This is a genomic window from Brucella anthropi ATCC 49188 (assembly GCF_000017405.1).
Lineage (GTDB): Bacteria > Pseudomonadota > Alphaproteobacteria > Rhizobiales > Rhizobiaceae > Brucella > Brucella anthropi.
The window spans coordinates 1,087,501-1,144,765 of record NC_009667.1 but is presented as its reverse complement, the minus strand read 5'-3'; the positions used below and the strand labels follow the sequence as shown (position 1 = coordinate 1,144,765).

Here is a 57,265-nt window from a genome sequence, read left to right as displayed (position 1 = left end):
TGGCGATTTCCCCTTTTTGTGAAGAGCCTTATTGTCAGGCTCCTGAATAGGAGATAATCACTCCAAATGGTTTTTAAACTGTAAAAACAATATATTAGCACCATTCGACAGCGAGTGCTGCCAGTTGCTATTTCTGACGATGCGTCATTGTGGATCCTAGACGCGCCGATTGTCTAATTTACCTTGCCCGCAATGGAAGGTAGACAGGGCACCCGATGGTCTCGCCTTTCACGGTGGACCGTCTCATCCGGCGGGAGGTGCCGGTCAGTTTTTGGGTGCATTTATACGAGCGGGATATCGTCCGGCTCGCGGAATGCTGAAGGAGGAAATCATGTCGGAAAAGCTTTACCCGGTCCTTGCCGAGGCAAAGAGAAACACGCTCATCGACAACGCAACCTATCTCGAATGGTATCAGGAAAGCGTGAGCGACCCGGACAGCTTTTGGGCAAAGCACGGACGGCGCATCGACTGGTTCAAGCCCTTCACCAAGGTCAAGAACACCGATTTCAACGGCGACGTATCCATCAAATGGTATGAGGACGGCGTTACCAACGTTTCCTATAACTGTATCGACCGCCACCTGAAGAGCCGTGGTGATCAGGTTGCGATCATCTGGGAAGGCGACAATCCCTATATCGACAAGAAGATCACCTATCGCGAATTGCATGAGAATGTCTGCCGCCTCGCCAATGTGCTGAAGAAGCACGGCGTTAAGAAGGGCGACCGTGTCACGATCTATCTGCCGATGATCCCGGAAGCGGCTTATGCGATGCTGGCCTGCGCGCGCATCGGCGCTGTGCATTCCGTCGTCTTCGCCGGTTTCTCACCGGAAGCACTTGCCGGTCGTATCGTCGACTGCGAATCCACTTTCGTCATCACGGCCGACGAAGGCGTGCGCGGCGGCAAGCCGGTTCCGCTGAAGGAAAACACCGATACCGCCATCGACATTGCGGCCAAGCAATATGTCATGGTCAACAAGGTTCTCACCGTGCGCCGCACCGGCGGCAAGGTAAGCTGGGGACCGGGCCGCGATCTCTGGTATCATCAGGAAGTTGCTAGCGTCGAACCGACCTGCGACCCGGAACCGATGAATGCGGAAGACCCGCTCTTCATCCTCTACACCTCCGGCTCCACCGGCAAGCCGAAGGGCGTGCTGCACACAACCGGCGGCTATCTCGTCTATGCATCGATGACGCATCAATATGTCTTCGACTATCATGACGGCGACATCTACTGGTGCACGGCGGATGTGGGCTGGGTGACAGGTCACTCCTATATCGTCTACGGCCCGCTCGCCAACGGCGCGACGACATTGATGTTCGAGGGTGTGCCCAACTTCCCCGATCAGGGACGTTTCTGGGAAGTCGTCGACAAGCATCACGTCAATATCTTCTACACTGCGCCTACGGCCATCCGCGCCCTGATGGGCGCCGGCGATGAATTCGTCACCCGCTCGTCGCGTTCGACGCTGCGCCTGCTCGGTTCGGTTGGCGAGCCGATCAACCCGGAAGCCTGGGAATGGTATTACAACGTCGTTGGTGACCAGCGGTCGCCGATTGTCGATACATGGTGGCAGACGGAAACCGGCGGCATTCTCATCACCCCGCTGCCCGGCGCAACCGACCTCAAGCCAGGTTCGGCAACACGACCGTTCTTCGGCATCAAGCCGGAACTGGTCGATAATGAAGGCGCTGTCATTGAAGGTGCGGTGGACGGTAATCTCTGCATCATCGACAGCTGGCCGGGCCAGATGCGCACGCTTTACGGCGATCACAAGCGCTTCATCGAAGCCTACTTCTCGACCTATAAGGGCAAGTACTTCACCGGCGACGGCTGCCGTCGCGACGAAGACGGTTACTACTGGATCACAGGCCGCGTCGATGACGTGCTCAACATTTCCGGCCATCGCCTCGGCACGGCAGAAATCGAATCGGCACTCGTCTCGCATCACTCGGTTTCAGAAGCCGCTGTCGTGGGCTATCCGCATCCGATCAAGGGACAGGGCATCTATTGCTACGTCACGCTGATGACCGGCGAAGCAGTTCAGGACGAAGACGCCCTGCGCAAGGAGCTGACCCAGCACGTGCGCAAGGAAATCGGTCCTATTGCCACGCCGGACAAGATCCAGTTCTCGCCGGGCCTGCCGAAAACCCGCTCGGGCAAGATCATGCGCCGCATCCTGCGCAAGATCGCCGAAGACGAGTTTGGTGCACTGGGCGATACCTCGACGCTGGCCGATCCGGGCGTCGTGGACGACCTGATCGAAAATCGCCAGAACAAGAAATAATAAAAAGCCCCGGGAAACCGGGGCTTTTTTAACAACGCGGTCTGAGAAGGCGCCCAAGTTTGATGAGATTGTCGTCCTGCTGAGACGAAAATCGTGATCTTTGAGAACCGGAGCGGAGTGTACTTAAAAGTACATGAGCACCGGAAGCGCAGAAGAGCGCGATTTGCAGGCCAGCAGGGCGACAATATCCCAAACTTATTAGAAATCGATCGACCGACCCTTGATCTCCCAATCGCCGAAACGGGCGGGGTCCTTGCCGCCGCGACCACCGATTTCGCGGGGCGCTTCGTTTGCCTTTTCGGCAGCGCGGCGCGCTTCAGCTTCCTTCAATGCGCGCTGGGCAGCAGGCGGCAGGTCTTCGAACGTGCGCTTGTCGACGTTTTGCGGGCTTTCGGTTTTTTCGCTCATCGGTCACAATCCCGTTCTCGGTTTTTGCTTCGAACATTGAAGCAAAGCCTGTTCATACCCATCATATAGGCAGAAAGGCTTGCCGTGCAAAACCCTTGCGGGTCATGCAGCCTAGGATTTGGAGACCGCCGCAGATGAATATGACAAAAACTGCCATGCTGATCGCCCTCATGACGGTCATGTTCATGAGCATCGGCTATTTGCTGGGCGGCGGCGGCGGCATGATGATTGCGCTTGTGATTGCAGTCACCATGAACCTGTTCGGCTACTGGAACTCCGACAAGATGGTGCTGCGCATGTACAATGCGCAGGAAGTGGATGAGCGCAGCGCACCGGACTATTACCGCATGGTGAGTGGGCTCGCCGCCAATGCGGGCCTTCCGATGCCGAAGGTCTACATTATCCATGAAGACCAGCCGAACGCTTTTGCCACGGGCCGCAATCCCGAAAATGCTGCCGTTGCAGCCACGACTGGCCTCCTCAACCGCCTGACGCCGGAAGAAGTCGCAGGCGTGATGGCGCACGAGCTGGCGCACGTCCAGAACCGCGACACACTGACCATGACCATCGTCGCAACGCTTGCCGGTGCCATATCCATGCTCGGCAATTTTGCCTTCTTCCTGGGCGGCAATCGCGAGAACGGCAACGGCATTATGGGTGTGGTCGGCACCATTCTCGCCATGATCGTCGCGCCCTTTGCCGCGATGATCGTGCAGATGGCCGTCAGCCGCACCCGCGAATATGCCGCCGACAAGCGCGGTGCGGAAATCTGCGGAAATCCGCTGTGGCTGTCCTCGGCGCTGGGCAAGATCGCGCGCGGCGCCAAGGCCATCCCGAACGAGGAAGCCGAACACAACCCGGCAACCGCGCATATGTTCATCATCAATCCCTTGAGCGGACGTGGTGCGGACAATCTTTTCTCGACACACCCTGATACCGATAACCGCATCGCCGCACTTGAACAGATGGCTGCCGAAATGGGCATCCGCTCCGCTGGAATGGCACCGCGTGCCGCTGCCCCTTCCCAAAGCAGCGGTCCATGGGGTAATGCAGGCGGTAACAGCAATGGCGGTTCCGGTTATCGGGGGCCGTGGTCCTAAATAAAGTAGAACAGTGTGAACGATAAAAAGCCCGCGCCGAAGCGTGGAAATAAAAAGCCGCAAATGAACACCAATGCCGCAGACCTGCGCCCCGGTCTGGCGGCGCGTTTGTGTGCGGCACGCCTTCTTGGCGCGGTAATCGAAAAGAACACCTCGCTCGACGGCCTGACCGACAATACGCACGGCCATCCGCAATATCTGGCGCTGGAGCCGCGCGACCGCGCGCTGGTTCGCGCCATTCTGGGTTCTGCGCTCCGCAATCGCGGCAGCATCGAACGCGCCATCAACAAGCGTCTGGACCGGCCATTGCCGGAAAACGCCGTGGCGCTGAAACATCTTCTGCATGTCGCCATCGCCCAGATTTTCTATCTCAATCTGCCCGATCATTCCGCCGTCGATCTGGCGGTGGAAGCGGCCAATGCCGATCCGCGCAATCGCAAATATGCCGGTCTCGTCAATGCGCTGCTGCGTCGCCTTTCGCGCAACAAGGAACGTGCTCTCGCCCACACGCTTGAGCCCGAAACCAATGTGCCGGAGTGGTTTGCCAAAAGCATCACCGACGCCTATGGCGCGGAAAAAGCAGCAGCCATTCTTGCCATGCATGCCTATGAGCCGCCGATCGATTTCACGGTCAAGGGTGACGCAAAGGCATGGGCCGAAAAGCTCGGTGGCGTCGCACTGCCCAACGGTTCGGTGCGCCTGCAAACGGTCGAAGGCAATCTCACCGACCTGCCCGGCTTTGCCGAAGGCGACTGGTGGGTGCAGGATGTGGCCGCGAGCCTGCCTGCGCGCCTGATGGGTGATATCAAGGGCAAACGGGTTGCCGATCTGTGCGCCGCCCCCGGCGGCAAGACGGCGCAGCTCGTACTTCAGGGCGCCAATGTGACCGCGCTCGACCTTTCCGAAAATCGGCTGAAGCGCCTGCGCGGCAATCTGGAACGTCTCGGCTTCGAGGCGAAGACCGTTGCCACCAATCTGATGGATTTCCAGCCGGACGAACTGTTCGATGCCGTGCTTCTGGATGCGCCCTGCTCTTCCACCGGCACTGTGCGCCGTCATCCGGATGTGCCTTGGACCAAGACGCCGCAGGACATAGCAAAGCTTGCCGAACTTCAGGGCAAACTTTTGGCGCACGCGGCCACTCTGGTCAAACCCGGCGGCGTAATCGTCTTTTCCAATTGTTCGCTGCACCCGCTCGAAGGCGAGGAAATGGCACGCAAGGCAGCGGAAAATCCGTTGCTGGAACCTTTCCCGATCACGGAGCAGGATTGCCCCAGTCTGAACGGGCTTCTGGATGGGCTGGTCACAGCAGAAGGCTTTCTGCGATCCACTCCGGCAGACTTGCCGCCGGATCGTTTTGAAGGCAATCCGCACATGGCTGGCATGGACGGCTTCTTCGCGGCCCGCTTCAAGCGCCGGGCCTGAGACCGGATATAAGCAAACAAATCGTATAATTTGCCATAACGGGTCGCGATACCCGTTATGGTTAACGCTCGATTCACCATTTCTGTACAATTGTATCAAAGGAACTGGCTGCTCGATCTGGCCAAACAATAATGACAAACGATACGGAGAAAGACCGGGTGGCAGTCGCCCTCAGCGAAACCCCACATCTTTGGGGACTGGCCGTTGCACAGGCTTGGCGCAAATTCAGCCGCCGTCTGCGCATGGGGCCGCTTTATCGCTGGCGCTTCACCGGCTTCACCCCCGACCGTATCCTGATCGCACCGCCTGATCTGCGCGTAGCAGACCCGCAATTGGCACAGGAATTCTATCATGGCCGTTTTGCGCTGGCCGGTCGTCTGGTCGAAACCGGCGGATTGTCGCCTTTCGCCGTCGAACCGCCAACGCCAGAATGGGAAGCAGCGCTTCAGAGTTTCGGCTGGCTGCGTCATTTGAAAAGCGCCAATAGCGAACTGGCAACCGCCAATGCGCGTGCGCTCGTCGATGACTGGATGCGCATGTTCGGCAAGCGGATCGGCGGCATCGCCTGGTCACCGGAAGTCACTGCCCAACGCATCATCGCCTGGCTTCAACATTCGAACCTTATTCTGTCAGGCGCCGAACTTCCCGCCTATCGCCGCTTCATGCGCTCGCTTGCCATGCAGGTGCGTTATCTGCGCACCGTTGCCGCCGCCATGGATGATGGCGAGGAACGGTTGCGCGCCCGCATCGCATTGGCATTCGCCGCTCTGGCTCTGCCTGTTTCGCCGCCGACTGCACGCGCCGCCCGGCGCAATCTCGAATATGAGCTGAAACGCCAGATCCTGCCCGATGGCGGGCATATCTCGCGCAATCCCGTTACGGTTCTGGAACTGCTGGCCGATCTTCTGCCGCTCCGCCAGACCTATGCCAACGGCACGGAAGCACCGCCCAAGGCGCTGATCGAAGCCGTCGAGCGCATGTTGCCAGCCCTGCGTTTCTTCCGTCATCAGGATGGCAGCCTTGCGCTTTTCAACGGCGTTGGCCCGACCATGCCGGAACGCATCATCTCGGTTCTCAGGCATGACGAGACTGCCGGATCGCCGCTGACCCATGCGCCCTATTCCGGCTATGAACGGCTCTCGATGGGTTCGACCACCATCATCGCCGATACCGGACTGCCGCCGCCGGTCACAGCTTCGCGGGATGCCCATGCCGGCTGCCTCGCCTTCGAAATGTCCTCCGGGCGCCAGCGCTATATCGTCAATTCCGGTATTGACCGTTTCGGTCCGCCGGAATTTCGTCCATTAGGCCGTTCCACGGCTGCGCACTCCACGGCCACCATCAACGACACCTCATCGTGCCGCTTCAGCCTCAATGCGGGTCTCTCCAACATGATCGGCACGCCGATCATTGCAGGACCAACCCGCGTGCAGCGTGACCGGATCGAGGAAATGGGACGACAGGGCTTTGTTGCCAGCCATGACGGCTATGCGCGCCTGTTCGGCATCTATCACGAACGTCGCCTTGTGCTGTCGCACAATGGCAGCGTCATTCAGGGCGCCGACCGCTTCTATCGCGGCGATGGCCGTCCGTTGAAGGCGAACGGACGCGACAATATCGCGGTGCGTTTCCATCTGCATCCATCGGTCGATATTTCCTTCGATGAGAACGGATTGATCGTTCTGTCGGCGGATCGCGACGATACCTGGGTCTTCTCCTGTTTTGAAGTTGCGCCGCAACTGGAAGATTCGATCTTCTTTGCGGGCTTCCGCGGCCCCGTGACATCGAAGCAGATCGTGCTCTCCTTCCCGGCTTCCGAATTACCGGAAGTGAACTGGCAGTTCAGCCGCGTCGCACTTGGCAGTTACGTATAATTCGCTCTCCACCCCTCCCCCTGAGGAGGCGCGGCAGCGTCGTCTCGAAGGGTCGAGGGTCAATGGGACCGAATGCGGGGCAAGAAATACCTCTTCACCGTTCTTTTCCGGCCTTTTGCGGTAGGATTCTCGGCGCGCCTGTGTTAGGGCGAGCCGTCCACTTTCCTGAACGCATCCGTTTCAGCAACGAAGAGACCAACTCCCTATGGCTGTCAGCTCCAAGCATATTCCCGCTCCCGATCTTCATCGGGTGCGCCGCGCCCTCCTTTCCGTTTCCGACAAAACCGGCCTGATCGATTTCGCCAAAGCGCTTCACGCGCAAGGTGTCGAAATCCTTTCGACCGGCGGCACCGCCAAGTCGATTGCCGCTGAAGGCATTCCGGTGAAGGATGTATCCGAAGTAACCGGCTTCCCGGAAATCATGGACGGACGCGTCAAGACGCTGCATCCGGCAGTCCATGGCGGCCTGCTCGCCGTGCGCAACGATCGGGAACACGTCGCGGCCATGGAAGAACACGGCATCGGCGGCATCGATCTTGCCGTCATCAATCTCTATCCGTTCGAGGAAGTCCGCTTCAAGGGCGGCGACTACGACACGACCGTCGAAAACATCGACATTGGTGGCCCGGCTATGATCCGCGCTTCCGCCAAGAACCACGCCTATGTCGCAACGGTCGTCGATCCTGCCGATTATGCCGACGTCGTCGCTGAACTGGAAAAGCATGCGGGCTCCCTGCCGCTTGCCTTCCGCAAGAAGCTTGCCGCCAAGGCCTTCTCGCGCACGGCAGCCTATGACGCAGCCATTTCCAACTGGTTTGCCGAAGCGATCAACGAAGAAACTCCGGTCTATCGCTCGGTCGCAGGCAAGCTGCATTCCGTCATGCGCTACGGAGAAAACCCGCACCAGACGGCTGGCTTTTATCTCACTGGCGAGAAGCGCCCCGGTGTTGCCACCGCGACCCAGCTTCAGGGCAAGCAGCTCTCCTACAACAACATCAACGACACCGATGCGGCTTTCGAACTCGTCGCAGAATTCGATCCTGCCCGCACCGCAGCCGTCGCCATCATCAAGCACGCCAATCCTTGCGGCGTTGCAGAAGCAGCCACCATCAAGGAAGCTTATTTGAAGGCACTCGCCTGCGATCCGGTTTCGGCGTTCGGCGGTATTGTTGCGCTCAATAAAACGCTCGATGAGGAAGCCGCTGAAGAGATCGTAAAGATCTTCACCGAAGTCATTATCGCTCCGGATGCCACCGAAGGTGCACAGGCCATCGTTGCTGCCAAGAAGAACCTCCGTCTGCTCGTCACCGGCGGCCTGCCGGACCCGCGCGCCAAGGGCATCGCCGCCAAGACAGTCGCCGGTGGTTTGCTGGTCCAGTCGCGCGACAATGGTGTGGTCGACGATCTCGATCTCAAGGTCGTCACCAAGCGTGCGCCGACCGAAGCCGAACTCAACGATATGAAATTCGCCTTCCGCGTCGGCAAGCATGTGAAGTCGAACGCCATCGTCTATGTGAAGGACGGCGCAACGGTCGGCATCGGCGCAGGCCAGATGAGCCGCGTGGATTCAGCCCGCATCGCAGCCCGCAAGGCTGAAGACGCGGCAGAAGCCGCCGGTCTTGCAGAACCGCTCACCAAGGGCTGCGTGGTCGCTTCCGACGCGTTCTTCCCGTTTGCCGACGGTCTGCTTTCCGCCGTTCAGGCCGGTGCAACCGCGGTCATCCAGCCGGGAGGTTCCATGCGGGACGATGAAGTGATCGCCGCTGCCGACGAACATGGCATCGCCATGGTCATGACGGGGATGCGTCACTTCCGCCATTAGAGCTTTTACGCATTATCCTGCGCAAAACCGCTCCGCACTTTTGCCGGAAATGCTCTAACCCCTTATAAAAAGTATTTATCGAGGCCCCGGAACCGATCATTCCGGGGCCTCGTTTTCATTGAGTTTCATATTGTTTCGTTTAAATTCGTTTTCAGCATAGACCGGATCAACGGAGGAGCCCGCCCCATGACGCAGTTTATCGGTTCCATCGACCAGGGAACCACGAGTTCGCGTTTCATCATTTTCGACAGGCAGGGCGATATCGTCGCGAGCGACCAGCGCGAACATGAGCAGATTTATCCAAAGGCGGGCTGGGTCGAACACAATCCGATAGAAATCTGGCGCAACACACAGCACGTCATTGCCGCAGCACTCAAAAAAGCAAAACTGAAGGCAAGTGATATCGCTTCCGTCGGCATCACCAACCAGCGCGAGACCACACTGCTCTGGGACAGGAAAACCGGTGCGCCGCTCTATAATGCAATCGTCTGGATGGATACGCGCACCGACGAACTTGTTTCCCGGTACACGAAGGACGGTGGCGCAGACCAGCTGCGTGCCAAGACCGGCCTGCCGATCTCGACCTATTTCTCCGGGCTCAAGCTGCGCTGGATACTCGACAATGTTCCGGGTGCGCGCGAAAAGGCCGAAGCCGGAGACGCACTTTTCGGCACAATCGACACATGGCTGGTCTGGAACCTGACCGGTGGCACCGAGGGCGGCATCCACATCACCGATGTGACCAATGCTTCCCGCACCCAGCTGATGGATCTTTCGACGCTGCAATGGGATGAAGACATACTTCGTCTTTTCGATATTCCGTCAGCCTGCTTGCCGGAAATCCGCTCTTCAAGCGAGGTCTATGGCGAGATCACCCTGCCCTCCCTTTCCGGTGTAAAACTTGCGGGCATTCTGGGCGACCAGCAGGCAGCGCTCTTCGGTCAGGCATGTCTGGAACCGGGCGAAGCCAAGAACACCTATGGCACGGGCTGCTTCATGCTGATGAACACCGGCGAGAAACTGGTGCCCTCCAATTACGGCCTGCTGACCACGGTTGCCTACAAGCTCGACGGCGCCAAACCGGTTTATGCGCTGGAAGGCTCCATCGCCATTACCGGCGCTCTGGTGCAATGGCTGCGCGACAATCTCGGCATCATCAGGAACAGCAGCGACATCGAAACGCTGGCGCGCACCGTCGAAGACAATGGCGATGTTTATTTCGTTCCGGCCTTTTCCGGTCTCTTCGCACCGCACTGGCAGGATTCAGCGCGCGGCATCATCGCTGGCCTCACCCGCTTCGCCAACAAGGGGCACATTGCCCGCGCGGCGCTGGAAGCGAGCGCCTATCAGGTCCGCGAAGTACTGGATGCGATGGTGAAGGATTCCGGCGTCGAGATCACGGAACTGCGCGCCGATGGCGGCATGACCATCAATGAACTGCTCATGCAGTTCCAGTCCGACATTCTGGATGTGCCGGTCGTGCGCCCGAAAATCATCGAGACGACGGCACTGGGCGCTGCCTACGCGGCGGGGCTCGCCGTCGGCTACTGGAAATCGACGAAGGACATTGTGGAGAACTGGCAGGTCGGCCATCGCTGGCATCCGCGAATGTCGGCTGAGGAAAGCACGCGCCTGTTCAATGCGTGGGAAAAGGCCGTGCAGCGTTCGCTTGGCTGGATTGAATAGAAGTCTCGCCCCGGCCCGTCACGACGGGCTGGTTGCAGCCAGCTTGTCGGCCGGATAAGGCGTCATTGCAATCAGCACCAGACCGACCGCAAAGAACATGACCAGCACCGACATGCCCAGCGCCGCCGATCCGCTCAGCGCCGTGATGGTGGCAACCAGAAACGGTCCAAGGAAGCTGGTCGCGCGCCCGGCAAGCGCATAGATGCCGAAATAGCGGCCCGATTCCTCCGGCTTGATGCTGCGGGCAAACCAAGAACGCGACGAGGCCTGAACCGGACCGAAGGCTGCACCAATCATCAGACCGTAAATCAGATAGGCGTGTTCTGCCGCGCTGGAGAACAGTCCTTGTGTTGTGGGAGATGCGAAAGGCATCAGGCCGAACAAAGTGTAATCGCGTCCGGTCGAGACAATGCCGATAGAAGCAAGCAGCAACAGCACCAGCGAAAAGATCACGACAGCCTTGGAACCAATCCGTGTATCGACGCGGCTTGCGACCAGGCAACTGAAGATCGCCATGACATTCATCACCATGCCGAAAAGCCCGATCTCGGTGATCGTCCAGTGGAACAATGCCGCGGCATAACCCGCACCGAGCGCCAGCGTGGCGTTGACGCCATCCTGATAAACCATGCGCGCCACAAGGAAGCGGACAAGCCCCGACCGTTTGCGCGCCTCGGTGAGCGTAACCTTCAGTTCTGCAAAGCCGGAGCGCAACGCCTTGCGCAGAGGCTCGCCACGCTCCGCGTCCGGCGTGAACAAAAACATTGGCAGGATGAAAACGAAATACCACAGGGCAGCCAGCGGTCCGGTAATGCGCGCATCCTCCCCCAGTACGGGATCGAGACCGAACAGCGGCTTCATGCCGATGATCGTTGTGCCTGTTTCAGGCGAGGCCGCCAGACATAGCACCACGAAAATGAGTACGATCATGCCGCCCAGATAGCCGAGCCCCCAGGCGATGTTGGAGACACGCCCGATATCGTTGCTCGGCACCAGACGCGGCATCATGGAATCATTGAAGACGATGGAAAATTCTGCAGCCACCATGGCCATCGAAAACGCACACAGTACCCAGAACAGGTTCGCACCCGGAACGGCGAACCACAGCAGGCAGAGGCCTATAATCTTCAGCACGGCGAAAAAAGCGATCCAGGGCTTGCGCGCACCTGTCCGGTCGGCCACCGCTCCCAGGATCGGTGAAAGCACAGCAATGAGAAAACCGGCAGCGGCGAAGCCATAGCCCCAGGCCACCTGCCCGGCTTCAGGGTTTCCTGCCATGCGCGAGATGAAATAAGGCCCGAAGATGAACGTGGTCACGACGGTAAAAAAGGGCTGCGCCGCCCAGTCAAAAAATATCCAGCCCCAGATGCCACGCCGCGAGGCATAGCTGCGGGCAGCCGCAACCTGATTGCTCAATTGCTCTTTCCTTCCCCCGGGCAAGAAGTTGGCCCAACCATTGACCGGCCAGTCGGTCGGAAGCCTCTCCTTTATCAGCCGCACCTTATAACCCGAAACTCGGCTTCAAAAGAAACAAAAAGGGCGACCGAAGCCGCCCTTTTGCAAGTTTATGTCGTTGTTTTCTATTGCGCCAGATCGGACATCAGGCCCGCTGCAACCGCCAGTCGCGAGACCGTCAGGTCACCACCTTCCGTCAGCGCCACCATGCGGTTCTTCACCTGCTCGATGCGCGCGCCATCGGCTGCAAACCAGGCTGCTGCCGGGTCCTTGTCCTTGGCAAAACGCTTGAGCGCCGCAATGGTGATACCGCGTGCAGCCTGCGTGATCGTATCGCTTGCTCGTGACAGAGCAAGCCCGTCATAATAGTCCGTGACGGGGATGGAGCGCGCGGCTTCCTCAATGCGTCCGATGCGGAAGGCTTCCGAAACACCGAAATAGGTCTTGGCAGTTACCACCCGGTCGGCATCGGCCAGATGCGCGATCAGCGCGATGTCCGGCATGATGCCTGCAAGCTGTAGATTGGCAAGACGCTGGGCCAGCTTTTCCGGTGCACCCTTTTCCACGAAAGCAGCCTTGTCGGCCTGCAGCGTGCTCTTCAGGTATTCCGGCATCAGACCGTCGAAACGCGGCTCCAGCTCGGCACGTGCCCTGGTGATCGTATCCACCAGTTCCGTCAGGTTGGCGCGTGTCGTATCGTTGCGCAGCACCCAGGCCGTCGTCGCCTGCAGCATTTCGCCGACGAGATGGTAGAACTGGTTCTGCACATCGCCCGGCACCTTGCTGTCGAGCGCATCGATAGCATCATAGATCGCATCGATCTCGAAACCGTCGCGCACTGCCACATAGGCACGCACGATATCGGCAGGCGACTTGCCCGTCGTATCGGCCAGACGGCTGATGAAGGTGATACCGCCACGGTTGATGACATCGTTTGCCAGCAAAGTAGCGACGATTTCACGGCGCAGACGATGACCGGAGATTTCCTCGGCATAAGTCTTGGTCATGCGCTTCGGGAAATAGCCGAACAGCAGCGACTGGAAGTAAGGTTCGTCCGGAAGCTGGCTTGCCACCAGATCATCCGACAGCGACAGCTTGGCATAAGCAAGCAGAACCGCCAGTTCCGGCCGTGTCAGCGGCTGGCCTGCCTTCTGGCGTTCGGCCAGCAGCGCATCGGACGGCAGATACTCGACCTTACGGTCGAGAAGCTTGCGGTTTTCCAGCTCCGCCATGAACCGCGCCTGATAGGGCAGTTCTGCCAGACCCTGCCTTTCGCTGAGCGAAAGCGCCAACGGCTGCAGATAATTGTTGCGCAGAACCAGTTCGGACACATCGTCGGTCATGCTGACCAGAAGCTTGTTGCGTGCCGGGCGCTTGAGATTGCCCGAACGCATGGCAGCAGCCAGAGCGATCTTGATGTTGACCTCGACGTCCGAGCAGTTGACGCCCGCCGAATTGTCGATGGCATCGGTATTACCACGACCGCCTGCCAGCGCATATTCGATGCGCCCGCGCTGGGTCGCGCCGAGATTGGCGCCTTCGCCGATCACCCGTGCACCGACTTCCGAGCCGGTGATGCGGATCGCATCATTGGCGCGGTCGCCAACCTGCGCATCCGTTTCAGCAGACGAGCGGATATAGGTGCCGATACCGCCGAACCAGAGGAGATCGACCTTCGATTTCAGGATCGCGGTCATGATTTCCTGCGGCGTGCCGGAGGTCTTTCCAAGGCCGATGGCTGCAGCAGCTTCTGCCGACAGGGTAATCGTCTTCTGGCTGCGGCTGTAAATGCCGCCACCAGCCGAAAGCTTGGAACGGTCATAATCCTGCCAGCTCGAACGCGGCAGTTCAAACAGACGCTTGCGTTCGGCAAAGCCGTCGGCTGGAACCGGATTTGGATCGATGAAAATATCGCGATGGTCGAACGCAGCCACCAGCTTGATCTGTTCGGAAAGCAGCATGCCGTTGCCGAACACATCGCCCGACATATCGCCCACACCGGCAACCGTGAAAGGCTCGGTCTGGATATCCATGTCGAATTCGCGGAAATGCCGCTTCACGGCTTCCCATGCGCCGCGCGCGGTAATGCCCATGCCCTTGTGGTCATAACCGGCGGAACCGCCGGATGCGAAGGCATCGTCCAGCCAGAAATCATGTGCCTGGCTGATGGCATTGGCCGTATCGGAGAAAGTGGCCGTGCCCTTGTCGGCAGCAACGACGAAATAAGGATCATCATTGTCATGGCGCACGACTTCCGCCGGCGGCACGACATGATTGTCCTCGATATTGTCGGTGACCGACAGAAGCGTGGAGATGAACACCTTGTAGGCATCGCGACCAGCTTCAAACACGGCATTGCGATCGCCGCCAACCGGCAAACGCTTCGGATAGAAGCCGCCCTTGGCACCAACCGGCACGATCACCGCATTCTTGACCTGCTGTGCCTTCACGAGGCCCAGCACTTCGGTGCGATAATCCTGTGCGCGGTCCGACCAGCGCAGACCACCACGGGCGACAGCGCCGAAGCGCAGATGCACGCCTTCCACTTCCGGCCCATAGACGAAGATTTCGCGATAAGGGCGCGGGTCCGGCAGGCCTTCGACCAGACGCGGATTGAGCTTGAAGGCAAAGGTGACACGCGGCTTGCCGTCGGCATCCGGCTGATAGGCATTGGTGCGCAGCGTCGCTTCGATCAGATTGCGGAAACGGCGCAAAATCTGGTCGTCATCGATGCTCGGCACGCCAAGCAATGCGGTCTCAATAGCATCGACCAGCTTCTTTTCAGCCGCATCACGGCGCTTGGCCGATGGGTTGAAGCGCAGATCGAACAGCGAATAGAGATCGCTGGCGATTTCAGGATAACGGTTCAGTGCGGCCGCGATGAAGCCCTGCGAATAGGCAATGCCCGCCTGTTGCAGATAACGGCCATAGGAACGCAGGATCATGATCTGGCGTGCCGTCAGGCGTGCGGTCTGCACCAGCGCGTTATAGCCGTCATTGTCAGCCAGACCGTCCCAGACATTGCGGAACACATCTTCCAGCATCTCGCCATCGTCGGAAAGATCGACGGGAGCGCCATAGGCGTTCACGAGCTGCATGTCATGGACATAGACCGGAGCGCCATCTTTGCCTGCTTGCGGCAGATCAATGGTCTGTTCGCTAACAACGCGGAAACCCATGTTTTCGAGAAGCGGCACGCGCTGCGACAGAACAACCGGCGCACCGTGATGATAAAGCTTCAGCGAAACCGCATCAGGACCATCGGTACGATAGCGATAAAAGTCCACGAAAAGCGGAGCCTCTGCGCTGAGGCCAGCGATGCGCTCCGCATCGACCAGCGCTTCCGGTGCCGTGAAGATTTCGCGATAGGATGGCGGGAAGCTTGCAGCAAGCGCGACGGTCTTTGCGTCTGCACTGTCAGAGCTTTCACGAACCGCATCGTCCCATGTGCGGACAATGGCGCGCACTTCGGCTTCCAGCGCTTCGCGATCCACATGCGGTGTGGAGCGCTCATGACGGCGGATGACGAACTGAACGCGCGTCAGGCCGTTCTGCAGGAAGACCGGGTGGAATTCGAAACTGTCGCCGCCATAGATATCAACGAGATAGTGTCCGATCTTCTCGCGCACGACCGAGTCGTAACGGTCACGCGGGATATAGACCAGCACGGTCGCAAAGCGGCCAAAGCGATCGAGACGCGGAACGGCACGCACACGCGGGCGTTCGCCGAGCGCAAGGATCAGCTCGGCATTGGCCGTCAGGCTTTCCACATCGATCTGGAAAAGCTCGTCGCGCGGATATTCTTCCAGCACGTTGATGAGCGCCTTGCCCGAATGGTCCTCGCGGTTGAACCCGAGATGCTTGATGACGGCATCGGCCTTGGAGCGGATGAACGGAATGCCTGCAACCGAACTCGTATAGGCAACCGAGGTGAAGAGACCGACCAGGCGCAGTTCGCCGATGGCCTCGCCCTTCTCACCGAATATCTTCACGCCGACATAATCGAGATAGGAGCGGCGATGCACCAGCGAAAGCGAATTCGCCTTGGTGACGATCAGCGGCTCGTTGCTGTCGAGGAATTCCGTTACCTCACGCGGCGTCACCGTGTCGTCGTCATCCTTGCGCAGGACGCGGACTTCATTGTCGTTGAGAATGCCGAGCGTTTCCTTGACCGGAACCAGTTCGCGCTTGTCGCCCTTGCCCTTGAAGGTGAGTTCGCGAAGTCCGAGGAAGATGAAACGATCATCGCGCAGCCATTCCAGAAACGCGATGGCCTCCGGCATGGCCGGATCGCTCGTCATTTCATAAACGCGCTTGTAATCGGCGATAGCGCCATCGAGGCGCTTCAACATCGGCTTCCAGTCGCTGACAGCGGCACGAACCTGTCCGAGCGCGCGCTTGATGGCGGCAGTCAGATCGGCCTTGACCTGCTTGTCGAGGGCTGGAAGATGAATCTGTACCAGGCTGACGCGCTCGACGCCCTTGGCAGGCGCGAGCTGCGATGCTTCGCCCAGAATGACCAGCTCGTCCTTTTCGCGCGCAATGTCCAGAACCGGATGCACGACCATGAAAATCTGGCTGACATGATCATTCAGCTCACCCATGATGGAGTCGAGCAGGAACGGCATATTGTCGTTGACGATGGTGATGACGCTCACCGGCCGACCATGGCGCTCGATACCATTATCGACGCTGATGATGCTCTTGCCCTTGCGATAGGATTCGAGGGCGGCATAGCCGTGACGGGCTGAACTGTCGAGAGCGGCAGCATCGTAAGCGGCCAGATCTTCTGGCGGCGCCCATTCGAAGAGAAGCTGCGAGAAGGCCGTAAGCGCCTTCGACTTGCCTCCCTTCTTCTCCTCCTTGCTTGCCTTGGAACCTTTAACCTTGCTCGACCGATCCTGCTTTGCAGTCACGTCGGATACTCCTGTCATGATGGCAATGCGCGCCAAACTAGCAGATTAGGCATTGGTTTCGATGGCAATTCGTTGAAAATAACGAAAAATTTCCCGGAAAGTCAGAAAGACCGCATTTAATCCATTTAATTTGGAACAAAACTTCGAAAACTTCCCGCGAAATTTCGGAATATGCCAGCGGATTTCTCCGCGCAGCTCAAAAGTGCTGCCAAAAGGGTCAAGCAGCAGCCCTGCTTCGCCTCATTTCCGACTAAAGTTGCAGATGATTCTGATAAATGAAGCGGCCTGTCAGTGCCTGAATCAAGAAGCGTCAGGCCGTGGCGAAAACGTCATTTGCAGCCCGGCATGGCGACTTTTGGAACAGACACTCAGAGCTCGATCAGGTGATCGTCCAGCTCATTGATATTGTCCGGTCCTGCCGGAAAATGCTTTTCCAGCAACACCCCGGCCTGACCAATGGCCAATACAAAACCTTCGGCCACTTGCGCGCGGGAAGCGTGATGGATGAGCGTCGCGACAATTGCATTCCATTCGTCCTGCTCGACACGCGCATGAATGCCCGCATCGGCGATCACCTCGGCATAATGTTCGGCCATCGAGACAAAGAGCAGAATGCCGGTGCGATGCTCCGTAATATGGACATTGCGCGCCAGAAACTGCTGCAGCGCATTGAGATGGGCGCGCTTGTAACGGATGCGGCGCGGCACCAGCAACATGCGAATGGCCGGAAAGAACCAGAGCACCAGCATCGCAGTCAGGAACGCCGCCAGCACCGCAAGTCCGAACATGGGCAGGCGGATATCGAACCAGTACCAATGGGCGAGAAAGGCCGCGATCACCGAAGCAATCAGGATGCCGCAAGTCGCAACAAAGCCCGCCGCAAAGAAATAGTCATCGCTCGAGCGCGCCAGAACGGCATAGATTTCGCCGCTGGTTTCTGCTTCCGCCTTGCGGATGGCCTCGGCAATGCGGGCATGGTCCTCGGCGCCAATCAGCGTGTGATGCTTCATCGTTGCGTCTCCCTACCAGCTACCCGAGGCGCCACCGCCACCGGATGAACCGCCACCACCGGAGAAACCACCGCCTCCCCCGCCGGACGACCAGCCACCGCCGCCGCCCCAGCTGCCACCACTCCTGCCGCCAGAGCTGCCGCCGCGATTGTTGTAATCGACGACCATGCCGAGCCACTGATATTTGCCCGGCCCGATCTTGCGTCCGAAAACCGGCGTCAGGATCGCCATGCCGAAGCCGCCGAAGAAGATCAGGCACCAGAAGGCGATGAAGACGACAAAAACCCAGTCGACATCATCCGAACTCGACTGCACATTGCGCTTGGCCCGCGCTTCAAGTTCGGCGGCATCGCCGGAAAGCACCGAAAGAATGCCGTCAACACCCTGTACGATGCCGTTCGAGTAATTGCCGGTACGGAATTCGGGAATGATGGTGCCATTGATGATGACGCTTGAAAGCGCGTCGGTCATGACGCCTTCGAGACCATAGCCGACCTCGATCCGCACCTTACGGTCATTGGGCGCAACCACCAGCAATATGCCGTTGTTTTCCTGTTTCTGCCCCAGCGCCCAGGCACGGAACAGACGGTTGGAATAGGTTTCGATGTCTTCGCCGTTGAGGCTCGGGACCGTCACCACGACCACCTGATCCGACGACTTCGCTTCATAATCGGCAAGTTTCTGGGTCAGTTGCTGGCGCTCTGCGGGGTCGATGATGCCCGCCGCATCCACCACACGACCGGTCAAGGCCTGTGCGGGCTTCGACGCATCCTGTGCAAGGGCCGCCGTGTGCAGCGTCAGCGCTGCGGAAAACAACAGGAAAGCGAGCGCAAGGAGATATAGCAGCCAGCCCAACCAGCCAAGACCGCGACGATCACGCGAGAGTGCTGCACCCGCCTCGAAACGCATCATGAAACGCGCCGTCAGTTGAAGTTGACTTTAGGCGCGGCCTGACTGCCTGCATCGGCACTGAAGCTCTGCATCGGCTGTGCATCGCGATACCAGATCCACGTCCAGATCATCGTCGGCATGGTGCGCAGCGCCGTGTTGTAGACGCGAACCGCCTCAATATAGTCGCGGCGTGCGACGGCGATGCGGTTTTCAGTACCTTCAAGCTGCGACTGCAATGCAAGGAAGTTCTGGTTGGCTTTCAGGTCCGGATAGCGCTCGACCACCACCATCAGGCGCGACAGCGCGCTTGTCAGATTGGCCTGATTATCCTGGAACTGCTTGAAGAGTTCCGGATTGTTGAGCGTTTCCGGCGTGATCTGCACCTGCGTCGCCTTGGCGCGCGCCTCGATCACGGCCTGCAGGGTTTCCTGTTCGTGAGCGGCATAGCCTTTCACGGTCTCGACCAGATTGGGCACGAGATCGGCGCGGCGCTGGTACTGGTTCTGCACCTCGCCCCAGGCAGCCTTCGCCTTTTCCTCATTGGTCGGGATCGTGTTGAAACCGCATGCCGATAGCAGCGGAACCATAACAGCCAGACCAAGAGCGATGAAAATACGGCGAAAAGAGAAAGAAGTGGCAACCGTCGCAGCCGACATGGACTTCTCCTGAAAAGAGCGCTTTGCCAAGCGCCGGGGAAACAAATTCATCACCCGCATATGTGCGTTCACGCAAATGCGAGCCGTCAAATCAACAAGATAACGCAATTTCGCGCATCGTCCAGCCTGATTGCAGCGCATGCACAACAGTCAAAGAAAACCGCCTGCGCACGGCGCCGCAGCGAGGTCTTTCCCGAATGGATTTCACCTTACGAATATGTTGACTTAGTCAACACAATAGATATTGATAGTGTCAACATAGGGAGACGCCGCGCCGGGGCGTAAGCAGACATGACGCAAGTAGACAATCTCGACGACATCAGTGCATTACGGGCGTTCAACCGTGTCTATACGCGCCGTCTCGGCCTGCTGAACGCCCATCTGGACAAGAGCCCGTTCACGCTGACCGAGGCGCGTATCCTCTACGAGATCGCCCATCGCACAGCACCTGCGGCGGCAGACATCATGCGAGCGCTCGGGCTCGACCGGGGCCAGTTGAGCAGAACACTGAAACGCTTCACCGAACGTGGGTTGATCGAGACGTCAGAGCATCCCGACGGAGGCCGCAGCCGTCCCATCCAACTGACCGATGCCGGTCGCAAGACATTCGGCGCACTGGAACGTAACACCTGCGACGCTGTTGGCGAACTTCTCGACGGACTGCAGCCGGATCAGCGCAGAAATCTGCTGGCAGCAGCGGGTACGATCAAGCGCATATTTGATGACGAGCACCCCAAGGATTTGCAGCTGCGCAATCTGCGGGCCGGTGATCTGGGGTGGATCATTCACCGGCAGGCAGTGCTCTATACGGACGAGTATGGCTGGAACAGCGACTATGAGGCACTCGTTGCCCGCATTCTTGCCGATTTCTCTGAAGCCTTCGATCCCACCCACGATGCGGCGTGGGTAGCTGAACTCGACGGTCGTGTGGTTGGATCGGTGTTTCTGGTCAAGGGGGACCAGCCAAAGCTTGGCAAATTGCGCCTGCTCTATGTCGAACCGGGTGCGCGCGGGGCCGGTGTCGGTGCAAAGCTCGTGAACGCCTGTATCGAACGCGCGCGCACTGTCGGCGATGAGCGCATCACTCTATGGACGAACAGTGTTCTCACGGCAGCACGGCGTCTTTACGAACGCGCCGGATTCCGGCTCATTGATGAAGCACCGCACCATTCCTTCGGCGCGGATCTCACCGGTCAGACATGGGAGCTGGACCTGAGGTAAGGCTCGACCGGCAACATCTTAGCCAGCCCATAAGACCAGCCCATAAGAAAAGCGGCGGATTGCTCCGCCGCTTTCTCAAAATGCAAGCTGCGCGAAGATTATTCGCTTGCAGCTTCTTCAGCCGGAGCAGCAGCGGCTGCGGCAGCTTCAGCGGCCTTTGCGGCAGCTTCTTCTTCAGCCTGCTTGGCCATGGCCAGACGTTCCTGAGCCTTCTTGCCCGGCTCACCCTTGGTCGGGTTGCTGCGGGTCGGACGCTTTGCAAGACCAGCCTGGTCGAGGAAGCGCAGAACGCGGTCGGTCGGCTGTGCGCCCTGTGCAATCCAATGCTGGATGCGGTCGGCATCGAGCTTCACGCGTTCAGCGTCCTTGGCCAGCATCGGGTTCCATGCGCCAACGGTTTCGATGAAGCGGCCATCACGCGGGCTGCGGACGTCGGCAACAACGATGTGGTAGTAAGGACGCTTCTTGGAGCCAGCGCGGGCCAGACGAATCTTGAGAGACATTTTTTCTTTCCTTTAGACAATTGCTTCGCCCGAGGGATGGCCGGGGCAAAACGGGTTAAACCGTAGCTACGGTTGTTGTTTTGACGCGCATCTTACCCGAAAACCGTTTCACACTTTTCGGGATGCGCTTTACTTTCCGCCGTGGTTTGCGGCGGCATGCTCATGATGCCGAATGACTTCCTTCACGATGAAGTTCAGGAATTTTTCGGCGAAATCGGGATCGAGATGGGCGTCGGTTGCCAGAGCGCGCAGACGTTCCACCTGACGTTTTTCGCGGTCCGGATCAGCCGGTGCGAGGCCGCGTTCGGCCTTGAGTACACCGACAGCCTTGGTACAGCGAAAACGTTCGGCCAGCATGTGGATCAGCGCAGCATCGATATTGTCGATGGAGGCGCGCAGTGCCAGAAGTTCAGCCGGTGCAGTGTTCTGTTCGTCGCTCATGATGCTCACTTCTTCTTCGGCAGACCTGGAAGGCCGCCACCAAGACCGGGAAGTTTCGGTCCACCCAAGCCCGGAAGACCACCGCCCGGAAGGCCCGGCAAACCGCCGCCTTTCGTCAGACCGGCTGCTTCCGCCTGCTTGGCAAGCGCTTCAAGCTGCTTGGGGTCCATCTTCGAGAGATCAGGCATGCCACCAAGGCCGCCCATACCGCCACCGAGACCACCAAGGCCCATCTTGTTGGCAAGGCCGCCCATCATCTGCTTCATCATTCCGCCCTTGCCCTTGCCCATGACTTTCATCATGTCGGCCATCTGGCGGTGCATCTTGAGAAGCTTGTTGATGTCGGCAGCAGTCGTGCCGGAACCCTTGGCAATGCGCTGCTTGCGGCTGTGCTTGAGAAGGTCGGGATTGGCGCGCTCGGCCTTGGTCATCGAGCCGATGATGGCGAGCTGGCGGTCGAACACCTTGTCGTCGAGACCAGCTGCTGCTGCCTTGTCCTTCATTCCGCCCATGCCGGGCATCATGCCCATGATGCTGCCCATGCCGCCGAGCTTTTTCATCTGGCCCAGCTGATCGGCAAGATCATTGAGATCAAACTTGCCCGACTGCATCTTCTTGGCCATCGCCGCGGCTTTTTCCGCGTCGATGTTTTCGGCAGCTTTTTCCACGAGCGAAACAATGTCGCCCATGCCGAGAATACGGTCGGCGATACGCTTCGGATAGAATTCCTCAAGCGCATCCATCTTTTCGCCGGTGGCGATCAGCTTGATCGGCTTGCCGGTGATGGCACGCATCGAAAGCGCTGCACCGCCACGGCCATCGCCATCCATACGGGTGAGAACGATACCCGTAATGCCAACGCGCTCGTCGAAATTGCGCGCCAGATTGACTGCATCCTGACCGGTCAGGCTGTCGGCGACGAGCAGGATTTCGTGCGGATTGGCGGCCTTGCGGATATCCGCCATTTCCACCATCAGCGGCTCGTCAATATGCGTGCGGCCTGCGGTATCGAGAATGACGACATCGTGTGCGCCAAGCTTTGCAGCCTGTACGGCGCGCTTGGCGATTTCGACCGGCGACTGGCCGGCGATGATCGGCAGCGTGTCGACACTGGTCTGAATACCGAGCTGGCGAAGCTGTTCCTGTGCGGCAGGACGGCGCGTATCGAGCGACGCCATCAACACCTTCTTGCGCTGGCGCTCCGTCAAACGCTTGGCGATCTTGCCGGTGGTGGTCGTCTTGCCCGACCCCTGCAGACCGACCATCATGATGACGACAGGTGCAGGCGCGTTCAGGTCAATTGCGACACCTTCGGTGCCAAGCATCTCGATAAGCTCGTCATGGACGATCTTGACGACCATCTGGCCGGGCTTGATGCTTTTCAGAATCTCTGCGCCGACGGCCTTCTCACGAACGCGGTCGGTGAAGGAGCGAACCACTTCCAGCGAAACATCAGCCTCGATCAGCGCGCGACGCACTTCGCGCAACGCCGCGGCCACGTCGGCTTCAGAAAGAGCGCCGCGTCCGGTAAGGCCGTTCAGGATGGAGCCAAGACGCTCCTGAAGTGATTCAAACATCGAATTTCCTTTTAATCCGAGAAGAGGCTTATGCTTCGTCAGGGATAAATCGTCCCGCTTATCTGCCAGTTCAAGAAGCAACCAAAGCGATACAGCACCCGAGGGCGCATCGCGCTGTCGGATGTGGACCTCCGGGATCGCTTTATACCAAATGGGTCCCGGTCGGTGGCTCGCGTTCTGAAGATCGCGGATAGATTGGAGCTGGCTTTAAGGTGATCAGCCCGCAATGTCAAGCAAAAGGCCTGAAACTCACTGAAACCGGCCCAGTTTGTTTTGGGCGCTTCTTGTTCCGAAAACCGTTTCACACTTTTCGGGATGCGCTCCAATACAGGGCCGGTTTCGATTTTGTTTTACTGTGCGGCCACACCGGCAAGCGGATCGCCGATGCCCAGCACATAAAGGCCGATCATCAGCAGCGTTCCCGCCAGAACCACATAATAGATCGTGGGAATGATGGTCATGCGCAAGGTCGTGCCTTCACGTCCCAGCAAGCCGACCGTCGCGGAAGCTGCAACCACGTTGTGGATCGCGATCATGTTGCCAGCGGCGGCGCCCACTGACTGACCGGCGACCATCAACGCACCGGAAATGCCAAGCCCTTCCGCCACGCCATACTGGAACTGGCTGAGCATGAGGTTCGACACTGTGTTGGACCCGGCGAGGAACGCACCCAGCGCACCCACGGACGGCGCGAAGAACGGATAGACATTCCCGACTTCCACCGCCACCCAGTCGGCAACCATCAGCGGCATGCTGATGAGTTCCTTGCCGTTGACGCCGGAATTGATCATGACGCGCACCATCGGCACGGTGAACAGAAGCACGAAGCCTGCGCCCACCAGCGTCTTTGTGCTTTCACCGAAAGCCTTGGCGAACTGTCCGCCGTTCATCCGATGCAGGAAGAAGGTGATCACACAGACGATGACCAGAAGACCGCCCGGCAGGAAGAGCGGCGTGAAATCACCACCTATACCGGTTTCGCCCATGATGTCCTTGGCAACGAACGTGATCGACTTCAGCGCATTGCCAACCGACGGGAACGTACGGCTGACCACCAGAAAGATCGCCAGCAGAATGTAAGGGGTCCATGCCAGAACAAGCGGGATTTTCTTCGAGGTCAGTTCATCGAGCTTGATCTGGACGGTGCCGACCCAGCCTGCAGGCCATTCCGAAGCGGGAGGGAAATCCCAGCTCTGCTTCGGCATCAGGAAACCGGCTCGTGCAGCAAACGTCGCCAGCGCAAGCCCGACGAGACCGCCGATCATGGACGGGAATTCAGCACCGAGGAAAACCGCGCTCAGCACATAAGGAATGGTGAACGAGAAGGCCGCAAACAGCGCGAAGGGCAGAATGGCAAGACCTTCCGTCCAGGAGCGGTTGCGCCCGAAGAAGCGGGTCATGATGACCACGAGGAACAGCGGCATGAACGTGCCGCAGATGGCGTGCAGTATAGCCACTTCCGATGTGATGATATGGAAGAACTGTTCCCAGCTTGATCCGGCGCCCTGCAATTGCGCCGTCAGCGCCTCGCGATTGAGACCTGACTGGACACCGACGATGAGCGGCGTGCCGACAGCACCGAACGACACGGGCGTCGACTGGATGATCAATCCGAAAGTAACGGCGGCAAGCGCCGGAAAACCGACGGCCACCATCAGCGGCGCCACGACAGCAGCAGGCGTGCCGAAACCGGATGCGCCCTCGATGAACGAGCCGAACAGCCAGGCAATCAGGAACACCTGAATGCGGCGGTCAGGGCTGATCTGGGCAAAGCCGGAGCGGATCGCAGAAATGCCGCCAGAATATTTGAGTGTATTGAGAAGCAGGATCGCACCGAAAATGATCCAGAGCAGACCTGCGGTCTGGATCAGGCCCTGAATGGTCGAGGCAATGACCCGGTTGCCGCTCATGCCCCAGACCGCCATTGCGATCACGACAGTCAGCACATAGGTCACCGGCATCGCAATGCGGGCCTGAATACGAAATCCGACCAGCATCACGCCGGCTACGAGAATTGGCAGAAATGCAAATAATGCAAGAAATCCGTTCGACATGTGGCGTCCTCCCCGTCAATGTCACGAACTTTGAAAGTCAACTATGAAACGCTGGTAAAGAAGTTTTACCAGTAAGACCATAAGCAATAGGTATGAAAGCCACAGCTTCCAAGCGAAAAATTCCGATCAAGGTTTTGCGACCAACAAAAGCTTGCTGTTTTTGTGCAAAAATGCTTGAGACGCGGCATTTCGCACCTGCCTCGTCCCGCTTTGCCGTTGCCGCATGACATTTGGTGTAAGGAATGGCAAATTCGCGTTGAGGTCGAATCAACTCCAAAGGAGAAACGAATGGCATTGGTTGCCAAGGGCCGGTCTTGGACGGCAGCAGCAGTTCTTGCAGTGGGCATGATGACGGGAACAGGCATTGCCGAGGCAGCCCAGTGCGGCAATAATGCCGCCGGTTATAATGCCTGGCTCCAGCAGACGATGAAGGAAGCCGCTTCGCGTGGCATTGGCAAGGCCGCGATCGGTGCGCTTGGCAATACCAAATACGCGCAGGCCACTATCAATGCCGACCGCAACCAGAAGAGCTTCAAGCTCTCCTTCGAACAGTTCATGCAGAAGCGCGGCGCTGATACCATCATCAAGCGCGGTCGCGCGCAGAAGCAGCAGAACGCTGCTCTCTTCGCTGCGATCGAAAAGCGTTATGGCGTTCCAGCCGGCCCGCTGCTCGCGATCTGGGGCATGGAAACAGGCTTCGGCGCCTATCTCGGCAAGCAGCATACGCTGTCGGCTGTCGCGACGCTCGCCTATGACTGCCGCCGCAGCGATTATTTCACCGACCAGCTCTATGCAGCGCTCAAGCTGATCGACCGTCAGGACCTCAATCCGAATGCGGTTGGCGCCATGCATGGTGAAATCGGCCAGACGCAGTTCCTGCCGGTCAACGTCCTGAAATACGGCGTCGACGGCGACGGCAGCGGCCATATCGACATGGCCCGCTCCAAGGCGGATGCTCTCTATTCGACCGCGAACTTCCTTGTCGGCCATGGCTGGCAGCGCGGTGCAGGCTATCAGCCGGGCGAACCGAACTACGGCGCGATCCAGGGCTGGAATGCTGCACAGGTTTACCAGCGCGCCATCGCCGTCATGGGCAAGGCCATCGACGGCAAGTAAGAACTGAAGGCTGAAATCGCAATTTCGCTCTGAAATTGCCGCAGAAAAGCCTCATGCTTCATAGAATAGCCCCAAAGTTTGGGGCTATTTTTGTATGTTTTGATGCGAATTTTCGCGTTTGGAAGACAAAAACGTCAATTTTGGCTGGCCAAAATATGGCAAAACGGCCCCTCTCGATCTGAGAGAAGCCGTTTCAGGAAGCGTTTTTTAAATCTGGATCAGGCCGGGTCTGGCCGTTTGAAATCACCCGTCTGGTGATCCATCACCCACAGCTCGCCGGTCGAGATATCGAACCATGCGCCGTGCAGAGTGAGCTTGCCCTTCTTCTCCAGAATATCGACGCAAGGGAATGTGCGCAGATTGTTGATGGAGTAGCGGATCGAGATGCGTTCCAGCGCGGTCTGGCGCTCGCTCTGCGTCATGAGCTGATTGCCACTGATGGCTTCGGCTGCAGGCGCGATCAGGCTCATCCATTTGCCGATGAAGTCACCCGGCGAAAGCGGTGCGCTTTCGGTGTCGAGCGCAGCCTTGATGCCGCCGCAACGGCCATGGCCCATGACGACGATATTCTTCACCTTTAGGCTCTGAACCGCAAATTCCAGTGCTGCCGAAGCAGCATGGTATTCGCCATCGGGCTCGTAAGGCGGAATGAGATTGGCAACATTGCGCAGGACGAAGATTTCGCCGGGCGCCGTGTTGAAGATGGTTTCGGGAGCCGCACGGGAGTCACAGCAAGCGATAACCAGCGTTTCCGGTGATTGCCCCTTGTCGGCCAAATGGCGATATCGTGAAGTTTCGTGGGCAAAATGCTCGCGCATGAAGGTTCGATAACCGGCGAGAAGTGAGTCTGGAAGATCAACCATATTTTTCCAATATCCCTATCGAAAACCGAGATCAATCGAAATGCACTGAACGGACTGCGTCCAATTGGACGCATGATCCCTTTCGCTTTCATGCAAGCTTCTCAAGCCCATATCACCATGCGAAGACCGAAAGCGTCGCGCTCCACGTGGTTGGGGTGCGGACGCGCTTCACCACGCGCATGACGACCAGCCACGAGATACATGGCGCAGGCATCGAGAAAGTCATCCTCCTTGGCGCCCCGCGGAACGGGACTTTTCAAAAAATCCTCCGGCAATCCACTGCGCTGCAACAATGCCCGGCGCTCGGCCATACCTTCAGGATTTACCCGGCTTTTGATCTTCTTCGGCAGGGACATGGCCTTCATGCCATTCAGCGCTGCAAAAGCCAGTTCAGGATGCGATTCGATAATGCGGGTCGCCAGCCCCACCTCGGAGCGCAACAATTCATCAACCTCGCAGATCTTCGGGAAAAGCCCGAAAGCCTGCCGGGAAACCTTGCGTGGCGGGTCGGTGCGTTCCAGCGACAAAGAACAGCTCTCGCGATAATCTTCGGCATAGACAGCAGCACGCGGTGGAATGGAAAAGACGCTCGACTGCCTTTCGCCAAGATGAGCCCGTGCGGCCCGCTCCGCAGAACGACCGCCCTTTTTCGGCAGTCCGATCGGCATGTCGACGGCAATGATCGCTTTGTCCGGAAGCGACGCCACCAGGGCGGAGAAACAGCCGAACACTTCCACTCGCAAACCGCCGCCATCCCCGATCACGGCGATCCAGCCGCGCGGGCAGCCGTCAACACCAGCAAGCACTGGAGCCACATGTGTCAAGCGCGGAACCCCTTGGTCGGATGCATCAGCCGCCGCGTCTGCACCATGGCCATCGGCGTGGCGAGGCTCGACGCATCGGCCTCCAGCATCAGCTCGTCCGCCCCGCGCTTTGCCGAACGCGCCATGATTTCGAACACTGCCGCAGTAGTGCTCTGCAGCATCTTTTCCTCCGCCATGCCGGACAGGCGACGCGCCAGAAACACGGCAGAGGTCAGATCACCGAGACCGTTGGTCGGGCCATCGACACGGCGATGTTCGGCCATCAGCGCCATGGTCGGCGTGAGCAGAATATTGCCGATACTGCCGCTCATCAGCGGAAAGGCCGAGGTGACCAGCATGGTTGCCGGACCGGCTTCCAAAGCGGCCTCCATCAAGGCGGAATTGTCTTCCAGCGGAACGCCGGTCAGCCATGAAAGCTCGAAACGATTGGGTGTTGCGATATCGGCAAGCGGCAGAAGCTTGTCGCGAATGCCCATGGCGGTTGCTTCGGGCACATAAAGCCCCTTTTCATCGCCGATGACCGGATCGCACAGATAGACCGCCCCCGGATTTTTCACCTTCACGGCTTTGACCAGTTCGGCAACGACTGCCGCCTGCTCGGGATGACCGAGATAGCCGGTCAGAACAGCGCCCACTTCGCCAAGCCACGGTGCACGCTGAAGATCCTGCATCAGGCGCGAAAACTCTTCCGCCGGTGGCACGATGCGTCCAGCCGGAGCGCCTGGAACCCCATGACCCGGATGCCAGGGCAGCACCACCGTCGGCACGGCCCATACGGGAAAACCCAGCGTTTCCAACGCGAAAACGGCGGCTCTATTGCCAACTGAACCGCGCACGACATGGCTTGAGATGACAATAACGGTTGTCGCATCCGAAGGCGCAGAAAGCGTCATTGAGTACCTAGCTTTGCATGAGATAGAGAATGAGCCAGACGATAATCGCCAGCGTGATGAGGAAGCCGAGCCCGCGCCCGATCCGCGTGGCCCAAAGCTCGATAGGATCATTTTCGGGGGCGTCAGTGGCAGCCAGATGATGCGCAGTGCGGGAAAATCCGCGCCGCACGATGCCTTCGGCACCGGTCTGCTCGCGTTCGAGTCTGTCGAGAATACGCCGGGCCTCTTCCTGACGCTCGCGTCCTGGCCCGCCGCCTTCCCCTATGCCCGCCTGCTGGCGCTCGCCCATGCTCTGCCTGCCCCTTGTAATGACCTAGTGCGGTGGATTTGAAGTTCCTGTCATTTGCATGGCATCATCGTCCAGGAACTTCAAATCCGTAAACCACACTAGTTTCCAACAGAAGAAACAGGCACAGCATCACGCTCAAGTCGCAGTTCTGCAAGCAGAATATTGCAGTCTCATGCGAGCTTCACGATCAGCTTTCCGAAATTACCGCCTTCCAGCAGGGAAATGAAAGCTTTCGGCGCATTTTCCAATCCATCGACAATGTCTTCGCGATAACGCACCTGACCGTCGGCAATCCACTTCACCATGTCATGGTAAAAGGCTGGCCTCTGATCGGCAAAATCACGCTGGATAAAACCGCGAATGGTCAGGCTTTTCGACAGAATATCCCGCATCACCAGCGGCAGCCGGTCAGGTCCATCGAACGGGCCGCTCTGATTGTACTGCGCAATCAGACCACAGACCGGAACCCGCGCAAACTGGTTCAGCAGCGGAAACACCGCGTCGAAGACCTTGCCGCCGACATTTTCGAAATAAACGTCGATGCCCTTCGGGCAGGCCTCAGCCAGCTCCTGTGCGAAATTCTTGCTGTGGTGATCGATAGCCACATCGAAACCGAATTCATCGATCAACGCCTTGCATTTATCCGCTCCGCCCGCAATGCCGACAGCGCGTGCGCCCTTCATCCGGGCAATCTGCCCGACGGCAGAACCGACCGGACCGGTTGCGGCCGCAACCGCGACGGTCTCGCCCGGTTTCGGCTGGCCGATGGTAAGCAGGCCAGAATAGGCGGTAAAGCCCGGCATGCCAAGAACGCCAAGCGCCGTCGTTACAGGTGCTTCCTTCGGGTGGAGCTTGCGCAAGGTCGAGGCATCGGCAACCGCATAATCCTGCCAGCCGGAATGGGAAAGCACGAAATCACCCGGAGCAAAGCCTGCGCTCTTGCTTTCAACGACTTCGCCTACCGTGCCACCCTCCATCACATCGCCAATTGCCACCGGCGCGGCATAGGATTTGGCCGCGCTCATACGCCCACGCATATAAGGATCGAGCGACAGATAATGCAGTCTCAGGAGAACCTCACCGTCACCGGGGCTCGGGATCGCCGCTTCCTCCAGCCGGAAGTTTTCTGCGGTTGGCCGACCTTCCGGGCGCGATGCCAGCACGATACGGCGATTGATCTTTTCGCTCATGAACGGAACTCCTGACAGTAATGATCGGGCTTCGAGCTACATATTATTAGTTTAGGGCGATGATCGGAAAAGTTGAGCTTTTGCAATCAAAATCAAGCTATACATCCGTTGTGAACGCTTGGCTTGGAAAGCTGTTCCAAAGCTAGCGAATTTGCGCTGTGCATCACCCTCTTTGCAGCGGCCTTGCGCCTTGGGACAAACGACATGAATCAGGACAGACTTTTTCTCTTGAAACCGGGGTTTGAAGATCCGGCTTATCCCGGCCAGCTTTTCTATTGCTGGCATTGTGCCCTCATCGAGGGTGTTCTGGCGTCCTTTCCGGCACTGGGAGACCGGCTGGATATAGAGCGCGTGGACTGGCAGCGCCCGCGCAGGGCCGTCATAGAGCTGGCAGGCGAAGACAACCAAAACCTGCCCTTGCTGGTACTGAAGGATGGCGACCGGTTCCCGTTCGAGACCGGGAGGCACGAAGGGCGTTCGCTGATCGGCGACCCGCACAAGATACTGGCCGTCCTTGCGGAGCGGCACGGCTTTCCGCTGCCGCATCCGTAAAATAAAAACCCCGCCACAAGGGCGGGGTTTCGCTTGGGGGACAGTAAGGCTGCCTATTACTTCATCGTTGGGATGACGAATTCCGCACCATCCTTGACGCCCGACGGCCAACGCGAGGTGACGGTCTTGGTCTTGGTGTAGAAGCGGAATGCATCCGGGCCATGCTGGTTGAGATCGCCGAAGCCAGAAGCCTTCCAGCCACCGAAGGTGTAATAGGCGATCGGAACCGGGATCGGCACATTGATACCGACCATGCCGACCTGCACGCGGCTGGCGAAATCGCGGGCAGCATCACCGTCACGGGTGAAGATCGCAACGCCGTTGCCATATTCATGATCGTTCGGCAGAGCCAGCGCTTCCTCGTAGTTCTTGGCGCGCACGACCGAGAGAACCGGACCGAAGATTTCTTCCTTGTAGATGCGCATGTCTTTGGTCACGTTGTCGAACAGGCAACCACCCATGTAGAAGCCATCTTCATAGCCCTGCATCTTGAAGTTACGGCCATCGACGACCAGCTTCGCGCCTTCTTCAACACCAAGGTCCACATAACCGCGCACGCGGTCGAGCGCAGCCTTGGTGACCAGCGGGCCGTAATCGGCGGAATTGTCGGTGGAGGTGCCGATCTTCAACGATTCAACACGGGGAATGAGCTTTTCCATCAGACGGTTGGCGGTGTCTTCACCGACCGGAACGGCAACCGAGATCGCCATGCAACGTTCGCCAGCCGAACCGTAGCCAGCGCCGATCAGCGCATCGACGGTCTGATCCATGTCGGCATCCGGCATGATGAGGAGATGGTTCTTCGCACCGCCGAAGCACTGCACGCGCTTGCCGTTCGAGCAGCCGCGGCCATAGATGTACTGGGCAATCGGCGTGGAGCCGACAAAGCCGATGGCCTGGACGTCCGGATCGTCGAGCAGCGCATCGACCGATTCCTTGTCGCCGTTGACGACGTTGAAAATGCCTGCCGGAAGACCGGCTTCCATGAACAGTTCGGCAAGGCGCATCGGTACGCCCGGATCACGTTCGGATGGTTTCAGGATGAAGGCATTTCCGCAAGCAATCGCCGGACCGGCCTTCCAGAGCGGGATCATGGCCGGAAAGTTGAATGGCGTGATGCCAGCAACAACGCCGAGCGGCTGGCGCATGGAGTAAGTGTCGATGCCCGTACCGGCATTGTCGGTGAACTCGCCCTTGAGCATGTGCGCCGCACCGAGGCAGACTTCCACCACTTCGAGGCCGCGCTGGATGTCGCCCTTGGCGTCGGCAATGGTCTTGCCATGTTCGCGGGCCAGCAATTCGGCCAGGCTGTCATATTCGGCTTCGACCAGTTCGACGAACTTGCGCAGGATGCGAACGCGACGCTGCGGGTTGGTCGCAGCCCAGGCTGGCTGTGCAGCCTTGGCGTTTTCGACAGCCGCGCGCACTTCTTCCTTGGTGGCGAGCGCTACCTTGCCCTGCACCGAGCCGTCGAGCGGCTGGAAGACGTCTGCCGTGCGGCCACTCTTGCCTGCCACATGCTTGCCGCCGATGAAATGTCCGATATTGCGCATCGAAGAACCTCCCTGATGATCGCTTTGAGGAGCCTGCAAAGCTCCCATCGTTGACATCATCTTGACTCTGCAAATTCATGATTGCAAGGCGATGAAAAGCGTATCCGTTGTGCAAATTTTATAGTAATCAGAATACATCCTTATGCAGAGAGCATCATGAACTGGGACGATATTCGCATATTCCTCGCTGTTGCGCGCTCTGGCCAGATTCTGGGTGCGGCCAAAAGGCTCGGCCTCAACCACACCACGGTTGCCCGACGGCTCACTGCGCTTGAAACGGCGCTGTCCACCACGCTTCTGACACGCCGCACCAACGGTTCGACGCTGACACAGGCGGGCGAGGAGTTTCTGCTCGCCGCCGAACGCATGGAAGCCGAAATGCTTTCCGCCCGCTCGCATGTCGGCAATGCGGATATTGCCGTGTCGGGCACAGTGCGTATCGGCGCGCCGGACGGGTTCGGGGTCAACTTTCTGGCGCCCCGGTTGGCGCGGCTGACACAGAAATATCCGGACCTGACCATCCAGCTCGTGCCGGTGCCGCGCTCGTTCTCACTGTCGCGCCGTGAAGCCGATATCGCGATTACGGTCGAACGTCCGGAACAAGGCAGGCTGATCGCGCGCAGGCTCGTCGATTATACGCTCGGTCTCTATGCGCATCGCAGCTATCTAGAGGCGAACGGCACGCCGGAAAACACCGATGATCTCGCCCGGCACCGGCTCATCGGCTATGTGGAGGATCTCGTCATCAACCCGTCGCTGGCCTATGCGCCGGAAATCAGCCGCGACTGGAAACCGGCCTTCGAAGTGTCGAGCGCGCTTGGACAGGTTGAGGCCGTGCGCGCCGGTGCAGGCATCGGCATATTGCACGCCTTCATCGCCCGCGCCGATCCTGATCTCGTGCCCATTCTGCCGGATCGGGTAATCCGGCGCGCCTACTGGCTCGCCTATCATGAATCTGCCCGCACATTGCGGCGCGTCACCGCCATATCGGCACTGATTTCCGAACTGGTGGAAAGCGAGAAATCGCTGTTCAGTTAAGCATGATCCCGAAAAGTGGAAGCCGGTTTTCGGATCAGATCATGCTAAATCATTTGAGCCGCATATAGGCGACCATGACGCCGACAATCATCGCAGCCGGAACGAACAAGGCGTCGAGACCGATGAAATAATGGCCGAGACCGCCGCCGACAGCACCCAGCATCAGGGACAGCCAGACCGCCACATGCTGCAGCCAGCGCCATTTCGGCGTTTCACCGCGCAGCGAACAGGCAAGATCGGCGGCAGCGTTGAAAAGCGTACCGGTCACATAGGTCACGCCGAGACGCGCAGCTCCGATGGGCTGCACCGCAGCATTCTGCGCGCCCATGGCTGCGGCAAGCAGCAGCACCGGCTGGACCAGCAATGCACCCTCGCGCCGCAGCACGCCGACCAGCAGCAGGATCGCCACCACGCTTGCCATCACATAAAGACTGCCCGCACGACCGTATGAACGCACCGCAAGCGTGCCGAAGAAGGCGCCGGAAAAGAACAGCACGATCAGGATCGCGGGAAACCAGACCAGCACAGTGCCCTGCACGCCGGGCTGTCCCGCGAGTGCGACGCCAAGCTGCGTGGTGTTGCCGCTCATGAAGGATGCGAAGAAGCCGCCCAGTTGCAGGAAAGCAATCGCATCGACGAAACCAGCCGATGCAGTCAGAACCAGACCGAGCGAAAGTTTGGAATTCGGTGTCATGGGATTGAACTTGGGAATGAAGAAACCCGGCTTGCGGGAAGCCGGGCCTGTTCAGAAGAATATTTACAAGTCAGGCGCGTTTGACGATGCGCAGGATAATCAGGAGGATGGCCGCGCCGATAAAGGCGTTGACGATCGAGGCAATCATCCCTCCACCAACGGAAAACCCGAGACGCGGCAGCAACCAGCCTGCAAAGAATGCGCCGATCACGCCGACGATGATATTGCCGATCAGGCCGAAACCACCACCCTGCACGACCTTGCCAGCCAGCCAGCCGGCGATCAGACCTACGAAAAGAAATACGAGAAGACTTCCAACATCCATGCGTTTTTCTCCCTCTCAAAACGCAACCGTTCGGTGCGCCTGAAGCGAGTTGACTATATGTTGGGCGGCGGCACAAGGGGGCGGAAGCTCCTCCCCCTGTTAAATCAGGCTACCAGATGCCTGAAAGCCGCGACGACTTCCTCGTAAACCTTGCGCTTGAAGGGAACGATCAGTTCCGGCAGCTTGACCATCGGTTTCCATTCCCAGCGGTCGAACTCGGCAGTGTGTCCGCCGGGCGGCGGGTTGATGGCGATTTCACTCTCGTCGCCTTCAAAACGATAGGCAAACCACTTCTGCGTCTGGCCGCGATACTTGCCCTTGAGCGCCTGGCCGACCAGATGCGGCGGCAGGTCGTAATTGATCCAGTCCGACGCTTCTTCGAGCAGCGATACCGACTTCATGCCGGTTTCCTCGTAAAGTTCGCGGATAGCTGCCTCGAGCGGCTCCTCGCCCTTGTCGATACCGCCCTGCGGCATCTGCCAGAGCTGGGTCGCGCCATCCATCTCGTCGCCCGGAATGACGATACGACGGCCAGCCCAGACCAGACCGGCCTTGTTCAGCACCATGAGCCCGACACAGGGACGGTAAGGCAAGCTTTCGGGATCGACGGGACCTTTGTGCTTCGACATGACATTCTCCATGATATGCAAACTTATAGCATTTCCAGCAAAAGTGCGAAGCGGTTTTGTGCAGGATAATGCGTAAAAACAAAGAGATAGAGTATTTCCAACGATTCAGTTCAAACCGGAAATACTCTACTGCCGTTCGGGGTCGCGGACCAGCGCCGAGACCGGCACGATTTCAATGCCGCGTTTCTTGACCTCATTGGCCCATTCGGCAACTGCATCGACGGTCACCGCAAAGGCCGAGCCGGTGCCGATGGCGCTGCCATTGGCACGCGCAGTCCGCTCCAGTTCATCGAGACGATCAAGGATCGCGCCGCGCTCCTGCGCCGCATCGATCAGAATATCAGCCGCCGCGAAAGGCACCGCATCGCTTCCTGCAATCCGGTCAGCCTGACTGCGCGCCGAGGTGCCGTCATCGAGATAATACAGGCCGCGCTTTCCAATCTCGCCCAGCACCGGCGAAAAGGCTTCGGTCTCGGATGTAAAACGCGCGCCCATATAATTCATCACACCGGCATAATTGGTCATCCGCGACAGCGCCCACAGCAAGAAAGCCTGGTTCTTGCTGGCACCATCATCCACCGTCAGCGTATTGCGACCGGGATTAATGCGCGGATAGTCGAAAGGCTCCATCGGCAATTGCAGCACAAGTTCATGACCGTTTTGCCGGGCTGCCTGCATCCAGCGCTGCAAACTGTTGCCCTGCGGCGCAAATCCGAGCGTGACTTCCGGCGGAAGCTTGTCGACCGCCTCCATGCTGCCGGTCTGTGACAGCCCAAGACCGCCGATGACGATGGCAATCCGCGCGCCCCGCGCGCCGGACCATCCGGCTGCATAGGCATCCATGGGGCGCAGACCGTCTGCACCACGCACCGGAAGCGGGCCGGTGGGGCTTTGCTCGACCAGCGCCTGTTCCGGCAGATGGGCAACACGCTTATCCTGCCCGGATTGATGCGTGTTCTGCACCACGACCACATTACCCTCCGCCATACCGGTGGCGGCACCTGGCATACCGGGCGGCATATCCGGCGTGACCTTGATGATGGCAGGCCCCGGCTGACCGCTTGCCCCGCGCAGCGCACTGCCGGGCGGCGGCGTATTACCGGTTACGGGCTTCGCTTCAGTCTTGTTGGCGACTGGCGCTTCGATCTGCGTCGGGTCCACGGCGGCGGTTTCGGTTTTGCGAAAAGCTGCCTGATTGTTCTGCCAGATGGCGAATACCGCGCCCCCGGCAAGGCAAAGCCCGCCTAAAATGACAAGGCCTGTCATGAACGAACGAAAAGCGCGGGAGCGTGAGCCCCCGCGCTTTTGCGGTTTCTTATCCAGTCCTAACGGGCTGTTCAGATCCAGCATGGAGCGATCAGTTCAACACACCCTTCTTCGGATCCGGCGGGAATGCGGCATTGGCCACCTCACCACGCAGGAGCTTGAAGGCTTCGTTGAGCTGGATGTCGTCCTTCGGATCAGCCGGGACATAAGCCGACGAACCAGAGCCATTGTCATCCTCGGCATTGCCCTTGATGTGGCCCTTGAGTTCGGATTCGCCGCGAACGACGTCCTCACCCTTCAGTTCCGGCGGCAAAGGCTGGTCGACCTTGATGTCGGGTGTGATGCCCTTGCCCTGGATCGACTTGCCCGACGGCGTATAATAAAGCGCCGTCGTCAGACGCAGAGAACCGTTTTCGCCAAGCGGGATGATGGTCTGCACCGAACCCTTGCCGAAGGACTGCGTGCCGAGCACCGTGGCGCGGCGATGATCCTGCAATGCACCGGCAACGATTTCCGACGCACTGGCCGAACCGCCATTGATGAGAACGATAACCGGCTTGCCGTCAGTCAGGTCGCCCTTGCGTGCATCGAAGCGCGTCACATCCTGCGGATCGCGACCACGGGTCGAGACGACTTCACCCTTGTCGAGGAAGGCGTCGGAAACAGCCACAGCCTGATCGAGCAGACCGCCCGGATTGAGGCGAAGATCCAGCACGAAGCCCTTGAGCTTTTCGGCCGGAATCTTGTCCTGAATATCCTTGATCGCCTTCTTGAGGTCTTCGGATGTCTGTTCGGTGAACGAGATGACGCGCAGATAGCCGATATCGTTCTCGACGCGATAGCGAACGGCCTTCACCTTGATGACAGCGCGTGCGATCTTCAGCGTGATCGGCTTGTCGACGCCCTGGCGCTGGATCGTCAGCTCGATAGACGAACCGATTTCACCGCGCATCTTGTCGACCGCATCGGTCAGCGAAAGACCGCGAACTTCCTGCCCGTCAATCTTGGTGATGAGATCGCCTGCCAGCACACCGGCCTTGGAAGCGGGCGTATCGTCAATCGGCGCGATGACCTTCACGAGATCGTTGTCCATCGTCACTTCGATGCCAAGACCGCCAAACTCACCCTTGGTCTGCACGCGCATGTCCTGCGCGGCTTCCGGGTTGAGATAGGAGGAATGGGGATCGAGCGAGGTCAACATGCCGTTGATCGCGCTTTCGGTCAGCTTCTTGTCGTCCGGCGGCGTCACATATTGCGCGCGCACCCGTTCGAAAATATCACCAAAAAGGGCCAGTTCCTTGTAGACATCGCTATCTTTCCCTGCCGCAAAAGCAGTGGAAGCCGGCGCGCCCTGGACCATCACCATGGCTGACGCCCCCAGAAGGGCCCCGGCGAACAGCAGCGATAGTTTACGTATCATTTTCACGTCCTTCCAGAAAGCCGTTCGGTCCACCAAGGGGCGGGATCGACGGGTTTTCCATCCTTTCGAAATTCAATGTAAAGCAATGGCGCACCATTGCCCACCTCTATCGGTGCAACACTTGCCAGAAGTTTTTCTCCCATCGCGCCGACCGGCTCTCCCGCAAGTACAAACTGGCCTTGCGATACGTCGATTCGACCCATGCCAGCCATGACGACATGATATCCATTGCCCGCGTCGAGTATCAAGAGCTGCCCGTAAGAACGGAATGTGCCTGCGTAAAGTATCACGCCATCGGAAGGTGACGTAATCGTGGCAGAAGGCAAGGTTTCAACGACCTGCCCCATCATGCTGCCGCCGACACCGTCCTTCTCGCCGAAGCGACGCATCGTCTTGCCAGCTGCAGGCAAAGCGAGCTTGCCTTGTAGCGAAGCAAAATCAATCTGGGCTCGCAGATGATTGTCGTTCGGCGTTGCTTCTCCGGCCTTTTCCCTTGCTGCGGCAAGGCGATCCGCCTCGGCCTTGCGAGCGGATTCGGCTGCATCGCGCACGCCCGCCATCTGCTTGTCGAGCCCGTCGATAAGGTCTTTCAGGCTGCCTGCCTTGGCCGCCAATTCTTCCGAACGCTGGCGCTGCGCATCGATTTCCTGTTCCGATTGCGACTGCAATTTCTTCTTCTCCTCAAGAAGAAGTGATTGCCGTTTCTGCTCTTCGGCCTGAACCGTGCGCGTCGCCTTCAGCTTTTCCTGCTCTTGCCGGATGGAGGCAGTGACCCGCTGCATATCCTTCAGGTCGCCCGTCAGCTCTTCCACCTGCTCACGCATTTCAGGCACGACAGCACCAAGAAGCACGGCGCTGCGCACTGAAGCCAGAGCATCGTCGGGCCGCACCAGAATGGCAGGCGGCGGGTTCAGCCCCATGCGCTGCAATGCGGCCAGCACCTCCGCCAGAACGCCGCGCCGTGCGCGCAGCGACGAGCGAATGCCATCTTCCTGCTCGCGCAGCGCGGTAAGCTTGTCGGCAATATCGGCAATATCCTGCTGCAGCTTCTTGTCGGTCTTGGCCGACTGGATCAGTGCTGCGGTAATGGTGGTCTGGTCCTTCTTGAGCCCGGCCACCTCGTCTTCAAGCTGTTTCAGCTTGTCGCCGGTGACGGTGAGTTCGCCGCTGAGCTTTTCATATTCGCTCGCCGCCTGATCACGCTGCTGCTGCAAGGCTTCCTGCGCAAGAACCGACGGCGCGCAGACGAACAAGCCAGCCAAAACGAGGCCAGCCTGCGTGAAAGCAAGCAATCGTGGTCTTTTGAAAAGGCGTTCAGGACTCATGCGTGTTCTATCAGGACGAAACAAGGCCAAATTCAGAGCCGAAACTAGACTGAACCCGTTAACGAACCATCAACCATAAATACCGCCGCTAACGGATCGCTGGTTAAACCGGCCTTCGCACGATAAACCGGTCGTCATGAATGCAAAAGCACTGAAAACGATGACGGAGGATTGGCGCGAAGGGCGCGGCTATGTCCATACCTATATTTGCGAGCATATCATGGCGGCAAAGCGTTCCGACCGCGCCTTCATCGTTGAAACTCTTGCTAAGGCCGGTCTGGAGATCACCCGGCAAGCAGCAGATGGCCTTACCGTTCTCATTCCCGAAAGCGGTAAGAGTTTCACGCTGAGGGGCGCAGTCTACAACCAGCCCCCATATCAGGACCTGTGATACGGATGCCCGGCCAGAATGGTGGCGGCGCGATAAAGCTGCTCGGCAATCAGGATGCGGGCGATCTGGTGCGGCCACGTCAATTCGCCCAGCGCCAGAACGAGGTCGGCGCGTGTTCGCAATGCCGGATCGTGGCCGTCCGGCCCGCCAATGGCGACGATGAGCTGGCGCTTGCCATCGTCCCGCATCCGCCCGATGCGATCCGCAAAAGCTTCCGATCCGAGCGCCTTGCCGCGCTCGTCGAGAAGGATCAAGGCAGCTCCGTTATCGAGAGCTTCATGGATGCGCTGGGCTTCTTCGGCCTTGCGCAACTCTGCCGTCTGGCCCCGGCTTTCGGGAATTTCGCTCACACCGGCGAATTCAAGCCCCAATGGCGGTCCAGCTTTCGAAAATCGGTCGAAATAACGCTCGACCAACTCCCGTTCGGGGCCGGCTTTCATCCGGCCCACGGCAAAAACACTCACACGCATGACGCTCTCAATTCATCGAACTAAAGCGTTTCACGCTTTAATCTTCTTTTTTCGCGCATGTTTTATCCCAAAACCGTTCCCACTTTTGGAAAGTACGATGCGTAGATTCTATAGTTTAGAGCGACCTTTGTGCGTCCTTAAGGACGCACGGCGCTCTAATGCACCAATCCCGGCGCACGTTCGGTGTCGAACGCGTCGAAACCCTCGTCGAGCCAGATCTTCTCGAGATTGTAGAAGTCACGGACTTCCGGTCGGAAGACATGGACGATGATGTCGCCGGTGTCGATGAGAACCCAGTCGCCACTCTCGAGACCTTCGACCCGTATATCCTTGCAGCCTGCTTCACGCAGAGCCTGCAGGAGATGGTCGGCAACCGCCGTCACATGGCGATGCGAACGGCCCGACGCGACGATCATATAATCGCCGATCGTTGATCTTCCGCGAATGTCGATGGGGATGATGGATTCTGCCTTGGAGTTTTCGAGACTGGCCAAGGCCGCGTCGAAGGTCTGGGACACGAGATTGGACTCGTCCATCCTGACCGTTGAAGGCGCGTGATGAGCCTTCTTCTCAATTGCTGTTCTCAGTGTATTCCCTTTCTCAGCAGAACAACGCCGTGTGGCAGTTATAAGCACCACACTCCCTAAAATAGGCAGAGTCCCTGTTTTGTTTCAAGACTATCGGCTTTTCCAAACCGTTCACTTTTTCAGTTTATCCGCCCGTTTTGCATATATCTTGTCGAAATCGTCATGAAAGCATCAAGATCATGTACGGGATTTGCGGATCGCGCTGGATGAGAGCGACGAACGCGGTCCATGGATGAAGGTCCAGGCCGGAGGTGTGCGACGCGCCAGCATCGGCGCATATTGTTCATCGACGCGACTGTCGGAGAATGTCTGCGCCATGCGTGACGACAGATAGGCCAGCGTCGAACCCGGCCGGTCGATAACCGCAATCGGAAAATTCTGCGCAATCTCGCGCCAGCGCTGCCAGCGATGGAAGGAGGCGAGATTATCCGCCCCCATCACCCAGACAAAATGGACGCCGGGATTGGCATCGCGGATGAGCGCCAGTGTATCCGCCGTATAACGCACGTTGAAGGCTGCCTCGAGCGCCGTCACCTTGATGCGCGGATCGGATGCAATTTCCTCGCTCAGTTTCAATCGATCGGCAAGCGGCGCCAGTTCGCGACTGTCCTTCAGCGGATTGCCGGGCGTCACCATCCACCAGAGCTGGTCGAGCTTGAGCCGCCGGATTGCGATTTCCGCCACCAGCGCGTGCCCGCCATGCGGCGGGTTGAACGAGCCGCCGAACAGCCCGACCGCCATGCCCTTCTCGACATAAGGCATGCGCAGATAATGCGCATCGACACCAGGATATTGCGCCTTCAATGCGGAAAGCCCGAAGCCGAATTTCATTCGAACCTAACCACGGATCTGACCGTCACCGCGAACGCGATATTTGAACGAGGTCAGCTGCTCCACGCCGACCGGTCCACGCGCATGCATCTTGCCGGTGGCAATGCCGATTTCCGCGCCCATGCCGAACTCGCCGCCATCGGCAAATTGCGTCGAGGCATTGTGCAGGAGAATGGCGGAGTCGATCTCGTTGAAGAAGCGCGCAACCGCTGCCGCATCCTCAGCCACGACAGCTTCCGTATGGTGCGAGGAATAGCGGTTGATGTGCTCAATGGCGCCCGAAATACCGTCAACCAGCGCAACGGAAATGATCGCGTCGAGATATTCGGTCGACCAGTCCTCTTCGGTTGCAGGCTTTGCTGCCGGATAGAGCGCCAGCACGTCCGCACTCCCGCGAATTTCACAACTCTTGGCAGCCAAGTCTTCAAGGATCGGCACCAGATGCATCGCAGCTGCGGCACGATCGACCAGAAGCGTTTCCGCCGCGCCGCAAATGCCGGTGCGCCGCATCTTGGCATCGACCGCAATCTTGCGGGCCATGTCGAGATCGGCGGACTTGTCGATATAAAGATGGCAAATGCCTTCCAGATGCGCGAAGACCGGCACCCGCGCTTCCGACTGAACGCGCGCAACAAGGCTTTTTCCACCACGCGGCACGATCACATCAATCGCACCGTCCAGACCTTTCAGCATTTCACCAACAGCGGCCCGGTCGGTCACTGGCACGATCTGGATCGCATCGGCTGGCAGGCCGGCTGCTTCGAGCCCCCTGACCAGTGCTTTATGAATGGCAGCCGACGAATGCGCCGAATCCGAACCGCCACGCAGGATAACGGCATTGCCTGCCTTGAGGCACAGCGCACCGGCATCCGCAGTCACATTGGGGCGGCTTTCATAAATGACGCCGATCACACCGAGCGGCGTGCGCACGCGTTCGATATGGAGCCCGTTCGGACGATCCCATTCGGCAATCACTTCGCCCACCGGATCAGGCAGGGCTGCGATAGCGCGAATACCGTCAGCGATGGCACTGATCCGGCCGTCATCGAGCGCCAGCCGGTCAACGAAAGAGGCTGCCATGCCGTTCTTTTCCGCATTGGCCAGATCAAGCTTGTTGGCTTCAAGAATATCGCCACGCGCTTCAAGCATCGCATCGGCGGCAGCAATCAGCGCCCTGTTCTTCTGTTCAGTGGTAGCGATGGAAAGAGGGGCTGCGGCAGCGCGCGCCTTGCGGCCCACTTCCGCCATCACTGCAGCAATGTCGTTTGCCGTTTCTGCCTTGGTCAGCATCCCATCTCTCCTATGCGACTTCTGCATTGCTGGCAGCACGCACAACCAGATCATTGCGATGGATCATCGCCGCGCGAGCATCATAGCCAAGAATTTCACTGATCTCATCGCTTTTATGGCCTGCGATCTTGCGCGCGTCCTCGGCATCATAAGCGATCAGTCCGCGCGCGATTTCGCGTCCGTCCTCGTTCAGCACCGCAACCGTATCGCCACGCTCGAACTGGCCGTCGATTTCCTTCACGCCCGCTGGCAAAAGCGACTTGCCCGATTTCAGCGCCTTGGCCGCACCGGCATCCACCGTCAAACGGCCGGCCGGTTCAAGATTGCCGGAAATCCAGGTTTTCCAGGCATTGACCGGCGCACGCGCCGGTTCAAACAACGTTGCGCGCTCCCCGCGATCAATTGCCGAAAGCGGGCCGAAACGCGTGCCCGAGGTAATAATCATCGCGGTCCCTGCCGCATTGGCGATCTTGCCCGCGTCGAGCTTCGTCTTCATGCCGCCGCGCGACAGTTCCGACGCCGCCGCTCCCGCCATGGCCTCGATCTGCGGGGTGATGGTTTCGACCAGCGGCAGAAACTCGGCGTCCGGGTTCTTGTGGGGCGGGGCCGTATAAAGCCCGTCAATATCCGACAGCAGGACAAGCAGGTCCGCGCCCATCATGGTCGCTACACGTGCGGCCAGACGATCATTGTCACCATAACGAATTTCGGTGGTTGCCACCGTATCGTTCTCGTTGATGACCGGCACGGCCTTCAGCTTCAACAGCGTCTCGATGGTCGCGCGCGCGTTGAGATAGCGGCGGCGCTCCTCGGTGTCGGACAGCGTGACGAGAATCTGGCCTGAACGGATGGAATGACCGCCAAGTACATCGGCATAGGCCTTGGCGAGCGCGATCTGGCCTGCGGCGGCTGCGGCCTGACTTTCCTCAAGTTTCAGCGCCTTCTTCGGCAGCCCCAGAACGGTGCGTCCAAGTGCAATAGCACCGGAAGAAACCACCAGCACCTCGACGCCTGCATGATGCAGAGCGGCAATGTCCTGCCCGAGGCTTTCCAGCCAGTCCCGCTTGAGACCGGCTGCTCGATCCACAAGAAGGGCGGACCCGATTTTAACAACGATGCGGCGATAGTTTTTCAGTTGCTTCAGCATGCCTTCATTCCCCTCGCCGCATCCAAAGCGCATCCCGAAAAGTGTGAAACGGTTTTCGGACAAGATGCGCGCCCAAATAAAATCCGACGCTTATTCTTCGGCTTCCGCCGTACCGGCCTCTGCGGCGCGGCTCTGGTCGATGACGCTTGCGAGCTGGCGCAGAGCATCGTTCAGACCTTCATGGCTGACGGCTGAAAGCAGCAGCGGGTCGCGCCCACATGCCTTTTTCAGCGCCTTGACCTTGGCCTTGCGCGCTTCAGGATCAAGCGTATCAATCTGCGACAGCGCAACGATTTCCGGCTTGTCGGCAAGCCCGTGTTCATAGGCCTCAAGCTCACCACGAATGACCTGATAGGCCTTGGCGACATCTTCTTCCTGCGCCGAAACCAGATGCAGCAGAACGCGCGTGCGCTCGACATGGCCGAGGAAACGGTCGCCAAGACCGACGCCTTCACTCGCACCTTCGATCAAGCCCGGAATATCGGCGATGACGAATTCGCGGCCATCCACGCGGGCGACGCCCAGATTGGGATGCAGCGTGGTGAACGGATAATCGGCAATCTTCGGCTTGGCAGCTGTCACACTTGCAAGGAAGGTGGATTTTCCGGCATTGGGCAGACCGACCAGACCAGCATCGGCGATCAGTTTCAGGCGCAGCCAGATGGTGCGCTCGATGCCTTCCTGTCCGGGATTGGCGCGGCGCGGCGCGCGATTGGTCGAGGTCGTGAAATGCAGATTGCCGAAGCCACCATTGCCGCCCTTGGCCAGCCGGTAGCGCTGGCCGATTTCGGTGATATCGCAGATCAGCGTTTCGTCGTCTTCCTCGAAAATCTGCGTGCCGACCGGCACCTTGAGAATAACGTCGTCGCCCTTGCCGCCCGTCATGTTGCGGCCCATGCCATGCATGCCGGTCTTGGCCCGGAAATGCTGCTGATAGCGATAATCGATCAGCGTGTTGAGGCCGTTTACAGCCTCGACCCAGACATCGCCGCCGCGTCCACCATCACCGCCATCGGGGCCGCCGAATTCGAGAAATTTCTCGCGGCGGAACGAAACCGCCCCCGCACCGCCATTGCCGGAGCGGATGTAGATCTTTGCCTGATCGAGAAACTTCATCTGAACGTAACCTTCTTGGATGCCCGCACTCTGGCGGGCTTTTGGGCGGCAGACGCCCTGAATATTGTTACATGCGGGCCTGTGCCCGCATGTGGTGTGTTGCAATTACAGCAAAAGCGGCCTCCTGCAAACAGTCGAGGAGGCCAGATTTCATCCGAGTTTGTCTTTCCAGACCGGATCGGTGAAATCGATATAGATCAATTCCTGATCCAGATACTGGCCCTGCACGTAAAGTGACTTGGGTTCGACACCGAAAGTCTTGAAACCGAGCGCATAATAGACGCGCTTGGCGGCTTCATTCGTGGCCACCACCTTGGCATCCAGAACGACGACCTGCTTTGCGGCATGGTCGATGACCTTGCTGACGAGAGCCTTGCCCAAGTCCAGCCCGCGCGCTTCGGGGGCCACATAGACACCCCAGAGCGTGCCGCGATGGCGTTCGGACTTGCGGTCGTGGCGGAAAAGGCCAGCCGTTCCCAGCAGGTTTTCACCGTCGAAGGCACCGAAAACCACATTGCCGTCCACCTGCTCCAGACGGCGTGCGAACACGCTGTCCGAATAGGCATTCTCTTCTTCGAAACTCGAACCGAAGGCCATTGGCGCACGCTGCAAAGCGCTTAATCTTATGGCTCGATAGCGATGCAGATCGCCCTTTTCGAGCGCACGCACCACGATCTTCTCGCGTGCGATTGCATGAGTATCCATCATTTCATTCCCCGTTATTGTTGGTCCTGCGACCTATAAGGTTTGGCACGCAGGACCTTTTGTTTACGACTGCCAGCTTCTCAGCCCGATCCAGGTGCGACGATCAAGGACATAGCGCTCGACCGGCACATTGCCTGCGGCAAGCGAATCCGCCATGCCCATGCTGCTGAACTGGAACCCGCACTTGTGGATCACCCGGCGGGAGCCGCCATTGCTGGCCCGGCACGAGACATGCAGCCGCTCGATGGCAGTTGCACGGAAAGCCAAATCGATCAGGGCGTGAGCGGCCTCGGTGGCAAAGCCGTGCCCCCAATAGGGCTCACCCAGCCAGTAGCCGATTTCCAGCCCCTCGCCATGCTTATGCGCATGAATGCCGCAGCAGCCCATAAAGATGCCGGTTTCCGCTTGCGTGATGGCGTAGATGCAATTGCCCATCTCGCCTTTTCGCACGCGCTCGACAAAATCGACCGCATTTTCACGCGTGTATGGATGCGGCATGCGGGCAAGCATACCGGAGACGCGGGCGTTATTGGCAAGATAGGAAATCGCATCCACGTCTTCGACATGCGGCGGGCGCAGGACCAGCCTTTCAGTGACGAGGACAGGACAGTCTAGTTCATAAGCCAGATCGGGGGCCAGATCATCTGCCAGACTGGTCGCCAAGCCGACAGCCTGGCCGGGCGACAGATCGGTGTAACTGTCTCTTCTTTCGCTACTGCTTGCGTCGTAACAATCTTCTTCCAGAACTTCGACAACCATTTTTCGTTCCTCCAGATGCAAAAAGGGAAGATGGTGGCCCCATCTTCCCTTCGATCTTTTGGCTAGGCTGCCATTTGCACCGGGTCCGATGGGACGCCGGTGCTTTAGAGAGTGCCCGGCTTACTCTGCTGCTTCCGCGATCGGGTCTACCGATACGTACGTGCGGCCGTTGGCTTTCGTACGGAAAGATACAGAACCGTTCGTGGTTGCAAAAATCGTGTGGTCCTTGCCGAGGCCAACATTGGCGCCCGGATGCCACTTCGTGCCGCGTTGGCGCACGATGATGTTGCCGGCGAGCACAGCTTCGCCGCCAAACTTCTTCACGCCAAGGCGTTTGGATTCTGAATCGCGACCGTTACGCGAGGAACCGCCAGCTTTTTTGTGTGCCATTGGTGTTCTCCTTTAATCTCTCTACTTACTCAGCCGACTCGGCCTTGGCTGCTGCCTTCTTAGGCGCTGCCTTCGGAGCCTTCTTCTCGGCGGCCTTCTTGGAAGGCTTTGCGCCGTCGGTGAGGATCTCCGAGATACGGATGGTCGTCAGTTCCTGACGATGACCGCGGGTGCGCTTCGAATTCTGACGACGACGCTTCTTGAACGCGATGACCTTGCGGGCACGGCCCTGTTCGACGACTTCGGCGGTGACAATAGCACCGGCGACGGTCGGGGCGCCAATGGTCGAGCCGACCATCAGAACTTCTGCGAATTCTACGATGTCACCGGCTTCGCCAGCAACTTTTTCGACCTTGATGAGGTCGTTTGCGGCAACGCGATACTGCTTGCCACCGGTCTTGATGACTGCGAACATTTGTTGTCCTTTCGGTTGTTCGGTCCGGCTCTCATTTCCACGACATTGGCGTCGAAGTGATGGGCCGTCTTTTTATCAGTCGGTTGATGAGCGGGCTTTTGGCCCCTGATCGCAGCCCGGAAAAGTCCGAAATCTGCAATCAAAACAATAGGCGCGGACTACCCCACGCCTAAGGTCTGGTGCTTATAGGTGTGAAGCGGCAGAAAAGTCAACAATTTTCACAACGGAATGCAAATTAGGTCTTGTCTAATTGCCTCTGGCTCGTTAATGAGCCGCTACACACTTAGCATTCGCTTTAGATGCTTTTCAACGGCGCGATTTTTATAGATCGTTTTACCGTAGTGCACAATGCGGAGAGGTGGCTGAGTGGTCGAAAGTACCGCACTCGAAATGCGGCGTGGGGGTAACTCCACCGTGGGTTCGAATCCCACCCTCTCCGCCATATCACTTCAAGGTTGCGTGTCTTCCTGACAGGTATTCTCGGGCTTGCAGACCAGTCCGGCCTGCGCCAGCAGACCAGCTACGCCATCACGTGCGCCCAGCCCCTCGGGGTCGCACAGATATTCCATGTGATCATTCAAATATCCGGCCATAGGCGCACGCCAGTCAGGCGAGGTTTCGATCATCTGTTCAGATGTATAAAGCAGATATTCGACATATGCCCCATAGGCCGTGAGCTGCGTCGTGCCTCTCAGCGCACAATAATCGGCCTGGGCCAGCTCGGGCTTTTGCACCGTCAGATTCAGAAACTCGCGATATATTTCGCGCGCTGTCTGGTCGCGCTGAATGAGATCAGCCTGACCGACCTGATAGGGAATGATAACCAGCGCCGAGAGCGCGGCAAAGGCTGTAGCAATCCCGCCCAGAGCGGTTAACGGTTCAGTATTACGCCGCAACCAGTTCCACATGTTCAGACCTTGGGTTGCTCATGGGTGGCACAATGGATACCACCGCCAACCTCACCCACTGGATCGATATTCAATGTAACAATCTCCCGACCGGGATACAGTTTTGCAAGAATAGCAGCAGCCCGTTCATCGGCTTTACGATCCCCGAACTCGGCAGCTATCACCGCGCCGTTACAAACGTAGTAATTGACATAGGAAGACACGAAATCGTGGCTTTTCGAGCGGATATTATAAGGCTCCGGCAGAATAACCATATCGAGTTTGCGACCCTCAGCATCGGTGGCTGCGGCCAGAATGTCGTGCGTTTCGAAGGCAGCAGCCGACCAGGGGTCGTCGGGATCGATCTTATCTCCCATCTGGATTACCAGCTGTCCCGGCTTAACAAAACGGGCAAGCGCATCGATATGATAATCGGTGATATCGGCACCAATGATTCCGGGCGCCCAGATCATCTTGCGGGCGCCCATCGTATCCAGCAGCATCTTCTCGATTTCCGCTTTGCTGCCCCGATTGCGATTGCCATTGACGAAGGTGCTTTCATGAGCGATCAGCGTGCCATGGCCGTCGGTTTCAACACCGCCGGCTTCCCCCACCAGCCCGGTGTCGAAAACCTGCAACCCCAGCCGTTCGGCTATCCGCGCGGCGATCTGACCGTCTGCCCCATGGGTCTGCTTGTTGCCCCAACCGTTGAAGTTGAACTGCGTGACGGCGAGACCACCCTTGCCATTCACGACAAAGGAGGGACCGGAATCACGGCACCACAAATCATCGGTTGGAATGTCCCATAATTCCACATTCCGCGACACAAGCTTGCGAACTGCGCGGTGGTGCTGTGCCGCCGCCAGCATCACGACCGGCTCGAATTCAGCAATGGTGTTGGCGATTTTCGCGATCGTTTTCTGAATGTCATCCAGAAAATCAGGATCGTCATAGACCGTCGGATTCACCGGCCATTGCATGAAAGTGCGTTCATGCGGTTCTGTTTCTTCCGGATACCAAAAACCGGCAGAACGAGCCGATTGACCTTCAGCCTGCCCTCTCTGTGACTGCGTAGACATAGCAACGGCAGCAGCGGCAGCACCCAACAAGGTTTGGCGACGGGTCATCATCGTATCACCATGAAAATAAAAAGGAAAAAATGTATTTTAGAGCATCTTTATATACGGTAGAGCGACCCGGTCTTGCTGTCAACAAAGGCCCGCTTCTCCGCGACACGTAAACCATGCTAGAAGCGTATCATGACTGTGTTATCCGCCGTTACTCCCGTCTATCACCCTCCGCTGGAACCCTACCTCTCGATCCTTCATCGCGATGCAGGCTTTCTCGTGCTGGATAAGCCGAGCGGCCTCTTATCCGTACCGGGGCGTCACCCTGCATTGTCGGACAGTCTCGCAACACGCGTTCAGGAACAGTTTCCGCAAGCCCAGATGATCAATCGTCTCGACAAGGACACGTCGGGCCTTGTGCTGATGTCGCTCAACCGCAAGGCACATGCTGCCATCGCCTCGCAGTTTGAAGCGCGGACGACGCAAAAATCCTACGTCGCGGTGGTCTGGGGGCTTGTCGAAGATGACGAAGGGCTGATCGACCTGCCTCTGGCCATAGACCCCGACAACAAACCGCGTCATCGTGTCGACCGTGAAAATGGCAAACCAGCACAAACCCGTTGGCGGGTTCTGGATCGGGACGAGAACACAACGCGTCTGCGGCTCCATCCCCTCACAGGGCGCACGCACCAGCTGCGTGTACATATGAAAGCGCTCGGCCACGTGATCCTTGGCGACGAATTCTATGCCGAAGGTGAAGCGCTGGCTGCTGCAGATCGCCTTCTGCTGCACGCGGAAGAATTGTCTTTCCAGCATCCCGATGGTCGTTCCGTGACCTTTACCGCGCCCTGCCCCTTCTGAGAGCATCCATGTCGCAGAAAATCGATACATCGGAACTGGTCGTTGATTTCGTCGGAGGCGCTGTCGGCCACCGGTTTCGTTCCGGCGAAGGACGCGGACAGGCTCTCGCCAAGGCCGCAGGTCTGACACGCGATGCCACGCCGGAAATCGTGGATGCGACGGCGGGGCTCGGACGCGACGCATTTCTGCTGGCATCGCTGGGTGCAAAGGTAACTTTGATCGAGCGTTCCGAAAAGATGCACGCTCTTCTCGCTGAAGGGCTGGCGCGCGCTGCTGAAGAAGGCGGTCGCTATGCCGAGACTGTCGCGCGCATGACACTTCTGCTGGGTGATTCCAGCCTGCTCCTGCCGGATCTGAAGCCGCAGGTCGTGCTGGTTGACCCGATGCACCCTCCGCGCGGGAACAGTGCGCTCGTCAAAAAGGAAATGCGGCAAATCCGCGAGATCGTCGGCACAGATCCGGATGCCGAAAGACTGATGCAAGTGGCGCTGGAAGCCGCGCAGAACCGCGTGGTGCTGAAATGGCCCCTGCGTGCCGACCCAATGGTCGGATTGCGCAAACCTTCCCACCAGATACTCGGCAAAAGCACGCGCTATGATGTGTTCGTCAAAGCCAAGCTGAGTTGAACATCATGCAGCAATTATGACTGGTCGCTCCCGCCTGTAGTGGATCCGCGCAACATTTCGCCGGAATAGACACTGAGGCCATTGCGCCCTTTCGCCTTGGCGTCATACATGGCCGCATCCGCAGCCGCCAAGAGTTCCCCCGCCGCACCGCCATGTCTTGGGAAACAGGCGACGCCGATACTGCAGGTGACCTCCAGACATGCCCCGTCCAGTTCGACCGGCTCGCTGATCTTCCGCCTGATTTCGTCCAGCCGGGAGCAAAAATCACCTTCATCCGCCTGCAAAACCAGAATGAATTCATCGCCTCCCATGCGACCGGCTAGTTCACCGTCGCGCAGGAGCACCGAAATCCGTCCGGCAATCCGTTGCAGGAGCTTGTCTCCCGCTGCATGGCCGAGCGTATCGTTGACCGGTTTGAACTGATCCAGATCGAGAAAGCCAACAGCCACCCTCCGAGATCGGGAAGCTGCCTGTTGGAGAATCTCGTCGAGCCTTCGCTCCAGGAAGGCCCTGTTCGCCAGTCCCGTCAGCGTATCGTGTTCGGCCAGATAGCGGATGCGCTCATCGGCAATGCGCCTGTCTATGGCAATGCCGGTCAGCCTCGCTGCAGTAGTGAAAAACTCCCTGAGATCAAGGTCTTTCGAAGCGTCAACATCGGCCACCAAGCCTAGAAAACCGTGCCCCTCAGCGTCCGCAGACGGAATCTCGATGCAGAATATGGTTTGGCTGTCTGGAAGCAATGTCCTCAACACCACTTCGAGACTCGCGGCAGAAAGCGGCTCAAGCCCACCTCTCAAACCGGTCACCAGTTGAGGCAGCGAAGGCGCGGATATGACGACTTCGTCAGTCGTTTCCCCGGTAACCATGGCAACACAGTGAACACCAGCTGTAATATCTTCCAGCAAATGTGCCAGCTGATCGACAAATTCCGGTATGGCAACCGCGCTGACCGTCATTTCCAGAATACGGGCCTGAACCTGCATGAAGCGTTCAGCCCTTTTCTTGATGGAAATGTCACGAGACACACCCACGACGCCGATAATATTGCCGCTTCTATCGCGCAAAGGCACGCGCGAGATCATGAGCCAGCGATCAGCCCCGCCGCGCATGGCGCGTTCTTCATAACCGAGATCCGGCTGGCCGCTTTCCATGACCTGCTTTTCGATTTCGGAAATGCGAGCAGTGATCGCAGCTTCACCATGAATTTCGAAGTCGGTCAGTCCGACCAGATCTCTGATGTCCGATAGTCCGTTGTTGCGAACCACAGCATCATTGGCAAACAGGAACCGACCCTGCAGGTCCTTGGCATAGATGAAATCTGGCACGTGATTGATCATTGCGACGAGCCAATTGAGCTGCTCTTCGCCTGCACAGGCGTGATCGCCCGGGTTCAGTTGTGATGGCTGACACCCCGCGTGAGCAGGATGTAGATCACCCTCATTCTTATCGGCATCTTGCAATGCCTTATTTGCCAGACCTTTAATGGATAGAGCCCCTCCATGCTTTCATGACCATATTAGCAATCTTTTGATTAGTGGGAATGGCATAAAACGGTCGTACCATCGCTTTGCGTCACATCCGATACTCTTTTCCGTGACTTTACGTGTGGTGTGCAAACTGCCAACATCACTCCGGAGTACAACCATTTAGGTTTCCGGTAACGGGGACGAACATCCAGTTTCATTTAGGCAGTTCTTTCACAACAAAACATTCCGATGACGAGGTCTCATGAAACAAGGCATCGACCTGACAACAGCCCCGATCAATCAGGCTTTGCTGCTTTTTGCGTTGCCGACGCTTGGCTCTTCCATATTGCAATCGGCCAACGGTTCGATCGATACGATCTGGATCGGCCAGTTGCTGGGCGAGAATGCACTTGCTGCGACGACAAACGGCAACCTGGTCATGTTTCTGCTAACCGCCTTTGTCTTCGGTTTCGGCATGGCATCGACGATCCTGATCGGACAGGCATTCGGGCGGCGTGATGTCGAGACAGCGCGCGCAATAGCGGGCACCACGGTTGGTACTTTCGTGCCGCTTAGCATTGTCGTCGCCATCATCGGCTGGCTACTCGCCCCAAAGGTGTTGGATTTGCTCGGAACGCCTGAAGCAATTGAACCGCTGGCGCGCGCGTTTCTGCAAGTTACGTTCCTCGCCATGCCGGCGATTCTGATGCAGACGACATTGATGATGGCATTGCGCGGCAGCGGCGACGCCATGACCCCGCTCATATTCATGGGAATGGCCGTTCTTTTGGATATAGCGCTCAATCCCCTTTTCATTCTGGGCTGGGGGCCGTTGCCCGCACTCGGTATCGCAGGGTCTGCCCTGGCGACGGCTGCCGCCAATTACATAAGCCTCGCAGCGATGCTTTATTATATCTACTACCGTGATCTGCCTTTGCGCCTGCGCGGCGAGGAATTATGGCTTCTAGTTCCGGACCGGGAATTACTGCAGCTGATCTTCACCAAAGGACTGCCAATGGGCGTCCAGATGATTGTGGTTTCCAGTTCGATGCTGACCATGATGCGGCTGGTCAATCAGGAGGGGGTCGATACGACAGCCGCCTTCGGCGCTACGCAGCAGCTCTGGACTTATGTGCAGATGCCGGCAATGGCGCTTGGCGCTGCTGTCAGCGCCATGGCTGCCCAGAATATCGGTGCGGGAAAATGGGATCGCGTGAGTTCGATAACGCGTATAGGGGCGATTTATGCAGTTCTGATGACGGGAGCCCTGGTTGTGCTGCTGCTTCTCGCGGATCGACAGGCCATGCAGATATTTCTCGGCGCGGACAGTCCGGCAATCGCGATAGGCCAGCACATCGGGCAGATCGCGACCTGGGGCTTCATCGCCTTCGGCGTATCGATGGTTCTTTTCGGAACTGTAAGAGCAAACGGCCAGGTTATCTGGCCGCTCATCATTCTCTTCGTATCCATGTACCCGGTGCGTCTCGGTGTCGCCATTGGTCTGCGTGAACAGTTTGGTTCCGATGCGCTCTGGCTGAGTTTTCCAGCTGCAATGGTATCAACCCTGCTGATGGCGACGGTCCTTTATTTTCACGGCGGATGGAAAAAGAACTCATCGATGCATATCGACGCCCACGAACTTCAAGGGGAAGCGGCTTGTGTATCGCAATCGACAGAAGCCGCCCCATCGAGCAATGCGCTTGCTCCCAATGCTCCGCTTGTGGTGGAAGTCGAGCCCGGGACGTAAAGTTCCTGTTCAACCGATGGACCGCATACAGTTCACGCTCCGTCAAGGCTACACAAACGATAGGCTGGTTGGGTTATTGTTTCACAAGCTTCACCTGCAAGGGCACGGGGCGTGACACGATCCCCGTCTGTACGACGAAAGGAATCCTTCATGCTCCAACTAAGACCTATGCGAGAGGATGAGTTCCCGACTTATCTCGGCTATTTCATTCCTGACTACGCAGCGGAGGTTGCATCAAGTTATCGTCTTTCCGACGTAGCCGCTCTTGATCAGGTAAAACGAGAAATGGCTTCGGACTTGCCCGACGGTGTCAATACGACTGACCAGATCTTGCTGTGTTTGATCGACCCTGCCTGCAGTCCGGAAAAGCTTCTCGGCTATCTCTGGTACAAACAGGATCCAGCGAAACAGGTAGCATTCATTATGGACTTTTACATCTTTCCCTCTTTACAGGGGAAGGGATACGGCAAGCTGGCCTTAACAACCCTGGAGGTCGACTTAAAGCGTCAAGGCTTTCAGCAAATCAAGCTCCGCGTCGCCGCTGACAACGCGCGTGCCAGGCATGTTTATGATGCAACGGGATTTCATGTGACGGGTATCAATATGAATAAGTCCCTCACTTAGTGGGCATTGGGAGCCAGGCTTCCGGACACACTCGATTTTTCATACGATGACTGATAGCTGAGGTTGTTACGCCGAGCTCGATTGCAGCCATTTTCATGCTTTTGCGGCGTACGATTGTCACGAATATGTTGAGATCAGCCAGCGCGGAGCGATCGAGGTTCACGATTGTCTTCCTTTGATAACGAGGCTGTTTGATAGCTTAAGCAGATCAGTTTGTCGTTATGGTTGGGACGGGGAGGTTTTGCAGCTGCCTAGGCTGCTTTGGTCAAAAAAAAGCCCGCGTTGCGGCGGGTTTTGATTTGGTTTTTGGCTGGTGCCTGGTTGCGTTGTCGGGGGATTGTTACGCTGGATCGTTTCTTTTTGCTGCCCACCCTTGGGGTTATGAGCGCGCTGCGGTGCGTGCGTATAGAACTCGCTTCCGTGCATCGATATTAGGTCGAACGGTCTTCTGCGAGAAGAAGGAGCCAGCTCGCAAAGATACGAACATCGGATATGATCGAGAGATTTATGTATTTTCGTGGGAATTTGGTTGCGGGGGCAGGATTTGAACCTGCGGCCTTCAGGTTATGAGCCTGACGAGCTACCGGGCTGCTCCACCCCGCGCTATGGGTGTTTTGTATGTATTTGAGAAGATAGTTTGATTTGTGTTCTTGGCAGACCTGGCAGCGACCTACTCTCCCGTGTCTTAAGACAAAGTACCATTGGCGCTGGAGCGTTTCACGGCCGAGTTCGGAATGGGATCGGGTGCAGCCGCTCCGCCATAACCACCAGGTCGGCGAAGAACACAAATTTGAGAAGCTGGTTGTCTTTCGTGCAGATAAATCAGCGATAAACGCTGATAAACAATAAGCACACGACTGTGTGCCGGCGCCTTTGCGCCGCCCACCCGGAGCCATTCACGAAGTGAATAAGGCGTGAGGGGCAAAGTTTTCATCAAGCTACGCTTGATGGATATTGTAAATGGGAGTGATCAAGTCGATCGAGCTATTAGTACCGGTAAGCTACATGCGTTGCCGCACTTCCACACCCGGCCTATCAACGTGGTAGTCTTCCACGGCTCTGATAGGGAATACTCGTTTTTAGGTGGGTTTCCCGCTTAGATGCCTTCAGCGGTTATCCCGTCCGTATATAGCTACCCTGCTATGCCGTTGGCACGACAACAGGTCCACCAGAGATACGTCCATCCCGGTCCTCTCGTACTAGGGACAGATCCTATCAATATTCCTACACCCACGGCAGATAGGGACCGAACTGTCTCACGACGTTCTGAACCCAACTCACGTACCGCTTTAAATGGCGAACAGCCATACCCTTGGGACCTGCTCCAGCCCCAGGATGCGATGAGTCGACATCGAGGTGCCAAACAACCCCGTCGATATGGACTCTTGGGGGTCATCAGCCTGTTATCCCCGGCGTACCTTTTATCCGTTGAGCGATGGCCCTTCCACGCGGGACCACCGGATCACTATGACCGACTTTCGTCTCTGCTCGACTTGTCAGTCTTGCAGTCAGGCAGGCTTATGCCATTGCACTCGACGAACGATTTCCGACCGTTCTGAGCCTACCATCGCGCGCCTCCGTTACTCTTTAGGAGGCGACCGCCCCAGTCAAACTACCCACCATACACGGTCCTGGACCCGGATAACGGGCCGCAGTTAGACATCCATATAGGCAAGGGTGGTATTTCAAGGATGACTCCACAATGGCTGGCGCCACTGCTTCAAAGTCTACCACCTATCCTACACATGCCGACACGAATGCCAGTGTAAAGCTATAGTAAAGGTGCACGGGGTCTTTCCGTCTAACCGCAGGAACCCCGCATCTTCACGGGGAATTCAATTTCACTGAGTCTGCGTTGGAGACAGCGGGGAAGTCGTTACGCCATTCGTGCAGGTCGGAACTTACCCGACAAGGAATTTCGCTACCTTAGGACCGTTATAGTTACGGCCGCCGTTTACTGGGGCTTCAATTCAATGCTTGCACATCTCCTCTTAACCTTCCAGCACCGGGCAGGCGTCAGACCCTATACGTCGTCTTGCGACTTCGCAGAGCCCTGTGTTTTTGGTAAACAGTCGCTACCCCCTGGTCTGTGCCACCCCCACCTAGTTGCCTAAATGGAGGTCACGCTTCTTCCGAAGTTACGCGTGCATTTTGCCGAGTTCCTTCAACGCAGTTCTCTCAAGCGCCTTGGTATTCTCTACCAGTCCACCAGTGTCGGTTTAGGGTACGGTCTATATGCAGGAGCTATTTCCTGGAACCGCTTCGCTGCAAGATCAATCCAATAAGACCTTACAACACACGCGATCCGTCACTACCTGCAGGCCCACGAATATTAACGTGGTTCCCATCGACTACGCCTTTCGGCCTCGCCTTAGGGGCCGGCTAACCCTGCTCAGATTAACTTTAAGCAGGAACCCTTGGACTTTCGGCGAGGGAGTCTCTCACTCCCTTTATCGTTACTCATGTCAGCATTCTCACTTCCGATACCTCCAGGATGTCTCACGACTGTCCCTTCACAGGCTTACGGAACGCTCCGCTACCACGCACAAATGTGCATCCACAGCTTCGGTGTATGGCTTTAGC

At 58.1% G+C, this 57,265-nt stretch carries 53 protein-coding genes, 2 tRNA genes and 2 rRNA genes (2 of these 57 running past the window's edge); 16 read left to right on the top strand and 41 right to left on the bottom strand.

What is annotated here, in order from left to right; all coding sequences use genetic code 11:
- Nucleotide 1: a 1-nt sliver of an usg protein gene (locus OANT_RS05655; RefSeq protein WP_006471250.1), read on the bottom strand. 287 nt of this gene lie to the left of the window's left edge; just 1 of its 288 coding nucleotides falls inside the window; only part of the start codon is in view: it crosses the left edge, with 1 base visible at nucleotide 1; its stop codon lies beyond the left edge, outside the window.
- 330 nt (nucleotides 2-331) lie between these two features.
- Between OANT_RS05655 and acs the strand changes: the two genes are divergently transcribed.
- Complete coding sequence (acs, locus tag OANT_RS05650; RefSeq protein WP_010661479.1) at nucleotides 332-2,287, top strand: acetate--CoA ligase; 1,956 nt, start codon at nucleotides 332-334, stop codon at nucleotides 2,285-2,287.
- 198 nt (nucleotides 2,288-2,485) lie between these two features.
- On the opposite strand, the gene OANT_RS05645 is transcribed toward acs, so the two are convergent.
- On the bottom strand, nucleotides 2,486-2,695 hold the full coding sequence (locus OANT_RS05645) for a DUF1674 domain-containing protein (RefSeq protein ID WP_012091251.1): 210 nt from the start codon (nucleotides 2,693-2,695) through the stop codon (nucleotides 2,486-2,488).
- Nucleotides 2,696-2,829: 134 nt separating this feature from the next.
- Here OANT_RS05645 and htpX point away from each other — a divergent pair, with 134 nt between their 5' ends.
- From htpX to glpK, 5 genes are all read left to right on the top strand, one after another.
- Nucleotides 2,830-3,795, top strand: coding sequence for a zinc metalloprotease HtpX (gene htpX / locus OANT_RS05640; RefSeq protein WP_012091250.1), 966 nt, complete (start codon nucleotides 2,830-2,832; stop codon nucleotides 3,793-3,795).
- A 15-nt stretch (nucleotides 3,796-3,810) separates the two neighbouring features.
- Entirely contained in the window at nucleotides 3,811-5,220 is a 1,410-nt protein-coding gene (locus OANT_RS05635) for an RsmB/NOP family class I SAM-dependent RNA methyltransferase (RefSeq protein WP_040129082.1), read from the top strand.
- 131 nt (nucleotides 5,221-5,351) lie between these two features.
- Nucleotides 5,352-7,094: a heparinase II/III family protein gene (locus tag OANT_RS05630; RefSeq protein WP_010661483.1), complete on the top strand. Its 1,743-nt coding sequence runs from the start codon at nucleotides 5,352-5,354 to the stop codon at nucleotides 7,092-7,094.
- Nucleotides 7,095-7,299: 205 nt separating this feature from the next.
- Nucleotides 7,300-8,916, top strand: a complete 1,617-nt coding sequence (gene purH / locus OANT_RS05625; RefSeq protein WP_012091248.1) for a bifunctional phosphoribosylaminoimidazolecarboxamide formyltransferase/IMP cyclohydrolase — start codon at nucleotides 7,300-7,302, stop codon at nucleotides 8,914-8,916.
- Nucleotides 8,917-9,102: 186 nt separating this feature from the next.
- The gene (glpK, locus tag OANT_RS05620; protein ID WP_012091247.1) at nucleotides 9,103-10,602 is read left to right on the top strand and encodes a glycerol kinase GlpK; all 1,500 of its coding nucleotides are present in this window, start codon (nucleotides 9,103-9,105) and stop codon (nucleotides 10,600-10,602) included.
- Nucleotides 10,603-10,620: 18 nt separating this feature from the next.
- On the opposite strand, the gene OANT_RS05615 is transcribed toward glpK, so the two are convergent.
- The 5 genes from OANT_RS05615 to OANT_RS05595 form a co-directional block, all read right to left on the bottom strand.
- Nucleotides 10,621-12,018: an MFS transporter gene (locus OANT_RS05615; RefSeq protein WP_049768392.1), complete on the bottom strand. Its 1,398-nt coding sequence runs from the start codon at nucleotides 12,016-12,018 to the stop codon at nucleotides 10,621-10,623.
- A gap of 164 nt (nucleotides 12,019-12,182) precedes the next feature.
- Complete coding sequence (locus tag OANT_RS05610) at nucleotides 12,183-16,973, bottom strand: NAD-glutamate dehydrogenase (protein WP_040129081.1); 4,791 nt, start codon at nucleotides 16,971-16,973, stop codon at nucleotides 12,183-12,185.
- Between the two features lie 368 nt (nucleotides 16,974-17,341).
- Nucleotides 17,342-17,983, bottom strand: coding sequence for a TPM domain-containing protein (locus tag OANT_RS05605; RefSeq protein WP_012091244.1), 642 nt, complete (start codon nucleotides 17,981-17,983; stop codon nucleotides 17,342-17,344).
- Between the two features lie 12 nt (nucleotides 17,984-17,995).
- Entirely contained in the window at nucleotides 17,996-18,895 is a 900-nt protein-coding gene (locus OANT_RS05600) for a TPM domain-containing protein (RefSeq protein WP_012091243.1), read from the bottom strand.
- Nucleotides 18,896-18,906: 11 nt separating this feature from the next.
- Nucleotides 18,907-19,530 carry a LemA family protein gene (locus tag OANT_RS05595; protein WP_012091242.1) on the bottom strand — a complete coding sequence of 208 codons (624 nt, stop codon included), beginning with the start codon at nucleotides 19,528-19,530 and terminating at the stop codon, nucleotides 18,907-18,909.
- A 291-nt stretch (nucleotides 19,531-19,821) separates the two neighbouring features.
- Between OANT_RS05595 and OANT_RS05590 the strand changes: the two genes are divergently transcribed.
- Entirely contained in the window at nucleotides 19,822-20,751 is a 930-nt protein-coding gene (locus OANT_RS05590) for a bifunctional helix-turn-helix transcriptional regulator/GNAT family N-acetyltransferase (protein WP_012091241.1), read from the top strand.
- Nucleotides 20,752-20,849: 98 nt separating this feature from the next.
- Here the strand turns inward: OANT_RS05590 and rpsP are convergent, their stop codons facing one another.
- The 5 genes from rpsP to OANT_RS26700 all read right to left on the bottom strand — a co-directional run bounded on the left by rpsP (nucleotide 20,850) and on the right by OANT_RS26700 (nucleotide 25,621).
- Complete coding sequence (gene rpsP / locus OANT_RS05585; RefSeq protein WP_010661492.1) at nucleotides 20,850-21,254, bottom strand: 30S ribosomal protein S16; 405 nt, start codon at nucleotides 21,252-21,254, stop codon at nucleotides 20,850-20,852.
- Nucleotides 21,255-21,383: 129 nt separating this feature from the next.
- Nucleotides 21,384-21,695, bottom strand: a complete 312-nt coding sequence (locus OANT_RS05580; protein WP_012091240.1) for a chorismate mutase — start codon at nucleotides 21,693-21,695, stop codon at nucleotides 21,384-21,386.
- Nucleotides 21,696-21,700: 5 nt separating this feature from the next.
- Nucleotides 21,701-23,272: a signal recognition particle protein gene (gene ffh, locus OANT_RS05575; protein ID WP_012091239.1), complete on the bottom strand. Its 1,572-nt coding sequence runs from the start codon at nucleotides 23,270-23,272 to the stop codon at nucleotides 21,701-21,703.
- A gap of 350 nt (nucleotides 23,273-23,622) precedes the next feature.
- Nucleotides 23,623-25,326: an L-lactate permease gene (locus tag OANT_RS05570; protein WP_010661495.1), complete on the bottom strand. Its 1,704-nt coding sequence runs from the start codon at nucleotides 25,324-25,326 to the stop codon at nucleotides 23,623-23,625.
- 37 nt (nucleotides 25,327-25,363) lie between these two features.
- Nucleotides 25,364-25,621: a hypothetical protein gene (locus OANT_RS26700; protein WP_158304320.1), complete on the bottom strand. Its 258-nt coding sequence runs from the start codon at nucleotides 25,619-25,621 to the stop codon at nucleotides 25,364-25,366.
- Here OANT_RS26700 and OANT_RS05565 point away from each other — a divergent pair.
- Nucleotides 25,615-26,442, top strand: coding sequence for a lytic murein transglycosylase (locus OANT_RS05565; RefSeq protein WP_010661496.1), 828 nt, complete (start codon nucleotides 25,615-25,617; stop codon nucleotides 26,440-26,442). The genes OANT_RS26700 and OANT_RS05565 overlap by 7 nt on opposite strands.
- 218 nt (nucleotides 26,443-26,660) lie before the next feature.
- Here the strand turns inward: OANT_RS05565 and OANT_RS05560 are convergent, their stop codons facing one another.
- The 5 genes from OANT_RS05560 to curA form a co-directional block, all read right to left on the bottom strand.
- Nucleotides 26,661-27,305, bottom strand: a complete 645-nt coding sequence (locus OANT_RS05560) for a carbonic anhydrase (RefSeq protein WP_012091238.1) — start codon at nucleotides 27,303-27,305, stop codon at nucleotides 26,661-26,663.
- A 101-nt stretch (nucleotides 27,306-27,406) separates the two neighbouring features.
- Nucleotides 27,407-28,129, bottom strand: coding sequence for a DUF429 domain-containing protein (locus OANT_RS05555; RefSeq protein WP_012091237.1), 723 nt, complete (start codon nucleotides 28,127-28,129; stop codon nucleotides 27,407-27,409).
- Nucleotides 28,126-29,022 carry a pyridoxal kinase PdxY gene (gene pdxY / locus OANT_RS05550; protein WP_012091236.1) on the bottom strand — a complete coding sequence of 299 codons (897 nt, stop codon included), beginning with the start codon at nucleotides 29,020-29,022 and terminating at the stop codon, nucleotides 28,126-28,128. Before pdxY ends, OANT_RS05555 begins: the two co-directional genes overlap by 4 nt.
- A gap of 7 nt (nucleotides 29,023-29,029) precedes the next feature.
- The gene (locus tag OANT_RS05545) at nucleotides 29,030-29,311 is read right to left on the bottom strand and encodes a hypothetical protein (protein ID WP_010661500.1); all 282 of its coding nucleotides are present in this window, start codon (nucleotides 29,309-29,311) and stop codon (nucleotides 29,030-29,032) included.
- 170 nt (nucleotides 29,312-29,481) lie between these two features.
- Nucleotides 29,482-30,501, bottom strand: a complete 1,020-nt coding sequence (gene curA, locus OANT_RS05540) for an NADPH-dependent curcumin/dihydrocurcumin reductase (protein WP_012091235.1) — start codon at nucleotides 30,499-30,501, stop codon at nucleotides 29,482-29,484.
- A 204-nt stretch (nucleotides 30,502-30,705) separates the two neighbouring features.
- Here curA and OANT_RS05535 point away from each other — a divergent pair, with 204 nt between their 5' ends.
- Complete coding sequence (locus OANT_RS05535; protein ID WP_012091234.1) at nucleotides 30,706-31,053, top strand: DUF3088 domain-containing protein; 348 nt, start codon at nucleotides 30,706-30,708, stop codon at nucleotides 31,051-31,053.
- A 56-nt stretch (nucleotides 31,054-31,109) separates the two neighbouring features.
- Here OANT_RS05535 and OANT_RS05530 read toward each other — a convergent pair whose 3' ends face one another.
- Entirely contained in the window at nucleotides 31,110-32,606 is a 1,497-nt protein-coding gene (locus OANT_RS05530) for a CoA-acylating methylmalonate-semialdehyde dehydrogenase (protein WP_010661503.1), read from the bottom strand.
- Nucleotides 32,607-32,762: 156 nt separating this feature from the next.
- Between OANT_RS05530 and OANT_RS05525 the strand changes: the two genes are divergently transcribed.
- Complete coding sequence (locus OANT_RS05525) at nucleotides 32,763-33,644, top strand: LysR family transcriptional regulator (RefSeq protein WP_010661504.1); 882 nt, start codon at nucleotides 32,763-32,765, stop codon at nucleotides 33,642-33,644.
- A gap of 49 nt (nucleotides 33,645-33,693) precedes the next feature.
- Here OANT_RS05525 and OANT_RS05520 read toward each other — a convergent pair whose 3' ends face one another.
- The 6 genes from OANT_RS05520 to OANT_RS05495 form a co-directional block, all read right to left on the bottom strand.
- Complete coding sequence (locus OANT_RS05520) at nucleotides 33,694-34,338, bottom strand: YoaK family protein (protein ID WP_012091233.1); 645 nt, start codon at nucleotides 34,336-34,338, stop codon at nucleotides 33,694-33,696.
- Nucleotides 34,339-34,408: 70 nt separating this feature from the next.
- Nucleotides 34,409-34,663 (bottom strand): GlsB/YeaQ/YmgE family stress response membrane protein, encoded by a 255-nt coding sequence (locus OANT_RS05515; protein WP_012091232.1) that lies wholly within the window; start codon nucleotides 34,661-34,663, stop codon nucleotides 34,409-34,411.
- A gap of 104 nt (nucleotides 34,664-34,767) precedes the next feature.
- Nucleotides 34,768-35,292, bottom strand: a complete 525-nt coding sequence (locus tag OANT_RS05510) for an RNA pyrophosphohydrolase (protein ID WP_012091231.1) — start codon at nucleotides 35,290-35,292, stop codon at nucleotides 34,768-34,770.
- A gap of 126 nt (nucleotides 35,293-35,418) precedes the next feature.
- A complete protein-coding gene (locus OANT_RS05505) occupies nucleotides 35,419-36,642 on the bottom strand; it encodes a divergent polysaccharide deacetylase family protein (RefSeq protein WP_012091230.1) in 1,224 nt (407 codons plus the stop codon).
- A gap of 7 nt (nucleotides 36,643-36,649) precedes the next feature.
- Nucleotides 36,650-37,978 (bottom strand): S41 family peptidase, encoded by a 1,329-nt coding sequence (locus OANT_RS05500; RefSeq protein WP_010661509.1) that lies wholly within the window; start codon nucleotides 37,976-37,978, stop codon nucleotides 36,650-36,652.
- A 2-nt stretch (nucleotides 37,979-37,980) separates the two neighbouring features.
- A complete protein-coding gene (locus tag OANT_RS05495) occupies nucleotides 37,981-39,303 on the bottom strand; it encodes a murein hydrolase activator EnvC family protein (protein WP_012091229.1) in 1,323 nt (440 codons plus the stop codon).
- A gap of 136 nt (nucleotides 39,304-39,439) precedes the next feature.
- On the opposite strand from OANT_RS05495, the gene OANT_RS05490 reads away from it, so the two are divergent.
- A complete protein-coding gene (locus tag OANT_RS05490; protein WP_012091228.1) occupies nucleotides 39,440-39,694 on the top strand; it encodes a hypothetical protein in 255 nt (84 codons plus the stop codon).
- Here the strand turns inward: OANT_RS05490 and rlmH are convergent.
- From rlmH to rplU, 10 genes are all read right to left on the bottom strand, one after another.
- Nucleotides 39,682-40,164, bottom strand: coding sequence for a 23S rRNA (pseudouridine(1915)-N(3))-methyltransferase RlmH (gene rlmH, locus OANT_RS05485; protein ID WP_012091227.1), 483 nt, complete (start codon nucleotides 40,162-40,164; stop codon nucleotides 39,682-39,684). The genes OANT_RS05490 and rlmH overlap by 13 nt on opposite strands.
- Before the next feature lie 155 nt (nucleotides 40,165-40,319).
- Nucleotides 40,320-40,700 (bottom strand): ribosome silencing factor, encoded by a 381-nt coding sequence (rsfS, locus tag OANT_RS05480; protein ID WP_010661513.1) that lies wholly within the window; start codon nucleotides 40,698-40,700, stop codon nucleotides 40,320-40,322.
- Nucleotides 40,701-40,928: 228 nt separating this feature from the next.
- On the bottom strand, nucleotides 40,929-41,582 hold the full coding sequence (locus tag OANT_RS05475; protein ID WP_012091225.1) for a nicotinate-nucleotide adenylyltransferase: 654 nt from the start codon (nucleotides 41,580-41,582) through the stop codon (nucleotides 40,929-40,931).
- A gap of 6 nt (nucleotides 41,583-41,588) precedes the next feature.
- Entirely contained in the window at nucleotides 41,589-42,872 is a 1,284-nt protein-coding gene (locus OANT_RS05470) for a glutamate-5-semialdehyde dehydrogenase (protein WP_012091224.1), read from the bottom strand.
- A gap of 10 nt (nucleotides 42,873-42,882) precedes the next feature.
- On the bottom strand, nucleotides 42,883-44,019 hold the full coding sequence (proB, locus tag OANT_RS05465; RefSeq protein ID WP_012091223.1) for a glutamate 5-kinase: 1,137 nt from the start codon (nucleotides 44,017-44,019) through the stop codon (nucleotides 42,883-42,885).
- A gap of 90 nt (nucleotides 44,020-44,109) precedes the next feature.
- Nucleotides 44,110-45,135, bottom strand: coding sequence for a GTPase ObgE (obgE, locus tag OANT_RS05460; RefSeq protein WP_012091222.1), 1,026 nt, complete (start codon nucleotides 45,133-45,135; stop codon nucleotides 44,110-44,112).
- Nucleotides 45,136-45,285: 150 nt separating this feature from the next.
- On the bottom strand, nucleotides 45,286-45,843 hold the full coding sequence (locus tag OANT_RS05455; protein WP_012091221.1) for a GNAT family N-acetyltransferase: 558 nt from the start codon (nucleotides 45,841-45,843) through the stop codon (nucleotides 45,286-45,288).
- Nucleotides 45,844-45,903: 60 nt separating this feature from the next.
- Complete coding sequence (locus OANT_RS05450; protein ID WP_012091220.1) at nucleotides 45,904-46,599, bottom strand: GNAT family N-acetyltransferase; 696 nt, start codon at nucleotides 46,597-46,599, stop codon at nucleotides 45,904-45,906.
- A gap of 120 nt (nucleotides 46,600-46,719) precedes the next feature.
- Nucleotides 46,720-46,989 (bottom strand): 50S ribosomal protein L27, encoded by a 270-nt coding sequence (gene rpmA, locus OANT_RS05445; RefSeq protein ID WP_010661520.1) that lies wholly within the window; start codon nucleotides 46,987-46,989, stop codon nucleotides 46,720-46,722.
- A gap of 25 nt (nucleotides 46,990-47,014) precedes the next feature.
- A complete protein-coding gene (gene rplU, locus OANT_RS05440; protein WP_010661521.1) occupies nucleotides 47,015-47,404 on the bottom strand; it encodes a 50S ribosomal protein L21 in 390 nt (129 codons plus the stop codon).
- Nucleotides 47,405-47,756: 352 nt separating this feature from the next.
- On the opposite strand from rplU, the gene OANT_RS05435 reads away from it, so the two are divergent.
- Nucleotides 47,757-47,846, top strand: a tRNA-Ser gene (locus OANT_RS05435).
- 7 nt (nucleotides 47,847-47,853) lie between these two features.
- On the opposite strand, the gene OANT_RS05430 is transcribed toward OANT_RS05435, so the two are convergent.
- Both OANT_RS05430 and OANT_RS05425 read right to left on the bottom strand, forming a co-directional pair.
- Complete coding sequence (locus tag OANT_RS05430) at nucleotides 47,854-48,312, bottom strand: hypothetical protein (protein ID WP_012091219.1); 459 nt, start codon at nucleotides 48,310-48,312, stop codon at nucleotides 47,854-47,856.
- A 2-nt stretch (nucleotides 48,313-48,314) separates the two neighbouring features.
- On the bottom strand, nucleotides 48,315-49,421 hold the full coding sequence (locus OANT_RS05425) for an agmatine deiminase family protein (protein ID WP_012091218.1): 1,107 nt from the start codon (nucleotides 49,419-49,421) through the stop codon (nucleotides 48,315-48,317).
- A gap of 129 nt (nucleotides 49,422-49,550) precedes the next feature.
- On the opposite strand from OANT_RS05425, the gene OANT_RS05420 reads away from it, so the two are divergent.
- On the top strand, nucleotides 49,551-50,219 hold the full coding sequence (locus OANT_RS05420; RefSeq protein WP_012091217.1) for a pseudouridine synthase: 669 nt from the start codon (nucleotides 49,551-49,553) through the stop codon (nucleotides 50,217-50,219).
- Between the two features lie 8 nt (nucleotides 50,220-50,227).
- Entirely contained in the window at nucleotides 50,228-50,845 is a 618-nt protein-coding gene (locus OANT_RS05415; protein ID WP_012091216.1) for a class I SAM-dependent methyltransferase, read from the top strand.
- 14 nt (nucleotides 50,846-50,859) lie between these two features.
- Here OANT_RS05415 and OANT_RS05410 read toward each other — a convergent pair whose 3' ends face one another.
- Nucleotides 50,860-52,305 carry a diguanylate cyclase domain-containing protein gene (locus OANT_RS05410; RefSeq protein ID WP_012091215.1) on the bottom strand — a complete coding sequence of 482 codons (1,446 nt, stop codon included), beginning with the start codon at nucleotides 52,303-52,305 and terminating at the stop codon, nucleotides 50,860-50,862.
- A gap of 268 nt (nucleotides 52,306-52,573) precedes the next feature.
- Between OANT_RS05410 and OANT_RS05405 the strand changes: the two genes are divergently transcribed.
- A complete protein-coding gene (locus OANT_RS05405; protein ID WP_012091214.1) occupies nucleotides 52,574-54,058 on the top strand; it encodes an MATE family efflux transporter in 1,485 nt (494 codons plus the stop codon).
- Nucleotides 54,059-54,208: 150 nt separating this feature from the next.
- Entirely contained in the window at nucleotides 54,209-54,682 is a 474-nt protein-coding gene (locus OANT_RS05400) for a GNAT family N-acetyltransferase (protein WP_012091213.1), read from the top strand.
- Here OANT_RS05400 and OANT_RS26310 read toward each other — a convergent pair.
- From OANT_RS26310 to OANT_RS05385, 4 genes are all read right to left on the bottom strand, one after another.
- On the bottom strand, nucleotides 54,675-54,845 hold the full coding sequence (locus tag OANT_RS26310) for a helix-turn-helix domain-containing protein (protein WP_012093484.1): 171 nt from the start codon (nucleotides 54,843-54,845) through the stop codon (nucleotides 54,675-54,677). The genes OANT_RS05400 and OANT_RS26310 overlap by 8 nt on opposite strands.
- Before the next feature lie 363 nt (nucleotides 54,846-55,208).
- Nucleotides 55,209-55,285 (bottom strand) — tRNA-Met (locus tag OANT_RS05395).
- Between the two features lie 54 nt (nucleotides 55,286-55,339).
- A 5S ribosomal RNA gene (gene rrf / locus OANT_RS05390) occupies nucleotides 55,340-55,454 on the bottom strand.
- Between the two features lie 194 nt (nucleotides 55,455-55,648).
- Nucleotides 55,649-57,265, bottom strand: a 23S ribosomal RNA gene (locus tag OANT_RS05385); it runs 1,290 nt beyond the window's last position.

Coding starts and splice junctions, on each gene's coding strand:
- rpmA (WP_010661520.1), bottom strand. CDS start 46,989: ATGGCACACAAAAAAGCTGGCGGTTCCTCGCGTAACGGTCGCGATTCA.
- OANT_RS26700 (WP_158304320.1), bottom strand. CDS start 25,621: ATGCCATTCGTTTCTCCTTTGGAGTTGATTCGACCTCAACGCGAATTT.
- acs (WP_010661479.1), top strand. CDS start 332: ATGTCGGAAAAGCTTTACCCGGTCCTTGCCGAGGCAAAGAGAAACACG.
- OANT_RS05515 (WP_012091232.1), bottom strand. CDS start 34,663: ATGGATGTTGGAAGTCTTCTCGTATTTCTTTTCGTAGGTCTGATCGCC.
- OANT_RS05510 (WP_012091231.1), bottom strand. CDS start 35,292: ATGTCGAAGCACAAAGGTCCCGTCGATCCCGAAAGCTTGCCTTACCGT.
- OANT_RS05520 (WP_012091233.1), bottom strand. CDS start 34,338: ATGACACCGAATTCCAAACTTTCGCTCGGTCTGGTTCTGACTGCATCG.
- rlmH (WP_012091227.1), bottom strand. CDS start 40,164: ATGCGTGTGAGTGTTTTTGCCGTGGGCCGGATGAAAGCCGGCCCCGAA.
- OANT_RS05490 (WP_012091228.1), top strand. CDS start 39,440: ATGAATGCAAAAGCACTGAAAACGATGACGGAGGATTGGCGCGAAGGG.
- OANT_RS05450 (WP_012091220.1), bottom strand. CDS start 46,599: ATGGTTGTCGAAGTTCTGGAAGAAGATTGTTACGACGCAAGCAGTAGC.
- glpK (WP_012091247.1), top strand. CDS start 9,103: ATGACGCAGTTTATCGGTTCCATCGACCAGGGAACCACGAGTTCGCGT.
- OANT_RS05530 (WP_010661503.1), bottom strand. CDS start 32,606: ATGCGCAATATCGGACATTTCATCGGCGGCAAGCATGTGGCAGGCAAG.
- rplU (WP_010661521.1), bottom strand. CDS start 47,404: ATGTTCGCAGTCATCAAGACCGGTGGCAAGCAGTATCGCGTTGCCGCA.
- OANT_RS05525 (WP_010661504.1), top strand. CDS start 32,763: ATGAACTGGGACGATATTCGCATATTCCTCGCTGTTGCGCGCTCTGGC.
- OANT_RS05630 (WP_010661483.1), top strand. CDS start 5,352: ATGACAAACGATACGGAGAAAGACCGGGTGGCAGTCGCCCTCAGCGAA.
- OANT_RS05500 (WP_010661509.1), bottom strand. CDS start 37,978: ATGATACGTAAACTATCGCTGCTGTTCGCCGGGGCCCTTCTGGGGGCG.
- OANT_RS05405 (WP_012091214.1), top strand. CDS start 52,574: ATGAAACAAGGCATCGACCTGACAACAGCCCCGATCAATCAGGCTTTG.
- OANT_RS05420 (WP_012091217.1), top strand. CDS start 49,551: ATGACTGTGTTATCCGCCGTTACTCCCGTCTATCACCCTCCGCTGGAA.
- rsfS (WP_010661513.1), bottom strand. CDS start 40,700: ATGGACGAGTCCAATCTCGTGTCCCAGACCTTCGACGCGGCCTTGGCC.
- OANT_RS05400 (WP_012091213.1), top strand. CDS start 54,209: ATGCTCCAACTAAGACCTATGCGAGAGGATGAGTTCCCGACTTATCTC.
- curA (WP_012091235.1), bottom strand. CDS start 30,501: ATGAGCGAAAAGATCAATCGCCGTATCGTGCTGGCATCGCGCCCGGAA.
- OANT_RS05470 (WP_012091224.1), bottom strand. CDS start 42,872: ATGCTGACCAAGGCAGAAACGGCAAACGACATTGCTGCAGTGATGGCG.
- OANT_RS05535 (WP_012091234.1), top strand. CDS start 30,706: ATGAATCAGGACAGACTTTTTCTCTTGAAACCGGGGTTTGAAGATCCG.
- OANT_RS05505 (WP_012091230.1), bottom strand. CDS start 36,642: ATGCTGGATCTGAACAGCCCGTTAGGACTGGATAAGAAACCGCAAAAG.
- purH (WP_012091248.1), top strand. CDS start 7,300: ATGGCTGTCAGCTCCAAGCATATTCCCGCTCCCGATCTTCATCGGGTG.
- OANT_RS05590 (WP_012091241.1), top strand. CDS start 19,822: ATGACGCAAGTAGACAATCTCGACGACATCAGTGCATTACGGGCGTTC.
- OANT_RS05455 (WP_012091221.1), bottom strand. CDS start 45,843: ATGATGGATACTCATGCAATCGCACGCGAGAAGATCGTGGTGCGTGCG.
- OANT_RS05580 (WP_012091240.1), bottom strand. CDS start 21,695: ATGAGCGACGAACAGAACACTGCACCGGCTGAACTTCTGGCACTGCGC.
- ffh (WP_012091239.1), bottom strand. CDS start 23,272: ATGTTTGAATCACTTCAGGAGCGTCTTGGCTCCATCCTGAACGGCCTT.
- OANT_RS05495 (WP_012091229.1), bottom strand. CDS start 39,303: ATGAGTCCTGAACGCCTTTTCAAAAGACCACGATTGCTTGCTTTCACG.
- rpsP (WP_010661492.1), bottom strand. CDS start 21,254: ATGTCTCTCAAGATTCGTCTGGCCCGCGCTGGCTCCAAGAAGCGTCCT.
- OANT_RS05475 (WP_012091225.1), bottom strand. CDS start 41,582: ATGAAATTCGGCTTCGGGCTTTCCGCATTGAAGGCGCAATATCCTGGT.
- obgE (WP_012091222.1), bottom strand. CDS start 45,135: ATGAAGTTTCTCGATCAGGCAAAGATCTACATCCGCTCCGGCAATGGC.
- OANT_RS05645 (WP_012091251.1), bottom strand. CDS start 2,695: ATGAGCGAAAAAACCGAAAGCCCGCAAAACGTCGACAAGCGCACGTTC.
- OANT_RS05600 (WP_012091243.1), bottom strand. CDS start 18,895: ATGATGCGTTTCGAGGCGGGTGCAGCACTCTCGCGTGATCGTCGCGGT.
- OANT_RS05560 (WP_012091238.1), bottom strand. CDS start 27,305: ATGGTTGATCTTCCAGACTCACTTCTCGCCGGTTATCGAACCTTCATG.
- htpX (WP_012091250.1), top strand. CDS start 2,830: ATGAATATGACAAAAACTGCCATGCTGATCGCCCTCATGACGGTCATG.
- OANT_RS05595 (WP_012091242.1), bottom strand. CDS start 19,530: ATGTCGGCTGCGACGGTTGCCACTTCTTTCTCTTTTCGCCGTATTTTC.
- OANT_RS05545 (WP_010661500.1), bottom strand. CDS start 29,311: ATGGGCGAGCGCCAGCAGGCGGGCATAGGGGAAGGCGGCGGGCCAGGA.
- OANT_RS05565 (WP_010661496.1), top strand. CDS start 25,615: ATGGCATTGGTTGCCAAGGGCCGGTCTTGGACGGCAGCAGCAGTTCTT.
- OANT_RS05415 (WP_012091216.1), top strand. CDS start 50,228: ATGTCGCAGAAAATCGATACATCGGAACTGGTCGTTGATTTCGTCGGA.
- OANT_RS05570 (WP_010661495.1), bottom strand. CDS start 25,326: ATGTCGAACGGATTTCTTGCATTATTTGCATTTCTGCCAATTCTCGTA.
- OANT_RS05605 (WP_012091244.1), bottom strand. CDS start 17,983: ATGAAGCATCACACGCTGATTGGCGCCGAGGACCATGCCCGCATTGCC.
- OANT_RS05430 (WP_012091219.1), bottom strand. CDS start 48,312: ATGTGGAACTGGTTGCGGCGTAATACTGAACCGTTAACCGCTCTGGGC.
- OANT_RS05425 (WP_012091218.1), bottom strand. CDS start 49,421: ATGATGACCCGTCGCCAAACCTTGTTGGGTGCTGCCGCTGCTGCCGTT.
- pdxY (WP_012091236.1), bottom strand. CDS start 29,022: ATGACGCTTTCTGCGCCTTCGGATGCGACAACCGTTATTGTCATCTCA.
- proB (WP_012091223.1), bottom strand. CDS start 44,019: ATGCTGAAGCAACTGAAAAACTATCGCCGCATCGTTGTTAAAATCGGG.